Genomic DNA, 54,899 nt, shown 5'->3' on the forward strand with positions numbered 1-54,899 from the left:
GTGCGGGGAGCAGAGCAGCATCAGCGGGGCGATGGCGTAGAGGGTGGGACCATCCCCGCGCGTGCGGGGAGCAGTCCTGCGCGTACGCCCAGATGTCCCGGATGATGGGACCATCCCCGCGCGTGCGGGGAGCAGCCCAAGTCGGAAGACGACCTCGCCGTCGAACTGGGACCATCCCCGCGCGTGCGGGGAGCAGAGGCAGCGGTCGGGGCCGTAGCGGGTGACGGTGGGACCATCCCCGCGCGTGCGGGGAGCAGACTGTGCGACCTGCGACTTTACTCGGCCGGAGTGCGGTTTCTGACCACTTTCGCGGATTCCGGCATAACGGCCCTCGTCTCGCATTTCTTCACCAAGTCGCACAAGGTGCCGGGGCATTTTATGTGCGGCCCAACTCTGCTGTGGCGTCTTCTCTTCAACTACCCCGGAATCTCTGCAACTTTCATCGTATGAACATCTCGTCTCACCCTCCTCGTGTATTCATGCTTCATGACCACTGCAAGGCGCCCCGGCCTCCGCGCCAGGCTCACCGCCCCCGCCCGCACCGTGTGGGCCAAGCACGACCGGGGCACCGACGGGTGGTTGCCGTTGTGGCGGCACATGGAGGACAGCGCGGCGGTCGCCGGGTTGCTCTGGGACACGTGGTTGCCCCGCAACATCCGGGCGCTCATCAGCTCGGCACTCCCCGAAGGGGAGCGTGACGGGCGGCGGATCGCCGTCTGGCTAGCCGGGGTCCACGACATCGGCAAGGCCACGCCCGCCTTCGCCTGCCAGGTCGATCAGCTCGCCGACCGCATGCGGGACGCCGGGCTGGAGATGCGCTCCGCCAAGGCCCTCGGCCCGGACCGCAGGATCGCCCCGCACGGACTCGCAGGCCAGGCGCTGCTCGGGGAGTGGCTGCGGGAGCGGCACGGGTGGACGGTCAAGCAGGCCGGGCAGTTCACGGTCGTCGTCGGCGGGCACCACGGCGTACCGCCCGAGCACGGGCAGATCGCCGCGCTGCAGAGGCATGGGCACCTCCTACGCAGCCCAGGCCCGAGCCGCGAGACCTGGCAGCGCGTACAGGGTGAACTGCTCGACGCGTGTGCGGAGGAGTACCGCGTACGGGACCGGCTCGACGCGTGGCGGGACGTGCGGCTGCCGCAGACCGCGCAGGTGCTGCTCACCTCCCTCGTGATCGTCGCCGACTGGATCGCCAGCAACGCCGATCTCTTCCCGTACTTCCCGCAGGACGCCGCCCGCAGCGGTGAGGAGCGAGTCGCTGCCGCCTGGCGTGGGCTCGACCTTCCCGCGCCCTGGGCCCCCGAAGAGCCCACAGAGGACGCCCAACAGCTCATCGCCACCCGCTTCGGCCTGCCCGACGGGGCGAAGGCCCGGCCGGTGCAGGAGGCCGCCGTCGAGCTGGCCCGTTCCATGGGCGGGCCGGGATTGATGGTGATCGAGGCGCCCATGGGCGAGGGCAAGACCGAGGCCGCGCTCGCCGTCGCCGAGACCTTCGCCGCTCTCTCCGGTGCCGGGGGCGTCTTCTTCGCCCTTCCCACCATGGCCACCGGCAACGCGATGTTCCCCCGCCTGCTGGACTGGATCGACCGGCTCCCCTCGACGAAGGACGCTCAGCACTCCGTACTCCTCGCCCACTCCAAGGCCGCGCTGAACGAGCGCTTCGCCGACCTCGTGCGCGACAGCGCCCAGCAGATCGTCGCCGTCGATCTCGACGCTCCGCGGAATCCGCGCATCGCTTCCGGGGAACTCGTCGCGCACGCCTGGCTGCGGGGACGCAAGAAGGCCATGCTGTCGTCCTTCGTCGCCGGAACCATCGACCAGCTCCTCTTCGCCGGCCTCAAGAGCCGTCACTTGGCGATGCGTCATCTCGCTGTGGCGGGGAAGGTCGTCGTCATCGACGAGGCGCACGCGTACGACACGTACATGAGCGTCTACCTGGACCGCGTGCTGGCCTGGCTCGGTGCGTACGGGGTGCCCGTAGTGGTCCTCTCCGCCACTCTTCCCGCCCGTCGGCGGCGTGAACTCGTCGAGGCGTACGCGGGAGCGGCCGGCGCGCCGGAGGCGTTCGCAGCCGTCGCCGACGCCACCGCCTACCCGGTGCTGACCGCCGTGAGGCACGGCGCCTCGCCGGTCATGCGCACCCCCGGCGTCTCCGGTCGTGGCACGGACGTCGTGCTCGAACCGTTCGACGACGACATGGATGTCCTCACCGAGCGTCTCGCTGACGAGTTGGAGGGCGGCGGCTGCGCGCTCGTCGTACGCAACACCGTCAAGCGAGTGCTGGAGACCGCGAAGGCGCTCAGGGCCAGGTTCGGCGACGGCAACGTGACGGTCGCGCACTCCTGCTTCGTCGATGTCGACCGGGCCGCCAAGGACGCGGATCTCCTCACAAGGTTCGGACCCCCCGGCACGGCACAGGGCCGTCCGTCCGGTCCACACATCGTCGTGGCCAGTCAGGTGGCGGAGCAGTCCCTCGACGTCGACTTCGACCTGCTCGTCACGGACCTCTGCCCGGTCGACCTCCTGCTCCAGCGCATGGGCCGTCTGCACCGGCACCAACGCGGCGCGGACCAGCAGGACCGTCCCGAGCGGCTTCGGCGTGCCCGTTGTCTGGTCACGGGCGCCGACTGGGATGCCGAGGTGCCCGTGCCCGTACGAGGGTCGGTCGCCGTGTATGGGGCGTACGCGCTCCTGCGGTCCGCCGCGGCCCTTCTGCCGTACTTCGGGCAGGGGGAGGCCCGTCCCGTACGGCTGCCCGACGACATCAGCCCTCTGATCCAGGCCGCGTACGCGGACGACGCCGAGGAGCCCGCCGGCTGGGCGGACGCCTTGGCCGATGCGCGTGAACGCCACGACGGTCACCGCGCCGACCAGGCCGAGCGCGCGTCCGTGTTCCGGCTGGGGGAGGTGGGCGCGGCCGGCAAGCCGCTCTTCGGTTGGGTCGCTGCGGGAGTGGGTGACACGGACGACACCCCTGCCGGGCGTGCACAGGTCCGCGACAGCCGGGAGAACCTGGAGGTCGTCGTGGTGCGGCGGAGGGACGACGGGACGCTGACGACGCTTCCGTGGCTCGCTCCCGACCGGCACGGCAACGCGCTGGGCGGGCTGGACCTCCCCCTGGACCAGGTGCCGACCCGGCGGGCGGCGAGGGCGGCGGCGAGTTGCGGGCTGAGGCTGCCGATGCAGTTCTCGTACGCCGACGTCATGGAGCGAGCCATCGCCGAGTTGGAGGAACTGTACGTGCCCGCCTGGCAGGTGAAGGACAGCCACTGGCTCTCCGGACAGCTGATCCTCGCGCTCGACGAGCATTGTCAGACCCACCTGGCAGGCTTTTCCCTGAGCTACAGCGAGAGCGACGGCCTTGAGGTGACCCGTGACTGAGACAGATGAAAACGCGGCCCGAGCGCTGTCGTTCGACCTCACATCGGAGCCATGGATTCCGGTTCTGCGTCTGAACGGCGAACACGACGAGATGTCGCTGCGGCAGGTGTTCGACGAGGCGCGCGAGCTGCGACGCATCGTCGGCGACCTGCCCACCCAGGAGTTCGCACTCGTGCGCCTTCTGCTCGCCTTCGCCCACGACGCCCTCGACGGACCCCGGGACACCGAGCACTGGGCGGAGCTGTGGGCCGACGACGACTGCTTCGCGCCGCTCGGGGACTACCTCGACGAGCATCGCGACCGCTTCGACCTCCTGCACGCCCGTACGCCGTTCTTCCAGGTGGCCGGGCTGCGCACGGAGAAGGGCGAGGTGGCGTCGCTCAACCGCATCGTGGCCGACGTGCCCAACGGGGACCCCTTCTTCAGCTCGCGTATGCCGGGCGTCGACCGGTTGACGTACGCGGAGGCCGCCCGCTGGCTCGTGCACGCGCACGCGTACGACACGTCCGGCATCAAGAGCGGTGTCGTGGGTGACGACCGGGCCAAGAAGGGCAAGGTCTACCCGCTCGGGGTCGGCTGGGCGGGCAACCTGGGCGGTGTCTTCGCCGAGGGGAGCACGCTGCGGGAGACGCTCCTGCTCAACATGGTGGCGCCCGCGGACACGGTCGGCCTCAGCGACTGGGACGCCGGAGAGGACCTCCCCGCCTGGCGACGCCAGGCATGCGGGCCGGGCGCGGAGCCCGTACGCCGTCCCACCGGCGTCCGCGACCTCTACACCTGGCAGACCCGGCGCGTCCTGCTGCATGCGGACGGCGACGGCGTCCACGGTGTGGTCCTCGGCTACGGAGACCCGCTCACCGCCCGCAACAAACACGGCTGCGAGCCGATGACCGCCTGGCGGCGCAGTAAGACGCAGGAGAAGAAGCACGGCGAAGCGACCGCCTACATGCCCCGCGAGCACGACCCGGCCCGTTCGGCATGGCGGGGGCTCGCGTCCCTGATCGCCAACAGGGGTGCGCCCGCACAGGGTGCGGAAGCCGCCGACTACCTCCCGCCCAGGCTCTTCGAGTGGATCGCGCAGCTGGTGACGAGTGGTGAGCTGGACGAGAGCTACCTGGTCAGGGCGCGGATCGTCGCCGCCCAGTACGGGACGCAGCAGTCGGTGATCGACGAGGTCGTCGACGACCACGTGTCCATGGCGGTCGTCCTGCTCCACGAGCGCAGGAGCGAGTACGCGGAGCAGGCGATCAGCGCCGTCACGGACGCCGAGGAGGCCGTCACCGCACTCGGAGACCTCGCGACGAACCTCGCCCGCGCCGCCGGCACCGAAAGCGACGGCCCCCGGGCCACGGCACGCGCCGCGGGGTTCCACGTGCTGGGTGCCCACTACCGGACCTGGCTCGCAGCTCTGGACGGCAGCGCGGATCCGTACGCGGCACGGGCCGAATGGCAGAGACAGGTGCACGAGATCGTGTCCCGGCTGGGCAAGGGCCTCATCGACCGGGTCGGTGAACCCGCCTGGCAGGGCGTACTCATCACGGTCAAGTCCCGTACGGAATGGCTGAACGCCGGCCTCGCCGAGAACTGGTTCCGCCACCGCATCGACACCTGTCTGGGCCACCCCCGGGTATCCGAACGACCGACGGACACGGGCGGTGGGAAAGACGCCGCCACGCCCGCCGCTGCCGCGCTTGCCACCAAGGAACACGTATGACGACGATCACCAGCACCGCTCTGCCGACTCCCCGCAAGAGGATCGAAGACCTCGCCGCGACACGCATCGCCGCGTACCAACGCGGATATCTGGCGGACGAGCCGAGCGCCGTCGCAGCTCTCGCACGGCTGCGCAGAGGTGCCGGGCAGAAACCGGAGCGCCTGCCCGACCTGTGGCATCTCGTCGACACATCACCCCTACACGTCCCCGCCGACAACGTCCGCGAGCTGAGCGAGCCCGAACTCGAGCGCGCTGAGAATGCCCTCCACACGGCCCTCACGCTCTGGGCACTGCACCAGCAGTCCCGCCGCGACGCGGGCATGCACGAACGGGACGGCCGCGGGAAGCCACGCGGGGTCGGTGCCGCCGTGCGCCGCATGATGAAGCCGGACGAGATCGACGACTCGCTGCGCAAACGGCTGGTCAGGGCCGGTACGGCGCCCGACCTGGTCGTCCTCGCCCAGCGTCTGCGGGACATCGTGCTGCTGCTGCGCCGCGAGCAGTTCCCCCTCGACTACGCGCTGCTCACCGGGCAGCTCTACACGTGGCAGTGGCCGGACGGCCCCGACCGGGTGCGCAGGGAGTGGGGACGGTCCTTCCACGCCTGGCAGGGAGAGAAACCGAGCGATGGCCGGCAGCCGGGGCAGCCGGGGCAGCCGGGGCAGCCGGGCGGCGACGTGTCGGCGGACGCATGACAAGAAGCTGCCCTCAAGCAACCCCGGAGCCAATGGTGTTCCGCCGAACGCGGCAGCACCCACACACCAGCCAGTACGACAAGGACGCCTCGTGAACCGTTTCTACCTCGATGTGCACGCGCTGCAGACCGTTCCACCGAGCAATGTGAACCGTGATGACACCGGTTCCCCGAAGTCGTCGGTATACGGGGGAGTGCCCCGCGCCCGGGTCTCCAGCCAGGCGTGGAAGAAGGCCACCCGGGACTACTTCGCGGCCGAGAACCTCCTCGATCCGAGTGAGTTGGGCGTGCGGACCAAGAAGGTCGTCGAAGTGCTGGCCGACCGCATCCACGACCACGACGAGACCATCGCCGGGCCCGAAGCCATGGAGTTGGCGGCCGAGGTCATCGCGGCCACGGGGTTGAAGATCGAGGTGCCCAAGCGCAAGAGCTCCGCGAAGAAGTCGGCCGCAGAGGGCGAAGCGGAGGAAGAGACGCAGGAGGCGGCACCCCAGGCCAAGTACCTGGTCTTCCTCAGCGCCCGGCAGCTCGACGGGCTGGCCCGGTTCGCCGTCGAGGGCGCTGCCGACATCGCGAAGTTCCTGAAGGACAAGGACAACAAGGCCCGGGTGAAGCAGATCGCGGACACCCGGCACTCGGTCGACATCGCGCTGTTCGGACGCATGGTCGCGGATTCCGCCGACTTCAACGTGGACGCGGCGGTGCAGGTCGCCCACGCCATCAGCGTCCACCGAGTGGACAACGAGTCCGACTACTACACGGCCGTCGACGACCACAACAAGGACTCCGAGCCGGGGGCCGGAATGATCGGCACCGTCGACTTCAACTCCGCGACGCTCTACCGCTACGCGGCTCTCGGCGTCCATCAGCTGGCGGCCAACCTGGGGGAGGGGCTGCGGGACGACGAGTCCAAGGTCGCTCCGGTGCGCCGGGCCGCCGAGGCGTTCGTCCAGGGCTTCGTCGAGTCCCTGCCGACCGGGAAGATCAACACCTTCGGCCATCACACGCTGCCCGACGCCGTCGTCGTCAAGCTCCGCACCACGCGTCCCATCAGCTTCGTCGCGGCGTTCGAGGAGCCGGTACGAGGAGACCTCGGCGGCCACATGTCCGAGGCGTGCGCACGCCTCGCGGAGTACATCCCGGACGTCGAGCGGGCGTACGGCGACGAGGGGTCCACCCTCACGTGGGTGCTCCGCGTCGGCCCGAACACCCGGAAGCTCGCCGAGATCGGCACGGAGTCCTCGAATCTCGGCGAACTCGTCGCCTCGGTGGGGCAGGCTGTCGCCGAACGCCTGGAGAAGCCGGAATGAGCGTGCTGACCATGAGGCTGGCGGGCCCGTTGCAGTCCTGGGGTTCGTCCGCCCGCTTCACTCGTCGCACCACGGAATCGGCGCCCACGAAGAGCGGAGTGATAGGTCTCCTTGCGGCGGCGGCAGGCATCGAGAGAGGCGACGACGAGGCGCTGGCCGCTCTGGCCGGCCTGAGGTTCGGCGTGCGGATCGACCAACCGGGAAGCCGGGTAAGGGACTTCCAGACCGCGCACCACGGGGTCACCGGCGCCTCCATGCCGCTGTCCGAACGCTTCTACCTGGCCGACGCGGTGTTCGTGGCGGCAGTGGCAGGCGAGACCGGCCTGCTCACCCACCTGCACACGTCCTTGCGGGCTCCGGCGTATCCGCCGTTCCTAGGCCGCCGCTCCTGCCCGCCCGCACAGCCGGTGGAGCTGGGGGTACGCGACGGGGACTCGCTTCACCAGGCGCTTGCGGACGAGCCCTGGCAGGCGTCCGCTTGGTACCGCCGTCGGCACAGGGCCGAGGCCGCCGTGACCCTGACCGTGCTCCGCGAGGCCGACGAGCAGGAGGGCGACGCGGACTACCAGCGCGACCAACCGCTCAGCTTCTCCGCCGAGCAACGACGGCATGCCTTGCGCACGGTGGTCAGCAGGACGGTGACCGTCCCCAACCCGGACGCCGCGCCCCGACAGGCCGTACGGCCCCGGCACGAGCCGTTCGACGCCCTGGAGGAGAGCGTCTGATGTTCCTGACCCGCTTCCGCATGAACACCGCCCGCACGGGCGCACGCCGTCTGCTCTCCTCCCCGCAGGTGCTGCACGCGGCCGTCATGGCGTCGTTTCCCGGACTCCTGCCCACAAAGGCGGCTGTCGCCGACGACGGCCCCCGGGTGCTGTGGCGCCTCGACCAGAACGCACGGGCCGAGGTCCTGCTGTACGTGGTCAGCCCCGACAGGCCCGATCTGACCCACCTGGTGGAGCAGGCGGGCTGGCCTGCGGTCGCCGACGCGCAGTCCCCGGGCTGGCAGACCCGGCCGTACGCTCCGTTCCTCGACCGCCTGGCCAAGGGACAGAAGTGGGCGTTCCGGTTGACCGCCAACCCTGTCCACGACATACGGCGGAAGCCGGACGAGCCCCGTAAGCGCACCGCCCACCTCACCCCTGTTCACCAGATGGGGTGGCTCCTCGACCGCCAGGAGCGCTGCGGTTTCCATGTCGTCGAAAAGCCGCAGAGCGAACGTCTGCTGCCGGCCGGGACCACGCGCCGTGGTCACGACCACCACGGCGACCGATACCGGTTGACGGTCGGCGACCGTCGCGGGCTCGCCTTCGACAAGGGACGAGGTGAGGGGAAGCGGGCCGGACGCGTCAGCATCGTGACGGTGACATTCGACGGTCACCTGGAAGTGACGGACCCGGCCGTGTTCCGGCGGGCCCTCATGCAGGGCATCGGCAAGGCGAAGGCATACGGCTGCGGCCTCCTGACGCTGGCGCCGCTCACCGGAACGGAATGATCCGATGGCCACGGTCTCCCAGCGTGCCGCCCTCACCCCTCGCCACCTCACCCGTACCGGCGAACGGCTGTCCTTCATCTACCTGGAGCGCTGCGTGGTGCACCGGGACGCCAACGCGATCACCGCTGAGGACGCGGAGGGTACGACGCACATTCCTTCCGCGACGATCGGCACCCTGCTCCTGGGGCCCGGCACCCGGATCACCCACCAGGCGATGAGCGTCCTGGGCGAGACCGGAGCGGCTGTGGCCTGGGTCGGGGAGCAGGGCGTGCGGTACTACGCGGGCGGGCGGGCGCTGACCCGCTCGTCCGCGCTCGCCGAGGCGCAGGCGGTCCAGTGGGCCAATCCCCGGAGCCGTCTGTCCGTGGCCCGTGCGATGTACCGGCTGCGCTTTCCCGACGAGGATCCCAACGGGCTCACCCGTAAGGGGCTCCTCGGCCGGGAGGGCCGCCGGGTCAAGGACTGCTACCGGGCCGAAGCGGCCCGGACGGGTATCCGCTGGAGGGGCCGCACGTACGTCCCCGGCGACTTCACAGCCGGCGACGCGGTCAACCAGGCGATCACCGCCGCGGCCCAGTGCATGTACGGAGTGGCCCACGCGGTCGTCTCCTCCCTCTGCTGCAGCCCGGCCCTGGGCTTCGTCCACTCCGGCCACGAACTCTCATTCGTCCTGGACATAGCCGACCTGTACAAGACGGAGCTCGGCATCCCGCTCGCCTTCGACGTGGCAGCGGAGAGCGAGGAGGACGTGGCATCCCGGACCCGGCGGGCCCTGCGCGACCGCATCAACGAGACCTCGCTGCTGGACCGGTGCGTGGACGACATCAAGGGCCTGCTGGGCGCGGCCGCCCCCACCGTCGAACGGGACGTGGTCACCCTTCAGAGCGACGGCGGCGAGGAGGTCGCCGCCGGCCGGAACTACGGCGGGTCGGACACCCACGAGGCCGAGGAGATGCTCTGGTGACAGTGATCGTGCTCACCAACTGCCCGGTCGGCCTCCGGGGCTTCCTCACACGCTGGCTGCTGGAGATCTCGGCGGGCGTCTTCATCGGCAACCCGTCGGCGAGGATCCGCGACGTGCTCTGGGCGGAGGTCCAGGAGTACGCGAACCAGGGCCGCGCCCTGCTGGTCCACACCGCCGACAGCGAACAGGGCTTCACTTTCCGCACCCACGACCACAAGTGGCACCCGACCGACCACGAGGGCCTGACCCTGATCCACCGCCCGAACGAAGCAGCGCCCAAGCTCCCGAAGCCCTCCGAGGGCCCGAAGGCAGGCTGGAGCAGGGCGGCGAAGAGGCGTCGGTTCGGTCGGGGATGAGCAGTCTGCTCCCCGCGCGTGCGGGGATGGTCCCGCCCTGTACCAGGACGGAGAGGGCGTCCGGATCTGCTCCCCGCGCGTGCGGGGATGGTCCCACCCGTCCCGCCGGGGCCGCGCTGCGGGTGGCCTGCTCCCCGCGTGCGGGGAGCAGGTCCTTCGGTGGGCGTGCCGCAGCCTGCCCCCGGCCGGCGCCGCAAGGACACCGCCCCCCCCGGGGCCGGTCTCACCCCACCACCAACGACTCCCCGAACCCCACCGCCAACGGCATCCGCAGTCCCAGCGGCGGCGGGGCCGCCAGCGCGTCCGTCACCGGGCGGGCGTACGCGTGGCCGAACAGCGTGCCGCGGACGAAGTCGGCGGCCAGGGCGGCGACCTCCGACCGGTGTTGGCGCAGCGCGTGGCCGTCCGAGTGGACCTCGAAGCGGCAGGTGTCGCGGTTGGCCTTCTTGGCGCGTTCGGCGAGGCGGAAGGAGAGGTCCGGGGCGCAGCGGGTGTCGTTGGTGCCGTGGACCAGCAGGACCGGGCGGCCGACCAGGTGTTTGACCGGTTCGGGGGCGGCGGACGGGTCGCCGGGGAGCCAGGGGGCCATGGCCAGGACCGCGCCGACCGCGGGGTGTCCGCCCGCGCGGAGCGCCGCCCTGGCGCCCATGCCGTGGCCGGCCAGGCAGAGGGGGACGTCGCCGTAGCGGCGTACGGCCTCGTCCACCGCCCATTCGGCGTCCGCCGCGAGGTGGGCGTCGTCCTCGTTCCAGCCGCGGCAGCGGTAACGCACCACATGGGCGGTGAGGCCGTCGGCGCGGCCCGCGTGGGCCAGGGCGCGGGCCAGCGGGAGCAGTCGGGCGTGGGAGAGGGAGGAGGGGCGGCGGTGCGAGTGGGGCTCGCCGTCCGGGAGCAGCAGGACCACGCCGCCGACCGTTGATGCTCCGGCCGCCGCTCCGACGGCCCGTCCCAGCCGTGCCGCCGGCTGGGGGAGTGCGCGCTGTGCCATGGCGTACACAGTGTCAGACGGGCGTGCGTGCGCCACCCCTGTTCGCGGGGTCTGTTACGCAGCGGGGCGCGGGAGGGTTCGACCGTACCGTTATGCGACGACAAGCCCGCTCTACGCGCGTAGGCGCTACAGTGCCTGGATGATGAGCCCGACCCTTCACGTGCCCGGCCCGGACCAGATCCGGCGCGCCCCCAAGGTCCTTCTGCACGACCACCTCGACGGCGGTCTGCGCCCCGGAACGATCGTCGATCTGGCGGCGGCGACCGGCTACGACGCGCTTCCCGAGACCGAGCCCGACAAACTCGGCATCTGGTTCCGGGAGGCCGCGGATTCCGGTTCGCTGGAGCGGTATCTGGAGACGTTCGCGCACACCTGCGCGGTCATGCAGACCCGTGACGCGCTGGTCCGGGTCGCCGCCGAGTGCGCCGAGGACCTGGCCGCCGACGGCGTCGTCTACGCCGAGGTGCGGTACGCCCCCGAGCAGCACCTGGAGGCCGGGCTGACCCTCGAAGAGGTGGTCGAGGCCGTCAACGAAGGCTTCCGCGAGGGCGAGCGGCGGGCCCGGCAGGACGGCAACCGCATCCGCGTCGGTGCCCTGCTCACCGCCATGCGGCACGCCGCGCGCTCGCTGGAGATCGCCGAACTCGCCAACCGCTACCGGGACCAGGGCGTCGTCGGCTTCGACATCGCGGGCGCCGAGGCCGGGTTCCCGCCCACCCGGCACCTGGACGCGTTCGAGTACCTCAAGCGCGAGAACAACCACTTCACGATCCACGCGGGCGAGGCGTTCGGGCTGCCGTCCATCTGGCAGGCCATCCAGTGGTGCGGCGCCGACCGGCTCGGGCACGGCGTCCGCATCATCGACGACATCGAGGTCGCCGATGACGGCTCCGTGAAGCTGGGCCGGCTCGCCTCCTACGTACGGGACAAGCGCATCCCGCTGGAGATGTGCCCGACGTCCAACCTCCAGACCGGTGCCGCGTCCTCGTACGCGGAGCACCCCATCGGGCTGCTCCGCAAGCTGCACTTCCGGGCCACCGTCAACACGGACAACCGGCTGATGAGCGGCACCAGCATGAGCCAGGAATTCGAGAAGCTGACCGAGGCTTTCGGATACACGCTCGACGACATGCAATGGTTCACCGTCAACGGAATGAAGTCGGCGTTCATTCCTTTCGATGAACGTCTGGCGATGATCAATGACGTCATCAAGCCCGGATATGCCGAGCTGAAGTCCGAATGGCTTTTCGAGCAGACCGCTGCGACCAGCGTGTCTTCCTCGTTGGCCGGCTGACGGAGGCATACGGGGAAGCGGCCGGGGAAAGGTTTTCCCGGCCGTTTTCCGTGGCGGTGGATGTTTGCGGACCGGGGCTGCGGCTGACTACGTTGCATAGCCGCTCACATCCCCTTCCCCAAGGATGAATGTCATATGAAGCAGTCTGCCGCCAGGACTCTCGGCGTCGCCGCTCTCGGTGCCGCTTTCGCCGCTGCCGCCGCAGGAACAGCGTCCGCCTCCGCGCTGCCGCTGGAGACCGCGACCAGCATCCTGCCCGTCGCCGGTGCCGTGGCCGACGCCACCTCGACGCTGCCGGTCCAGGACACCGCCGACCAGCTCCTCGGCACCAGCCAGACCAAGGTCCTCGGCGACGCCGCCACCCCCGTCAAGGGCCTCCTCGGCGGCATGCCGGCCGGCGGTGTGACCACCAGCGGCCTGTCCGCCAACGGTCTGCCGCTCGGCCGCTGAGCCGAAGCCGGAACACGCCTGTGGGCGGGCACCCCGACCGGGTGCCCGCCCACAGGCGTGTGCACGGGGACGGCTACCAGGCCGCCGAGGACGACGGCCTCTCCTGCGGCAGCAGCAGCCACAGCGCCAGGTAGAGGAGGAACTGCGGGCCCGGCAGCAGGCACGAGACCAGGAAGATGATGCGCATGGTCCTCGCCGACGTGCCGAAACGCCGCGCCAGCGCTGCGCACACTCCGCCGATCACGCGTCCGTCACGGGGGCGGGCAAGTGCGGCCATGGTGGGCTCCTTCGCGAACCGTTGCGGGGAGCAGTCCGTTGTGCTCCCGATGCCTCCATCGTCGCGCGGCGAACCGGACGAAGCGTCGCTCTACGGGGCCATCCCGACCCCGGAAATCGTCGGGGTCGAACCCTGAGGCGCCTCGTGCCCGCTCCGCGACGCCATCCGCGACACCAGCCGCGGCTCCGGTCCGCCGCGCCGTCGCAGGCGCGCCCGGCACGCGGGAACCACCAGGGCGTGGGCGAGGGCGACGCCCGCCGTGTTCAGGAACAGCGAATCCACGTCCACCACCTGGCCGGGCACCCCGGTCTGCCCCAGCTCGATCGCCAGCGAGATCAGCGAGCCGGCCGCGACCGTACGGGCCAGCGAGAGCCACGGGGACACGTACAGCCGGCCCCCGGCCATCGGGAGCAGCACGCCCAGCGGCGCCAGCAGCAGAAGCCCGCCGCCGATCCGGCGGAACGCGGTGGCGGGGCCGAGCGACAGATCGGCCCTGATGCCGGCGAACGGCGAGAGGTTGGGGGCGTCCATCCACGGCACGTCCAGCGGACGCAGGGTGAGCCACCCGACGAGCAGCAGATGCGCGAGGAGGAGCGACACCCCGGCCGCGCGGAAGCGGATGACGGCCCGGCCGTCCGTACCTTGACGCACGAAGCCCTAGACGCGGGCGGCGGCAGGATCGGTTCCGCAGTGCCGGGGGAGACCTGCCTCACGACGGGCCGCCGGGGCTCCTACGGCACCCCCACCGTGCTCGGCACCGCCTTCGGACTGGCCTTCGTCTCCGCCGTGCACAGGTAGCCCCGGGCCGGGTAGTCGCCCGGGCCGCCCAGCGTCACCGTGTCTCCGGGCGCCAGGGACTCGCTGTCCGCGAAGGTGCAGACGACCTGGGCCAGGGCCTCGGCCGACAGGTCCTCCGGCTGCTCGTTGAGCCGCAGCGCGTCCTTCGCGTCGCCCGGGCGCGGGCCGAAGACGCGGAGCGTCCTGGGCACGGCGGTGGAGAAACCCGCCTGCCGCTCGTCCGCCGCGGGCTGCCTGCGCAGCTCGTCCAGCAGTTCCGTGGCGACCGCCGGCCGGTCCGACCCGGCCCCTTGCACCCGCACCGCCCGGTCCACCGTCACCAGCTGCGAGGCGCAGACCAGATACACCTGCACGGGGATCCCGCTCCGGGCCTGGGCCGCGGCGTCCTCGGCGGGCATCGCGCACGGCACCCGGGACGGGGCGGCGCCCGCGTCCACCGGCACCGACGTCGTACGGATGCCGCAGCCCGCCGCCAGTACGGCACAGAGTGCGGCACCTGCCAGGGCGGGGGCGGTTCGGTGTCCCCGGCGTTCGCTGCGCCTCACGTCGCGTCGTCCTCCTGGTGGTCCGGTATCGGTGCGTCGTGATCCCCGGCGGTACGGCTCGCCGCCCCGGGGTCGCGTGGCAGGCGCAGCACGAAGATCGCGCCGTCCCCGTCGGGGGAGTTGCGGGCGGTGATGTCGCCGTTGTGGATGTGCGCGTTCTCCATGGCGATGGAGAGGCCGAGCCCGCTGCCGTCCGAACGCGGCCTGGAGGCGCTCGCCTTGTAGAACCGGTCGAAGACGTGCGGCAGGACGTCCTCGGGGATGCCGGGGCCGTGGTCCCGGACCTCGATCACCAGCTCCTCGCCCTCGATCCGCACCGTGACCCGTACCGGCGAACCGCCGTGCTTGAGCGCGTTGCCGATCAGGTTCGCCAGGATCACGTCGAGCCGGCGCGGGTCGAGGCGGACCATCATGCCGCGCTCGGCGTCCAGGTCGACCGCGTCCAGCCAGGCGCGGGCGTCGATGCAGGCGGTCACCTGGTCGGCGACGTCCACGTCGTCCAGGACCAGGCGGGCGGTGCCCGCGTCGAAGCGGGTCACCTCCATCAGGTTCTCCACCAGGCTGTTCAGCCGGCGGGTCTCGCTGACCACCAGGTTCACCGCGGGGGCGATCATCGGGTCCAGGCTGTCGGCCTCGTCCTCCAGCACCTCCGTGACCGCGGTGAGCGCCGTCAGCGGCGTACGCAGCTCGTGCGACATGTCGGCGACGAAGCGGCGGCTGGCCTCCTCGCGGGCGCTCATGTCCGCGACCTTCTTCTCCAGCGAGCTGGCGGTCCGGTTGAACGTGCGCGACAGGTCGGCCAGTTCATCGGTGCCGGACACCACGAGCCGGGTGTCGAGCTTGCCCTCGCCGAGCTTGCGGGCCGCGTCCCCGAGCCGCTGCACCGGCCGCAGTACGGTCGTCGCCGCCGCCTGCGCGAGCAGCGCCGAGCCGACCAGGGCGAGCGCCGTGGCGATCCCCAGCGACCAGGCGAGCGAGCTGAGGTCCTGCCGCTCCTGGTCGAGCGACTTCAGCATGTAGCCGGTCGGCCCGCCGCCGATGATCTTCGTACCGGCGACGAGATACGGCGTGCCGCGTATCGAGGTGCGCTGCCAGAACAGGTGGTACTCGTATGTGTTGCCCGCCTTGACCGGCTGCTTGCGGTCCACCTGCTCCTGCAACGAGAGCGGTACGTTGTCGCGGGTGAAGGTGTCCAGGTCGCTGTTGCCGACGATGGGCTTGCCCGGATCGCGTTCGTCGATCAGGAGGACGCTGTAGCCGGGGCTGCTGCTCGCCATCTGCACGGCGGCCGTCTGCAGGTCCTCCTTGGTGGGGCGCAGCGGCAGCGAGGCCGCCCGGGACTGCATCTCCTGGCGGAAGTCCCCGAGCGCCGCGTCCTGCGTACGCGTCAGCACGGCCTCGCGGTTCAGCCAGTACGCGATGCCGGAGGCCGAAACGGCGGCGGTCAGCGCGACGAGGCCGAAGACGATGACGAGCCGCAGTCGCAGGCTGGTCCAGCGGAGCCCGGCGCGCAGGCCCCGCCGCACAGCCGTGCTCACTGCGGCGAGTCCAGCCGGTAACCCACGCCCCGCACCGTACGGATCAGGGTCGGCGACGACGGCACGTCCTCCACCTTGGCGCGCAGCCGCTGGACACAGGCGTCCACCAGGCGGGAGTCGCCCAGGTAGTCGTGCTCCCAGACCAGGCGCAGGAGCTGCTGGCGGGACAGGGCCTGGCCGGGCCGGCGGCTCAGTTCGAGCAGGAGGCGCAGCTCGGTCGGCGTGAGCTGGAGGTCCTCGCCGTTCTTGGTGACGGTCATGGCGGAGCGGTCGATCACCACGTTCCCGAACGTCGCGGAGTCGGTCGACTCCCGTTCGCCGCGGCGCAGCACCGCACGGATGCGGGCGTCGAGCACCCGGCCCTGCACGGGCTTGACCACGTAGTCGTCGGCGCCGGACTCCAGACCCACCACGACGTCGATGTCGTCGCTGCGGGCGGTCAGCAGGATGATCGGCAGCTGATCGGTGCGGCGGATGCGCCGGCACACCTCGAAGCCGTCGATCCCGGGCAGCATCACATCCAGCACGACCAGGTCGGGGCGCTGCTCGCGCAGCAGGTTGAGGCCGTCCTCTCCCGTCGCCGCGGTGGCCACACGGTGGCCCTGGCGTGACAGCGAGAGTTCGAGGGCCGTGCGGATGGCGTCGTCGTCCTCGATCAGCAACAGGAAAGGCACTGGGTCATTCTGACCCATGGGGCGCCCCAGTTCGACAGTTGGTCCCTCCCGATGCGTGCCCCATACGTCCCCTCATGCATCCGGAAGTGCGGATTCGTGCCACCGCCGGGCCCTGTGACAGCCCTGTGACAGTCGGCGGACAGCGCCATGAAACTGCCCCGGCAAGCTCGTTGGCACAAGGAACGGACGGACTCCACCGATGGGGGGCGCGAGATGAACGCAACTCACAGCAGCAACGCAAGCGCAGTTGTCACGCGTCTCCACGATGTCGGGCGGAACACCGAGAAGTCCGGCGCCGCGGTGAACGGACGGGGGTGCGTTCGAGGCGCCGGGCGTCAGCACACGTCCTTCATGACGGTGGTTGACGCGGGTAACGGGGGAAGCGCGTACGGGGAGGGCTCGGGGGAGCGGATGGCACCGGAGCGGACCGGGGACGCCGAAGCGGCGTTCACGGCCTACGTCCGGGAACGCCGCGCCTCCCTGTACGCCACCGCCTACCACCTGACCGGTGACCGGTTCGAGGCCGAGGACCTGCTCCAGAGCGCCCTCTTCTCGACGTACCGGGCCTGGGACCGCATCAGCGACAAGGCCGCTGTCGGCGGTTATCTGCGCCGCACGATGACCAATCTGCACATCAGTGCCTGGCGCAGGCGCAAGCTGAACGAATACCCGACCGAGGAGCTGCCGGAGACGGCGGGCGACACGGACGCGATGCGCGGTACGGAGCTGCGCGCCGTTCTCTGGCAGGCGCTGGCGCGCCTCCCCGAGCTGCAGCGCACGATGCTCGTCCTGCGGTACTACGAGGGCCGTACGGACCCCGAGATCGCATCCATCCTCGACATCAGTGTCGGCACGGTGAAGTCGAGCATCTGGCGGTCGCTCCGCCGGCTGCGCGAGGACGAGGACCTGAGCTTCGGCCGTGACGAGGAGGAGTCCTTCGGCGAGCTGGTGGCCTGAAGGCTGGGGGGAACGGGGGCGCTGCCGCGTCGGGGGACGCGGTGGTGTTGTTACGGGGGGAGACAACGGGGGCCCGGGGGATACGGGGGTATCTCGGGGGACAACGGGGATACGGGGAAGCTGCGGGGTCGGACGGGCCGGGGGGTCCTGTCCGGCCCCGCGGCGTTTTCATTTCAAGCCCCTCCGGCGATTGAGGAGCGGGGGCTCGGGGGCGGAGCCCTCGAAACCGAAACCGGCGGAGGGGCTTACCGGGTCGCCGGCAAACGGCACCGCCCCGCCGCCGCGGCGGCCAGGCGGCCCAGCGCCTCCGGCTTGGCGCAGGCGTGCGCGCCCAGCGCCACGTGGCGGGCCACGATGCGGCGCTCCGTACGCATCAGGCGCCAGCCGCGCCGCAGCAGGAACGGGACCGACTTGCGGCCCTCGCGCAGGTCGCGCAGGAGGCGGCGGCGGAAGGTCGTCGAGGGGCGGCCGCGCAGGCAGAGGGCGTCGGCCAGCAGGCCCAGCGACTGGCAGCGGTCGATGATGTCCGCCGCGAAGATGCCCTCGGCCACGAAGAGCGGGGTGCGCCCGATGTGCAGATCCTCGTGGCCGGTGCGGGAGCTGGTGGCGATGTCGTACACCGGGACGTCGGTGCGCCCGGTCCGGCAGAGCTCCGTGATCGCGCCGACCGCGGCCTCGGCGTCCCAGGAGTCCGGGGAGTCCCAGTCGATGTCCGTGCTGCCGGGGACGAGCGGCAGGGTGGGGTCGCCGGCCTCCTTGTAGAAGTCGTCGAGCCGCAGCACCGGAAGGCCGGTGCGGGCGGCGAGGGACGACTTGCCGGAGCCGGAGGGGCCCGTCAACAGGACGACGCGGGTCGAAAGCGCTTGGGAACTCACAGGACACGAGTGTGAGGCATTGACCCGAACAAGGGATCCCCCGGAGGTCCTGTTGGTATCGCGCATCACACCTCAACTACTCTTTGCATTCGGTCGATTACACGACCGATGGTCCGATCGTCCCGATCAGGTGGGAAATCCATGGCACGTCACGCACTTTCCAAGTCCCGGCGCCGCACGCTGCTGCGCGCAGGCCTGACCGTCACCGCGGTGGGTGCCGCGCTCGGCGCGGGGGGTGCGGCGGCCCAGGCGGCCCCGCTGCCCGTCGTCCAGGAGACCGGCACCGACGCCGTCCTCGGGGAGGCCACCGGGGCGGCCGGCGGCGCGGTCACCGGGGCGCTCGGGCAGGCCCTGGGGAACGGCATCGCGCCCGTGACCCATCTCCGGCTCGACCCGCTGGCCGGCACCGGCACGGACCCGCTGGACAACGCGGTGGGCACCCAGGTCGCCGACTTCAAGCCGCTCTCCACCGCACTGGTCACCGACCCGCTGACCAGCGGCGGCGCCCTGAAGGACCTGCCCCTGGCGGGCCCGGTCGTGGACGGGTTCGTGGACGGCCTGCACCGCTGACAACGTGACGGCCCGTTTCCCGGAGACACCTCCGGGAAACGGGCCGTGCCCGTCGCGTGCGCCGTCAGTACGAGGAGCCCGACGCGCCCAGCGCGCCCGTCGGGTGCCAGACGGTCTTGGTCTCCAGAAACGCTGTCAGGCGGTGCGTGCCCGGATCGGCTGTCCAGTCGTCGCCGTCACCGTCCACAGGCTGTGGACGGGATACGCGCTTCAGGTTGTCGGCCGCCGCGATCTCCAGGTCCTTCGCGAGAGCCGCGTCCGCGCCCGTGAGGTCGATGCCGTTCACGTCCTGGTGGGCGGCGAGCGGCGCCGCGATCTCCGCGGTCTTCCCCGACAGGATGTTGACCACACCGCCCGGCAGGTCCGAGGTGGCCAGCACCTCGCCCAGCGACAGCGCGGGCAGCGGGGACTTCGCGGAGGCCACGACGACCACCGTGTTGCCGGCCGCGATCACCGGGGCCACCACCGAGACCAGGCCCAGGAACGACGACTCCTGCGGCGCCAGGACCGCGACCACACCGGTCGGCTCGGGCGTCGACAGGTTGAAGAACGGGCCCGCGACCGGGTTCGCGCCGCCCACGATCTGGGCGATCTTGTCCGTCCAGCCCGCGTACCAGACCCAGCGGTCCACCGCCGCGTCCACGACGGCCGCCGCCTTCGACTTCGACAGGCCCTCCGCCTCGGCCACCTCGCGCACGAACTGCTCCCGGCGGCCCTCCAGCATCTCCGCGACGCGGTAGAGGATCTGGCCGCGGTTGTACGCGGTCGCGCCGGACCAGCCGCCGAACGCCTTGCGGGCGGCCACGACCGCGTCGCGCGCGTCCTTGCGGGACGACTGGGGCGCGTTCGCCAGCCACTTGCCCTTCGAGTCCGTCACCTCGTACACCCGGCCGCTCTCGGAGCGGGGGAACGTGCCCCCGACGTACAGCTTGTAGGTCTTGAAGACGCTCAGACGGTTATCGGACATCGAGGTACGCCTCCAGGCCGTGACGGCCGCCTTCGCGGCCGAAGCCCGACTCCTTGTAACCGCCGAACGGCGAGGTCGGGTCGAACTTGTTGAACGTGTTGGCCCAGACGACGCCCGCCCGGAGCTTGTTCGCCACCGCGAGGATGCGCGAGCCCTTCTCCGTCCAGATGCCGGCCGACAGGCCGTACTGGCTGTTGTTGGCCTTGGCGACGGCCTCGTCCGGCGTGCGGAACGACAGCACGGACAGCACCGGGCCGAAGATCTCGTCGCGGGCGATGGTGTGCGCCTGGGTGACGTTGGTGAAGAGCGTCGGGGCGAACCAGTAACCCGCCGAGGGAAGTTCGCACGGGGCGCTCCAGCGCTCCGCGCCCTCCGCCTCGCCGGTCTCCGTGAGTGCGGTGATCCGGGCCAGCTGCTCGGCGGAGTTGATCGCGCCGATGTCCGTGTTCTTGTCCAGCGGGTCGCCGAGGCGCAGCGTGGACAGGCGGCGCTTCAGGGCGTCCAGCAGTTCGTCCTGGACGGACTCCTGGACCAGGAGACGGGAGCCCGCGCAGCAGACCTGGCCCTGGTTGAAGAAGATGCCGGTGACGATGCCCTCGACGGCCTGGTCGATCGGGGCGTCGTCGAAGACGATGTTGGCGCCCTTGCCGCCCAGCTCCAGCGTGACCTTCTTGTCCGTCCCCGCGACCTGGCGGGCGATGGCCTTGCCGACGGCGGTCGAGCCGGTGAAGGCGACCTTGTCGACGTCCGGGTGCTCCACGAGCGCCTGGCCCGCGTCGCCGTACCCCGTCAGGATGTTGACGACACCCTTGGGCAGGCCGGCCTGGCGGCAGATGTCCGCGAAGAACAGTGCGGACAGCGGCGTCGTCTCGGCGGGCTTCAGGACCACCGTGTTGCCCGTGGCGAGCGCCGGGGCGATCTTCCACGCGAGCATCAGCAGCGGGAAGTTCCACGGGATGACCTGGCCCGCCACGCCCAGCGGACGCGGGTTCGGGCCGTAGCCCGCGTGGTCCAGCTTGTCGGCCCAGCCCGCGTAGTAGAAGAAGTGCGCGGCGACCAGCGGGAGGTCCGCGTCGCGGGTCTCCTTGATCGGCTTGCCGTTGTCCAGGGTCTCCAGGACGGCCAGCTCGCGGGAGCGCTCCTGGATGATCCGGGCGATCCGGAACAGGTACTTGGCGCGCTCGGAGCCGGGCAGCGCCGACCACTTCTCGAACGCGCGGCGGGCCGCCTTCACGGCCCGGTCCACGTCCTCGGCGCCGGCCCGCGCCACCTCGGACAGCACCTCCTCGGAGGACGGGCTGACCGTCTTGAAGACCTTGCCGTCGGCCGCGTCGGTGAACTCACCGTCGATGAACAGGCCGTACGAGGGGGCGATGTCGACGACGGAACGGGACTCCGGCGCCGGTGCGTACTCGAATGCGGATGCCATGGGTATCAGTCCACCGTCACGTAATCGGGGCCGGAGTAACGGCCGGTGCTGAGCTTCTGGCGCTGCATCAGCAGGTCGTTCAGCAGGCTGGAGGCGCCGAAGCGGAACCAGTGGTTGTCCAGCCAGTCCTCGCCCGCCGTCTCGTTGACCAGCACGAGGAACTTGACCGCGTCCTTCGAGGTGCGGATGCCGCCGGCCGGCTTCACGCCGACCTGTACGCCGGTCTGCGCGCGGAAGTCGCGCACCGCCTCCAGCATCAGCAGGGTGTTCGCGGGGGTGGCGTTCACCGCCACCTTGCCGGTCGAGGTCTTGATGAAGTCCGCGCCGGCCAGCATCCCGAGCCAGGAGGCCCGCCGGATGTTGTCGTACGTGGACAGCTCACCGGTCTCGAAGATCACCTTGAGCCGGGCGGACCCGCACTCCGCCTTCACGGCGAGGATCTCCTCGTACACCTTCAGATAGCGGCCGGCCAGGAACGCGCCCCGGTCGATCACCATGTCGATCTCGTCGGCCCCGGCCGCCACCGCGTCCCGGACGTCCGCGAGCTTCACGTCGAGTGCGGCGCGCCCGGCGGGGAAGGCCGTCGCCACGGACGCCACCTTCACGCCGGAGCCGGCCAGGGCGGCGGCCGCGGTGGCCGCCATGTCGGGGTAGACGCAGACCGCGGCGGTGCGCGGCGTCGTGCGGTCGGTGGGGTCGGGGTTGACGGCCTTGGCGGCGAGGGCCCGGACCTTGCCGGGGGTGTCCGCGCCTTCGAGCGTCGTCAGGTCGATCATCGAGATGGCGAGGTCGATCGCGTACGCCTTGGCCGTCGTCTTGATCGACCTGGTCCCGAGGGCGGCGGCGCGCGCTTCGAGGCCGACCGGGTCGACGCCGGGCAGCCCGTGCAGGAAGCGGCGCAGCGCACCGTCGGACGCCGTCGCGTCGGCGAATGCGGGGAGGGTGGTGGGCATGGTCACCACCTGAGCATATCTACGCGCGTAGCGACCTGTACAGGGACCCAGGTCATCGAGGGTGGCCGCCCCCGGCCGCCACCGCGGGCGAAGCCGCCACCGCGCCCCCGCGCCGCGTCAGGCACAATCGGGCTCATGACGAGCCCCACGCCTGCCGACGAGCCCACCTACGCCGACCGGACCTTCCGGTCGCCCGCCGGGCTGGCCGGCGGCGTCCTGCTCCTCGTGCTGGTCTGCGGGATCGGCGGCGACGCCGCGTTCCGGGGCGAGGGGCGGGTGCCGTGGATGGCGCTGGCCGGGATGCTGACCGCCGTGCCCCTGATCGTCGCCTTCACGCTGCGCCCGGTGGTCGCCGCGAACGAGAGGCGCATCCGCATCCGCAACCCGTTCCGCACGATCACGCTGCCGTGGAGCGACGTCGCCGACGTACGGGCCGGGTATTCGAGCGAGCTCTTCACGCACGACGGTACGAAGTTCCAGCTCTGGGCCGTCCCCGTCTCCCTGCGGCAGCGCAAGAAGGCCGCCCGCCAGCAGTCCCGGCAGGCGGTGGACGACCCGTACCGGCGTACGTCCACGATCGCGGACGTGCGCGACACCCACGCCCGCACCGCGGCCGCCGACCGGAGCGTCGCGGACCTGCGCGAGCTGTCCGAGCGGGCCGGTGACAAGCCCGCGCCCGGCGCGCCCGCAGCCTCGGTGCGCTGGGCGTACGAGGTCATCGCCCCGGCCGCCGTCGGAGCGGTGCTGCTGGTGGTCCTCGGCGCGACCGGCTGACGACCCGGGCGCTCCCAGCCGGCCCGCCGCTGCGCCCGCGACGCCGGCCGGAAGCGGTTCGAGGCGCCCGGCCCGGCCCTCAGGGCCTGCAGCCGGGGGAACGGCGTGCGGAGGCTGACGCCCGGCTCGCGCGCGATGACGCCGGCGGGGTGCGGGCGGCGGGCCGAGCGGAGGGTGGCCGGGCCCCGGCCGCCCCCTCCCTCAGATGCCCGCCGCCGCCGACAGGTCGCGCTTGATGCCGGTCAGCAGCTCCGCGGCCCGGGCGCGGGCCGCCGGCAGCGCGTCGGCGGAGCCGACCGGTACGACGACCTCCAGATAGCACTTCAGCTTCGGCTCGGTGCCGCTCGGGCGGACGATCACCCGGGCGCCGTCGAGCCGGTAGCGCAGCCCGTCGGTCGGCGGCAGCCGGTCCGTGCCCTGCGACAGATCCTCGGCCGAGGCGACGGGGAGCCCCGCCAGAGCGGCCGGCGGCTGTTCGCGCAGGCGGCGCATCGCGTCGGCGATGACGGACAGGTCCTCGACCCGCACCGACAGCTGGTCGGTCGCGTGCAGTCCGTGCTCCAGGGCGAGGTCGTCCAGCAGGTCCAGGAGCGTGCGGCCCTGCTCCTTGAGCACGGAGGCGAGCTCGGCGACGAGCAGCGCGGCCGTGATGCCGTCCTTGTCGCGGACGCCCTCCGGGTCGACGCAGTAGCCGAGCGCCTCCTCGTAGCCGTACCGCAGCCCCTCGACCCGGGCGATCCACTTGAAGCCCGTCAGGGTCTCCTCGTACCCCAGGCCCGCCTTCTCGGCGATCCGGCCCAGCAGCGAGGACGAGACGATCGACTCCGCGAACACGCCGGTGGCGCCCCGGCGCACCAGGTGCGCGGCGAGCAGCGCGCCGGTCTCGTCGCCCCGCAGCATCCGCCAGCCGCCGTCCGCAACGGGGTCCGGTACGGCGACGGCACAGCGGTCGGCGTCCGGGTCGTTGGCGATGACGATGTCGGGGTTCGCCCGGCGCGCGGTGGTGAACGCGAGGTCCATCGCACCGGGCTCCTCAGGATTGGGGAAGGCCACGGTGGGGAACGCGGGGTCCGGCTCGGTCTGCTCCGCGACGAGCACCGGGGCGGGGAAGCCGGCGCGGTCGAAGGCGGCGGTGAGCACGGAGGCGCCGACCCCGTGCATCGCCGTGTAGACGACGCGGGCGGTCCGCGGCGAACCGGCGTCGAGCACGGCGTCGGTACGCGCCAGATAGGCGTCCAGGACCTCGTCGCCCAGGGTCTCCCAGCCGTCGGCGGGGCGCGGGACGGTGTCCAGCGGGCCGACCGCGGCGATGGCGGCGGCGATCTCGCCGTCGGCCGGCGGCACGATCTGCGAGCCGTCGCCGAGGTAGACCTTGTAGCCGTTGTCGCGGGGCGGGTTGTGGCTGGCGGTCACCTCGACGCCGGCGACGGCACCCAGGTGCCTTATGGCGTACGCGAGCACCGGGGTGGGCAGCGGGCGGGGGAGCACCGCCGCCCGCAGGCCGGCGCTGGTCATCACGGCGGCGGTGTCCCGGGCGAAGTCGGCGGACTTGTAGCGGGCGTCGTAGCCGATGACGACGAGACCGCCGGCCTGCCCCTGGTCCTTCAGGTACGCGGCGAGGCCGGCGGCCGCGCGGATGACCACGGCGCGGTTCATGCGCATCGGGCCCGCGCCGAGCTCGCCCCTGAGCCCGGCGGTGCCGAACTGGAGCGTTCCCGCGAAGCGGGTGGTGAGCTCGGGGATGTCCTCGGCGGCGATGAGCTTGGCGAGCTCTTCGCGGGTGTCGGGGTCGGGGTCCTCCGCCAGCCAGGCGCTGGCGCGGGTGAGGAGTTCCTGGTGCGTCACGGTGTCCGCCTTTCGGGGGTGGGTGCGGGTGAGTGGTGGTGCGGGTGGGGCGCCTGCGGCGGGCGTGTTCCCCTGCCCATCCCCAAGCTCTCAGCTTCGTTCGAGCAGGGGAGACCCCACTCTTCCCGGAACCGGGGCGCTGCCCCGGACCCCGCGCCTCAATCGCCGGCGGGGCTGAAACTTCGTCCGCAGAGGGAAGCGGCGGCGGAGAAAATCAAGCCCCTCCGGCGATTGAGGAGCGGGGGTGCGGGGGCAGCGCCCCCGCGAGACCCTCAGATCCGGTCCAGCACCCGCGCCAGCAACGACCCCATCCGCGCGGCGGAGTCGCGCCCCGCCTGCAGCACCTCCTCGTGGTTCAGCGGCTCCCCGCTCAACCCCGCCGCCAGGTTCGTCACGAGGGAGATGCCGAGGACCTCGGCCCCCGCCTCGCGGGCCGCGATCGCCTCCAGGACCGTGGACATGCCGACCAGGTCGCCGCCCATCACGCGGACCATGTTGATCTCGGCCGGAGTCTCGTAGTGCGGGCCGGGGAACTGCACGTACACGCCCTCTTCGAGCGTCTCGTCCACCTGCTTGCACAGGGCGCGCAGGCGCGGCGAGTACAGGTCGGTGAGGTCCACGAAGTTCGCGCCGACGATCGGCGACGCGGCCGTGAGGTTGATGTGGTCGCTGATCAGGACCGGCTGCCCGGGGCGCATGCCCTCCCGCAGGCCGCCGCAGCCGTTCGTCAGGACGACCGTGCGGCACCCCGCGGCGACCGCCGTGCGGACCCCGTGCGCGACGGGGCCGACGCCACGGCCCTCGTAGTAGTGCGTGCGGCCCAGGAACACCAGGGCGCGCTTGTCGCCGATCACGTGCGAGCGGATCGTGCCGCCGTGGCCCTCCACGGCGGGCGCGGGGAAGCCGGGCAGGGCGGTCACCGGGAACTCGGCCGCCGGAACGCCGAGCGCGGCAGCGGCCGGCGCCCAGCCGGAGCCCATCACGAGGGCGACGTCGTGAGTCTCGGCACCGGTCAGCTCGCGCAGGCGGGCGGCGGCGTCGGCGGCGGCGGCGTACGGGTCGCCCTGGATGTGGTCCGGAATAACTGATGCGTTCACGCGGATGAGGGTAACCGCTGAATCCCTACGCGCGTAGATGCCCCTGTACAGAGTCTTGCGGGATTCGTTCGTGCGTTCCGACAATCGGGGTCGCGCGGAGCCGGAGGGGGCAGGTCGCCCGCCCCTCGCCGCTCCTCCCGTCAGCAGGGCCGCTTGCGCAGTTCCATCACGTAGTCGTGCGGCGCGCCCGCCGATTCGGCCGCGTCCGCGATCTCGCCCAGATAGCGGGCGGACGGCAGGCCGCCCTCGTAACCGTTCAGCACATAGATCCAGGCCGGTTCCTCGCCGTCCAGGGTGTGCACCCGGATCCGCATGCGCCGGTAGATGTCGAGGCCGACGCCCTCCCAGCGGTCCATGGAGTCCTCGTCCATGGGTGCCAGGTCGTACAGGGCGACGAACACCTGCGAGCGGGGCGCCTCCACCACGGTGGCCAGCGCTCCCTCCCAGCCCATCTGCTCCCCGCCGAAGGTCAGCCGCCAGCCGTTCAGCCAGCCGGTGCCGCGCAGCGGTGAGTGCGGGGCGCGGCGCGTCATCAGCCGCGCGTCGAGGTTGCCGGCGTACGCGGCGTAGAGCGACATGGGATCGAGGGTACGGGAGGTGACGGCGGGCAGGCCGGTTCCTGTGAGGAACGCCCCCTGAGGGGAGGCGCGAACGGGACGGACACGCCCGCCGCGTCCGTGCGCCGTGCGCCCCGGCGCACGTATGGAGGGCCCCGGGGAGAAGCACCTTGGCGCGTGCGGGACAATGAAGTACGTACTGCATTCCCCCGGGGCGATCCCCCGGACCCCCGGCCGGGGCAGCAGACGGCCGCGGGACGAGAAACGCGAGGCGGACTTTTCGTGACCCGGATCGTGATCATCGGCGGCGGACCCGGCGGGTACGAGGCGGCACTGGTGGGCGCCCAGCTCGGCGCGGAGGTGACCGTCGTCGACTGCGACGGCCTCGGCGGCGCGTCCGTCCTCACCGACTGCGTGCCCTCGAAGACCCTGATCGCGACGGCCGAGGTGATGACCACCTTCGACTCCTCGTACGAGGAGCTGGGCATCATCGTCGCCGACGACACCCCGCACATAGAGCAGGCCGCACGTGTGGTCGGCGTCGATCTGGGGAAGGTCAACCGCCGCGTCAAGCGCCTGGCGCTCGCGCAGTCCCACGACATCACCGCTTCCGTCACCCGCGCCGGTGCCCGCGTGATGCGCGGGCGCGGCCGTCTGGTGGGCCTCCAGGCCGCCGACGGCTCCCGGCAGGTCGTCGTCACGGCCGCCGACGGTACGGAGGAGACCCTCACCGCCGACGCCGTGCTGATAGCGACCGGTGGGCACCCCCGGGAGATCCCGGACGCCCAGCCCGACGGCGAGCGCATCCTGAACTGGACCCAGGTCTACGACCTCGACGAGCTGCCGCAGGAGCTCATCGTCGTCGGCTCCGGTGTGACCGGCGCCGAGTTCGCCGGCGCCTACCAGGCCCTCGGCTCGCGCGTCACCCTCGTCTCCTCCCGTGACCGGGTGCTGCCCGGCGAGGACCCCGACGCGGCGGCCGTCCTGGAGGACGTGTTCCGGCGGCGCGGCATGAACGTCATGGCCCGCTCCCGCGCCCAGTCCGCCAAGCGCGTCGGCGACCGCGTCGAGGTGACCCTCGCCGACGGCCGGGTCATCTCCGGCACGCACTGCCTGATGGCCGTCGGCGCCATCCCGAACACCGCGGGCATGGGCCTGGAGGAGGCCGGCGTCCGGCTCAAGGACTCCGGGCACATCCGCACCGACAAGGTCTCCCGCACCAGCGCGCCCGGCGTCTACGCGGCCGGTGACGTCACCGGCGTCTTCGCGCTCGCCTCCGTCGCCGCCATGCAGGGCCGCATCGCGATGTACCACTTCCTCGGCGACGCGGTGGCCCCGCTGAACCTCAAGACGGTGTCCTCGAACGTCTTCACCGACCCGGAGATCGCCACCGTCGGCTATACGCAGGCGGACGTCGACGCGGGCACGATCGAGGCGCTGGTCGTCAAGCTGCCGCTGCTGCGCAACCCGCGCGCCAAGATGCAGGGCATCCGGGACGGCTTCGTCAAGATCTTCTGCCGCCCCGGCACCGGCATCGTCGTCGGCGGCTGTGTCGTCGCCCCCCGGGCGAGCGAGCTGATCCATCCGATCTCGATCGCCGTCGACAACAATCTGACGGTCGAGCAGATCGCAAACGCCTTCACTGTGTACCCGTCCCTGTCGGGATCGATCGCCGAAGTGGCCCGCCAGTTGCACAGCCGTAAGCGCACGGGCGAGGCGTGACCGGGCCGGAAAACCCGGGTCACGGCCCGGCATTCCCCGGCAACTCCCGCCAAGTCGGGCGGCCCGGGGCCGCCGTTCGATCAGGAGACGACAACAAGGCGGTCTCCTATACCACTTGGTGACCGCCTGCATGTACAACTTCTGCTATTCGGCGCAAACTGCTGAAAAGTCCCGCGCGGTCACGTTACTGTCAGTTTCGTGTTCGCTGCAGAACGTCGTCAGTTGATCCTCGAAATGGTGCGTGCCAACGGGGCTGTATCGCTCCGTGAGCTCGCCCGCGTCGTCCAGACCTCCGAAGTGACCGTACGGCGGGACGTGCGTGCGCTGGAGGCAGAAGGACTCCTCGACCGCCGGCACGGCGGTGCGGTCTTGCCGGGCGGTCTTACGCGGGAGTCCGGCTTTCCGCAGAAATCCCATCTCGCCACTGCGGAGAAGACCGCCATCGCCGATCTGGCCGCCGGCCTCGTCGAAGAGGGCGAGGCCGTCGTCGTCGGTGCCGGTACGACCACGCAGGAGCTGGCCCGCCGGCTCGCGCGCGTTCCCGGCCTGACCGTCGTCACCAATTCCCTGCTCGTCGCCCAGGCGCTGGCCCATGCCAACCGGGTGGAGGTGGTGATGACGGGGGGCACCCTGCGTGGCTCCAACTACGCCCTGGTGGGCAGCGGGGCCGAGCAGTCCCTCCAAGGGCTGCGGGTCTCCCGCGCGTTCCTGTCCGGGAGCGGGCTCACCGCCGAGCGCGGGCTCTCCACGTCCAACATGCTCTCCGCGAGCGTGGACCGGGCGCTGGTGCAGGCCGCGGCGGAGGTGGTGGTCCTCGCGGACCACACGAAGCTCGGCTCCGACACGATGTTCCAGACCGTGCCGACGGATCTCATCACCCACCTGGTGACGGACGAGCCCGCCGCGCACGACGATCGGTCGGCGGCGGAGTTGCAGGCGCTGGCGGATCAGGGCGTACGCATCGCTGTCGCGGGGGGCGGGGCGTCCGCGGCCTCGTCGGCCGCGGGCGATCCGGGGGCGTCGGGCGGGCGGCCCGCCCGGCGCGAGATGCCGTTGCCCGGGCAGCGGCGTACGCAGGGACAGCCGTTGCGGGCGCTCGGGGAGCCGGGGGTCGGTGAGCGGGACCGGGCGCGGGTGGCGGACCTGCGGCGGCGGTAGCCCGGGGGCGCCGCCCCCGTACCCCCGCTCCTCAATCGCCGGAGGGGCTTGCTGCGCCGCCGGCGGGACGTGCGGTGCCGCCGCCTGAGGGGCTGGGTGTGCTCAGCCCTCGCAGTGTCAGCTTCAGCAGGCGGCTCGCCAGTTCCGGATCGTCCGGGGACTGCTCCGCTGCCAGCGCGATCGCGTTCGTCAGTTGCATCAGGTCGTCGATCGAGACGTCCGGGCGGACCGCGCCCGACGACTGGGCCCGGGTCAGAAGCGTCGAACCCGCCTCGCGCAGCGGGGTGTTGCACCGTGCCAGGGCCGAACTCTCGTCGCGGCAGGTGGACATGAGCGCCTGGGCAAGACCGCGGTACTCGCCCGCGTGGGTGACGATGGCGCCCAGCCACTCCACCAGCGCGGCGCACGACCGGTCCGAGCCGGCCAGTTCGCGGGAGCGGGTGATCAGGGCCGTCACCGCCTCCTGGAAGACCGCGCTCATCAGCGCGTGCCGGGTCGGGAAGTGCCGGTACAGCGTGCCGATGCCCACCCCCGCGCGCCGGGCGACGTCCTCCAGGGACGCGTCGGTGCCGTGTTCCGCGAAGGCGGTACGGGCTGCCGCCAGCAGCCGGCCGTAATTGCGGCGCGCGTCGGCACGCATGGGCCGGGCCGGTGCCCCTGCCTGGCTCGTCGCCATGGTGCGGTCCCTCCTGTCTCCCCGGTCTCCAGGATGCCATCGCGCGGGCGGCCCCCGTCCCCCGAATGCGCCGGTGCCCCGGTCACGTCCGACGACATGACCGGGGCACCGGCGGGGAAGAGCCGGGTCAGTCCTTGATCTCGCAGATGACGGCGCCGGAGGAGACCGAGGTGCCGACCTCGGCGGCCAGGCCCTTGACCGTGCCGGAGCGGTGCGCGTTCAGCGGCTGCTCCATCTTCATGGCCTCCAGGACGACGATCAGGTCGCCCTCCTTGACCTCCTGGCCCTCCTCCACGGCGATCTTCACGATCGTGCCCTGCATCGGAGAGGCGAGGGTGTCGCCGGAGACCGCCGAGCCGGACTTCTTCGCCGCGCGGCGCTTGGGCTTGGCGCCCGCCGCGAGGCCGGTACGGGCCAGGCTCATGCCGAGCGAGGAGGGCAGCGAGACCTCCAGGCGCTTGCCGCCGACCTCCACGACCACCGTCTCGCGGCCGGACTCGTCGTCGGCCTCCGCCTCGGCGGGCGCGGTGAACGGCTTGATCTCGTTGACGAACTCCGTCTCGATCCAGCGGGTGTGGACGCGGAACGGGTCGGCGGTGAACGCCGGGTCCGCCACGACCGCGCGGTGGAACGGGATGGCGGTCGCCATGCCCTCGACGTGGAACTCCGCCAGGGCGCGCGCGGCACGCTGGAGCGCCTGCTCACGCGTCGCACCGGTCACGATGAGCTTGGCGAGCAGCGAGTCCCAGGCGGGGCCGATGACCGAGCCGGACTCCACGCCCGCGTCCAGGCGGACGCCCGGACCGCTCGGCGGGTCGAACCGGGTCACCGTGCCGGGCGCCGGCAGGAAGCCCCGGCCCGGGTCCTCACCGTTGATCCGGAACTCGAACGAGTGACCGCGCGAGGCGGGGTCGTCGTAGCCCAGCTCCTCGCCGTCGGCGATCCGGAACATCTCGCGGACCAGGTCGATGCCGGAGACCTCCTCGGTCACCGGGTGCTCCACCTGGAGGCGCGTGTTGACCTCCAGGAAGGAGATCGTGCCGTCCATGCCGACCAGGAACTCGACCGTGCCGGCGCCGACGTAGCCGGCCTCCTTCAGGATCGCCTTGGACGCCGCGTACAGCTCGGCGTTCTGCGCGTCGGAGAGGAAGGGGGCCGGGGCCTCCTCCACGAGCTTCTGGTGGCGGCGCTGGAGCGAGCAGTCACGCGTCGAGACGACGACCACGTTGCCGTGGGTGTCGGCCAGGCACTGGGTCTCCACGTGCCGCGGCTTGTCGAGGTAGCGCTCCACGAAGCACTCCCCGCGCCCGAACGCGGCGACCGCCTCGCGGACGGCGGAGTCGTACAGCTCCGGAATCTCCTCCAGCGTGCGCGCGACCTTCAGGCCGCGGCCGCCGCCGCCGAAGGCGGCCTTGATCGCGATCGGGAGGCCGTGCTCCTTCGCGAACGCGACGACCTCGTCGGAGCCCGAGACCGGGTCCGGGGTGCCCGCGACGAGCGGGGCGCCGGCGCGCTGCGCGATGTGACGGGCGGCGACCTTGTCACCGAGGTCCCGGATCGCGTGCGGCGGCGGGCCGATCCACGTCAGACCGGCGTCCAGCACGGCCTGGGCGAACTCGGCGTTCTCCGAGAGGAAGCCGTAACCCGGGTGGATCGCGTCCGCCCCGGAGTCCTTGGCAGCCTGGAGCACCTTGGCGATGTCCAGGTAACTGGCCGCCGGGGTGTCACCGCCCAGAGCGAATGCCTCGTCGGCCGCACGGACGTGCAGAGCGTCACGGTCCGGGTCGGCGTAGACGGCCACGCTGCCGATACCCGCGTCCCGGCAGGCCCGGGCAACACGGACAGCGATTTCGCCACGGTTGGCGATGAGCACCTTGCGCACGATGGCTCCCTCCTTGAAACAAGCTGAGTTTAGGGACTACCGACACGGTCCTACGACCCGTCCCCAATGGTGAGCTTGCCCACACGGAGTGTGATTCGAGGCGCGCTCAAGTCGCGAAATCCCTTGTGCCACCACGGTACGCCGGGTTCTGAAACCGCACAGTAGCGATCGAGTGTGGTCCAGGTCTCTATCGCCACGGGCAGCGACTTACGGTGATTCTTTGTGGGGTTCCCACTAAGGGGTGGGCAATTCTTTGCCCGACCCACGAAAGCCCGGAGAGACGGGGCGCGTCCGGGGCGCGCACGGCTCTTGTCGTGGCCATTACCCGTTAGTAGGGTCCGCGCTAGTGCACGTACTGCTGGTAACAGGGGGGTGAGCGTCGTGGTGCGCAGACTGGTGGCCTTCCTGGCCGCGCTCGTGCTGGCCGTCGAAGCCGTGGGCATCGTGATCATCAACGTGGTCCTGGGCACGGTCGTGCGGAACCAGGACATGTCCCTCGCCGGCACGGATCCCGAGGTGATGTCCAAGGGCACGTGGGTGCTCGGCGGGGTCTCCGGGCTCTTCCTGCTCCTGTGCGCCGTGTTCCTCGTGCTGACGGGCGCCCGCGACCGCGCTGTGGGGCGCGCCGCCCGGATCGTGCTGATCTGCTGCGCGGTCGTCCACGGCGTGCTCGGTGCGCTGACGGTCGGCCTCGTCGGCTGGGGGGCCTTCGCCTGGATGATGGCGGTGCTCGGCCTCGTCGTGCTCGCCCTGGTGGCGTACGGGCCCGAGCCGGCCGGCCCCGGGCCGCAGCCCGAGGCCGAGCAGCCGGCCGCGCCCGCGCCGGTCTGAGCGCCGCTCAGGCCCAGAGGTCGGTGACCGCGATCCCCAGCTCGCCCAGCAGGCGGCGCAGCAGGGGCAGCGAGAGCCCGATGACATTGCCCGGGTCGCCCTCGATGGAGTCCACGAACGGTGCCGAGCGCCCGTCCAGGGTGAAGGCCCCCGCCACGTGCAGCGGTTCGCCGGAGGCCACGTAGGCGGCGATCTCGGCGTCCGTCGGCTCCCCGAAGTGCACCGTGGTGGACGCCGTCCGCGAGACCGTGCGGCCGGTCGTGGTGTCCGTCAGGCTGTGCCCGGTCCGCAGGATTCCGGCGCGGCCGCGCATCGACTTCCAGCGGGCGGTGGCCTCCTCGGCGTCGGCCGGCTTGCCGAGCGCCTGTCCGTCGAGCTCCAGCACCGAGTCGCAGCCGATGACCAGGGCACCGGCGGTCTCGGGGAGCGCGGCGACGACGGCCGCCTTGGCCTCGGCGAGGACGAGGGCGAGTTCGGCGGGGGTGCCGGCGGTGAGGGCGTCCTCGTCGACGCCGCTGACGATGACCTCGGGGGCGAGGCCGGCTTGGCGGAGGAGGCCGAGGCGGGCGGGGGAGGCGGAGGCGAGGACGAGGCGGCGGGGTGTGGTCATGCGCGCCATCGTACGGACGCGGGCCGTTCGGGAGCGCCGCCCCCGGGCCCCCGCTCCTCAAGCGCCGGAGGGGCTCGAAACGCCTCAGCGCGTGCCCAGGACGAACATCGCGACGACCATCGCCAGGGCCAGGACCAGTCCCGCTCGGCGCATCATCGTCTCCGCGTCGCGGAGTTCCTCGGGGGGTTTGTTCTCGGGGTCGGACCAGAGCATGACTCGATCCTGCTGCGGGGCCCCGGGCGGCGCCTGAGTACGCGTACTCAACCGCCGCCCCACACGTCACCAGCGGTTAGGGCCTGTCCGGCGGATCGTCGTGGGCCCGCGAAGATCCGCCGGACAGGCCCTACGCGGGCCAGTACGTACGGGCCCAGGCGCGCGGGCCCGGCAGGGGGCGGCCGCGCCGGGCCAGGCCGCTCGGGTGGGACCAGCCGGCCGGCGGTTCCGGGGTGTGGGACGGCACCGCGGACACCGCGGCGGCACGGGCCCGGACGACCGCGAGCGCGGCGGCCAGTTCCTCCGGGGTCGGGTTGCCCCGTACGACCTTGATCATGGCCAGGACCCTTTCTAGAGGGGGATGTTGCCGTGCTTCTTGGGCGGCAGCGCCTCACGCTTGGTACGGAGCTGGCGCAGGCCCTTCACGATGTGGGCGCGGGTGTCGGAGGGCATGATCACCGCGTCCACGTACCCGCGTTCGGCCGCCACGTACGGGTTGAGGAGCGTGTCCTCGTAGTCCGCGATCAGTTCGGCGCGGGTGGCCTCCTGGTCCTCGGCGGCGGCGATCGTACGGCGGTGCAGGATGTTCACCGCGCCCTGCGCGCCCATGACGGCGATCTGCGCGGTCGGCCAGGCGAGGTTGACGTCGGCGCCCAGGTGCTTGGAGCCCATGACGTCGTACGCGCCGCCGAACGCCTTGCGCGTGATCACCGTGATCAGCGGGACGGTCGCCTCCGCGTACGCGTAGATCAGCTTGGCGCCGCGCCGGATGATGCCGCCGTACTCCTGGTCGACGCCCGGCAGGAAGCCCGGCACGTCCACGAACGTCAGCACCGGCACGTTGAACGCGTCGCAGGTGCGGACGAAACGCGCCGCCTTCTCACTGGCGTTGATGTCCAGACAGCCGGCGAACTGCATCGGCTGGTTGGCGACGATGCCGACCGGGTAGCCCTCGACGCGGCCGAAGCCGGTGATGATGTTCGGCGCGAACAGGGCCTGGGTCTCCAGGAACTCGCCGTCGTCCAGCACGTGCTCGATCGCGGTGTGCATGTCGTACGGCTGGTTCGCCGAGTCCGGGATCAGCGTGTCCAGCTCGCGGTCCTCGTCGCTGACCGCGAGGTCGGCCTCCTCCGGGAAGGCCGGGGCCTCGGAGAGGTTGTTCGACGGCAGGTAGGACAGCAGCGACTTGACGTACTCGATGGCGTCCTTCTCGTCGCCCGCCATGTGGTGCGCGACGCCCGAGGTGGTGTTGTGCGTCCGGGCTCCGCCCAGTTCCTCGAAGCCCACGTCCTCGCCGGTGACCGTCTTGATGACGTCGGGGCCGGTGATGAACATGTGCGAGGTCTGGTCGACCATCACCGTGAAGTCGGTGATCGCGGGGGAGTACACCGCGCCGCCCGCGCACGGGCCGACGATCAGCGAGATCTGCGGGACCACGCCCGAGGCGTGCACGTTGCGCCGGAAGATCTCCGCGAAGAGCCCCAGCGCCGCCACGCCCTCCTGGATGCGGGCGCCGCCGCCGTCGTTGATGCCGATGACCGGGCAGCCGGTCTTCAGCGCGAAGTCCATCACCTTGACGATCTTCTCACCGTAGACCTCGCCCAGCGAGCCGCCGAAGATGGTGAAGTCCTGCGAGTACACGCAGACGGGACGGCCGTCGACCGTGCCGTAGCCGGTGACGACGCCGTCCCCGTACGGCCGGTTCTTCTCGATGCCGAAGTTGGTCGAGCGGTGCCGGGCGAACTCGTCGAGCTCCACGAAGGAACCCTCGTCGAGCAGGAGACCGACGCGCTCGCGCGCCGTCAGCTTGCCCTTCGCGTGCTGCTTCTCCACCGCGCGCGCCGACCCGGCGTGGGTCGCCTCGTCGATACGGCGCTGCAGGTCCGCGAGCTTGCCCGCGGTGGTGTGGACGTCGGTCTCTTCCGGCTCGGACATCGGGTGGCGGCTCCCTGCCTGGTCACGGGGACGACTTGGCTGCTGATCTGCTGACGAACAGCTACTGAGCCGTAGCGTATCGGCGCGGATACGGTTCGGCAGTGCGTCCTTTGACACACCTAGGGTGGCTTGCATGACACCTTCGGATGCGCCACAGAGCCGTTGGTCGGACCTCGGCCGGCCGCCCCTCAACGTCCCCGCGCTGCGCCGCGGACTGCTGCGGCCGGGCTCGCTGTGGACCGCCCTCGACGTGGTCGGGTCGACCGGCTCCACCAACACGGATCTCGCCGCGCGCGCGGCGGACCTTACCGAGGGCACGGTCCTCGTCGCCGAGGAGCAGACCGCCGGGCGCGGGCGCCTGGAGCGCACCTGGACCGCCCCGGCGCGCTCCGGCCTGTTCTTCTCCGTCTACCTGACCCCGGAGAACGTGCCCGCCGAGCGCTGGGGCTGGCTGCCGCTGCTCACCGGCGTCGCGGCGGCGACCGGCCTCGCGCGCGCGGCGGGCGTCGACATGGCCCTGAAGTGGCCCAACGACCTCCTGGTCACAGTCGGTGGCGAGGAGCGCAAGACCGGCGGCATCCTCGCCGAGCGCGCCGGCGACGGCGTCGTCATCGGCATCGGCCTCAACGTCTCGCTGCGCGCCGACGAGCTCCCCGCCCCCACCGCCGCGTCCCTCGCCCTGGCCGGTGCGGTCTCCACCGACCGCGAGACGCTGCTGCGGGGCGTCCTGCGCTCGGTCGAGCACTGGTACGGGCTCTGGCGCGACGCGGACGGCGACGCGGCGGCGAGCGGGGTGCAGGAGGCGTACGCGGCCGGCTGCGCGACCCTCGGCAAGGCCGTACGGGCCCAGCTGCCCGGCGACCGCACGCTCACCGGCGAGGCCGTCGCCGTCGACGGGGACGGGCGGCTCGTCCTGTCCACCGGCGACGGACGCGAAGCGGTGTCCGCGGGCGACATCGTGCACCTGCGGGGCGTGGCGGGCGGCCTGACCTGAGCGCGGGGCGCCCCGGCCCCGCGCCCTGAGGACGTGAGGTAGGGCACACCTGCCGTATCGTTGAGGTGATCCACCGACGGACAGATCGGCAGGGCAGTGCGCAGGGAACGGGCAGGAGGCGGCTGGTGACCGTCGACGACACGACCTCCGGCGATGGAGCGCAGAAGTCGTCGGACTCCTCGGTGCACGCCACACCGCACCACGAAGTCGACCACACGGCCGAGCCGACCGACGACCCCCTCGCGATCCGGCTCGAACAGCTGATCCTGGGCGCCGACCGGCGCTACACGCCGTTCCAGGCGGCCCGCACGGCCGGCGTCTCCATGGACCTGGCCTCCCGCTTCTGGCGGGCCATGGGCTTCGCGGACATCGGTCAGGCCAAGGCGCTCACCGAGGCCGACGTGCTGGCCCTGCGACGGCTCTCCGGTCTCGTGGAGGCCGGGCTGCTCAGCGAGCCGATGGCGATCCAGGTCGCGCGGTCGACCGGGCAGACCACCGCCCGGCTGGCCGAATGGCAGATCGACTCCTTCCTGGAGGGCCTGACCGAGCCCCCCGAGCCGGGCATGACCCGCACCGAGGTCACGTATCCCCTGGTCGAACTGCTCCTGCCCGAGCTGGAGGAGTTCCTGGTGTACGTGTGGCGGCGCCAGCTCGCCGCCGCCACGGGCCGGGTCGTGCAGGCGGCCGACGACGACGAGATGGTCGACCGGCGCCTCGCCGTGGGCTTCGCGGACCTCGTCGGCTTCACCCGGCTCACCCGCCGTCTGGAGGAGGAGGAGCTCGGCGAGCTGGTCGAGTCCTTCGAGACCACCTGCGCCGACCTGGTCGCGGCGCACGGCGGCCGGCTCATCAAGACCCTCGGCGACGAGGTCCTGTTCGCCGCCGACGACGCGGGGACCGCGGCCGAGATCGCGCTGCGCCTCGTGGAGGCGATGACCGTGGACGAGACCATGCCGGCGCTCCGGGTCGGCATCGCCTTCGGCACGGTCACCACCCGGATGGGCGATGTCTTCGGCACGACCGTGAACCTCGCCAGCCGGCTGACCTCGATAGCGCCGAAGGACGCGGTGCTGGTCGACGGCGCGTTCGCCGAGGAGCTGAAGCGTACGGGCGAGGCCCCGGTCTCGGAGGCGCGGGCGACGGAGGAGGCCGCGGCGGCGGCCGAGCGGGCCGAGAAGGAGGGCCCGGACGCCGAGGTGGTCCCGGTGCCGAAGTACCGCTACGGCCTCCAGCCGATGTGGCAGCGCCCGGTCCGCGGCCTCGGCGTGGTCGAGCCCTGGCTGCTGGCCCGGCGCGGCACGTCCTGAATCCGTTCCGTACACCCTTCCGGGGCCGCCCCCTAGGATCCCTTCGGTAACGCTCGTTAACCGACAGGGGTGCAGCATGACCGTCACGTCCGAGCAGCGGTTCGGGGAGTTCGTCGTCGTCCGGGCCCACGAGGGGCTCGATCACGTCGCCGAGCTGGTTCTCGACCGGCCGAAGGCCATGAACGCGGTGTCCACGGCCATGGCCCGCTCGATCGCCGACGCCTGTGACGCGCTCGCCGCCGACCGCGACGTACGCGTCACCGTCCTGACCTCCAGCCATGAGCGGGCGTTCTGCGTGGGCGCGGACCTCAAGGAGCGCAACTCCTTCAGCGACGCCGACCTGGTGCGCCAGCGGCCCACCGCGCGCGCCGCCTACACCGGGGTGCTGGAGCTGCCCATGCCGACGATCGCCGCCGTGCACGGCTTCGCCCTGGGCGGCGGCTTCGAGCTGGCCCTGTCCTGCGACCTGATCGTCGCCGACCCGACCGCCCTGGTGGGGCTGCCCGAGGTCTCCGTCGGCGTCATCCCGGGCGGCGGCGGCACCCAGCTGCTGCCCCGCCGGGTCGGGGCCGCGCGCGCCGCCGAGCTGATCTTCAGCGCCCGCCGGGTGCACGGCCCCGAGGCCCGGGAGCTGGGCCTGGTGGACGAGCTGGTGGCGGAGGGCGAGGACCGGACCGAGGCGCTGGCCCTGGCCGGCCGGATCGCCGCGAACTCGCCGGTCGGGCTGCGCGCGGCCAAGCGGGCGCTGCGGCTCGGGCACGGGCTCGACCTGCGGGCGGGCCTGGAGGTCGAGGACTCCGCGTGGCGGTCGGTGGCCTTCTCCGGGGACCGGGCGGAGGGCGTGGCCGCGTTCAACGAGAAGCGGAAGGCGAACTGGCCGGGGGAGTGACCCAGGGTGTCCGTTTCCGGCGAAATGATCACGCTCCGGAGTCGCCGGGTGATCACCGAACTCATATCGCCCTAAACTGGCGCAATGGGTGGTGACGACGCACGACTGCGCGCCGTGGTCTCGTTGGCGCAGGCGATGGCCGCGGCGCAGACGCCCCGTGGGTGCTGGCGGGCTGCCGCCCTGGGGGCCTGCGAGGCGCTGGGCGGCGGCTTCGCCGCGCTCTCGGTCTGGGAGCGCGACCGGGGCCGGCTGAAGGTCCTGGTCAACGCGGGTGCGCGGGCCGAGGGCGAGGAGGAGTTCCCCGAGGAGGAGGTCTACCCGGTCCACCGGTTCCCGGAGATCACCGAGTTCCTGCACGAGCGGTGGGCCGGGGGCGGCGAGCCGGACGCCTGGGTGGAGACCGCCGAGGGCCCGGTGGACGGGGAAGCGGGCCGGGATCCGGCGGGCGGTGCGCGCGGGTACGGGCCCGGCTACTGCCACCAGCGCGTGGCGGCCCTGCGCCGGCGCGGGCGCGGGTGCTGCGTGGTCGCGCCGATCGTGCTGCACGGGCGGGCCTGGGGTGAGCTGTACGTGGCCCGGCCGGTGGGTGCACCGGTCTTCGGGAGGGCGGACGCCGACTTCGCGACGGTGCTGGCCGCCGTGGTGGCCGCCGGGCTCGCCCAGACCGAGCGCCTGGAGGAGGTCCGCAAGCTGGCCTTCACCGACCCGCTGACCGGCCTGGCCAACCGCAGGGCCGTCGACGTGCGGCTCGACGAGGCGCTGGAGCGGCACCGGGCGGACGGCGCGGTCGTGAGCCTGGTCGTCTGCGACCTGAACGGGCTGAAGTGGGTCAACGACACCCACGGCCACGCGGTGGGCGACCGGCTGCTGGAACGTTTCGGCTCGGTGCTGTCCCGGTGCGGGGCCATACTGCCCGGCGCGCTGGCGGCCCGGCTGGGCGGTGACGAGTTCTGCCTGCTGGCGGTGGGCCCCGGGTCGGACGAGGTGGTCACCGTGGCCACCGAGTTGTGCGAGCGGGCGGCCGGGCTGGAGTTCGGCAACGGGGTCGCCTGCGGGATCGCGTCGACCGGTGACGACATCGGCCCGGTGGTCTCGGCCCGGCGGCTGTTCCGGCTGGCGGACGCGGCGCAGTACCGGGCGAAGGCGGCCCGCTCGGATCGCCCGGTGGTGGCGGGGCGCGACGACGAGGTGATCCGGCTGGCGGACTCCCCGCCGAAGTCCCCGCACGACCGCCGTCACCTGCGCGGCAACCCGCCCGAGGCGTGACCCGTACGAGCGGCGCTCGGGTAAGGGTCCCACCCGCCGACCACTGGTGACATGAAGGGTTTCAATCCGTACGCTGATGAATATGGATATGCATACAGTCGTGGTGGGGACGTCCGGCACCACCGCTCAGGACGTCATCGCCGTGGCCCGCGGCAACGCCCGCGTCGAGCTCTCCGCCGACGCGGTGGCCGCGCTGGCCGCCGCCCGCGAGATCGTGGACGCGCTCGCCGCCAAGCCCGAGCCGGTCTACGGCGTCTCGACCGGCTTCGGCGCCCTGGCCAGCCGCCACATCAGCCCCGAGCTGCGCGCGCAGCTCCAGCGCAACATCGTCCGCTCGCACGCCGCCGGCATGGGCCCGCGCGTCGAGCGCGAGGTCGTCCGGGCCCTGATGTTCCTGCGGCTGAAGACGGTCGCCTCCGGCCACACCGGCGTACGGCCCGAGGTCGCCCAGACCATGGCCGACCTGCTGAACGCCGGGATCACCCCCGTCGTCCACGAGTACGGTTCGCTCGGCTGCTCCGGCGACCTGGCGCCCCTGTCGCACTGCGCGCTGGCCCTGATGGGCGAGGGTGACGCGGAGGGCCCCGACGGCACCGTCCGCCCGGCCGGTGAGCTGCTGGCCGCGCACGGCATCACCCCCGTCGAGCTGCGCGAGAAGGAGGGCCTGGCCCTCCTCAACGGCACCGACGGCATGCTCGGCATGCTGATCATGGCCCTTGCCGATCTGCGGACGCTCTACACCTCGGCCGACATCACGGCGGCCCTCTCCCTGGAGGCCCTGCTCGGCACGGACAAGGTCCTCGCCCCCGAGCTGCACGCCATCCGCCCGCACCCCGGCCAGAGCGCCAGCGCGGACAACATGCTGCGGGTCCTGGCGGGCTCGGGCCTCACGGGCCACCACCAGGATGACGCGCCGCGCGTCCAGGACGCCTACTCGGTGCGGTGCGCGCCGCAGGTCAACGGGGCGGGCCGGGACACCCTCGCGTACGCCGCGACCGTCGCCGACCGCGAGCTGGCCGCCGCCGTGGACAACCCGGTGGTGCTTCCCGATGGGAGGGTGGAGTCGAACGGCAACTTCCACGGGGCGCCCGTCGCGTACGTCCTGGACTTCCTGGCCATCGCCGCCGCGGACCTGGGCTCGATCACCGAGCGCCGGACCGACCGGCTGCTCGACAAGAACCGCTCGCACGGGCTGCCGCCGTTCCTGGCCGACGACGCGGGCGTCGACTCCGGCCTGATGATCGCCCAGTACACCCAGGCCGCCCTGGTCAGTGAGATGAAGCGGCTCGCCGTCCCGGCCTCCGCCGACTCCATCCCGTCCTCCGCGATGCAGGAGGACCACGTCTCGATGGGCTGGTCGGCCGCCCGCAAGCTGCGCACCGCCGTGGACAACCTCGCCCGGATCGTCGCCGTCGAGCTGTACGCGGCGGCCCGCGCGGTCGAGCTGCGTGCCCAGCAGGGCCTGACCCCGGCCCCCGCCACGCGCGCCGTCATCGAGGCGCTGCGGGCCGCCGGTGTCGAGGGCCCGGGCCCCGACCGCTTCCTGTCGCCGGACCTGGCCGCCGCCGACGCCTTCGTGCGGGCGGGCGGACTGGTCGCGGCCGCGGAGCCGGTCACGGGGCCGCTGGCCTGACCGGGCCGGGCCTGCGTCAGAGCGCGGGGCGCGGGCCCGTCCGGCGGGACGCATACGTCACAAAACCGGCCCCGATGCCCAGGAAGGCGACACCGCCGAGCACGTACGGGGTGGTGTCGCGGCCCGTCCCGGTCTCGGCGAGGACTCCGGTACCCGCGTCGTCGTCCGTCGTCGCCGCGCCGCCGGCCACCGTGCCGGGCGCGGTGCCCGTATCGCCCGTGGCGTTGGCCGACGGGACGAACCACAGGGCGCACAGCAGTGTTCCCGCGGCAGTGGCGGTCAGGAGCGGGCGGCGGGCGATGGCCAAGGAATCGGTCCCCCTTGCTACGGCCGGAAGTCCGGCTCGTCCCGATGCTAGGGCCTGGCATTCGGATCACGCCAGGGCCCGGTGAACGCATGGCGGCCGGGCCGCCGGGGAACGCGTCCACGGCGGGGGAGGCTCCGCGCGTCCCGCACAATGGGAGGGAGGGCGACGGCTGCGGCGGCCCGGAGCGGCGGGTCCGACCTGCGGGAACACCGTCCCCGCCCGCTCATGGCGGACCGGAGCCGGTCCGTGTCGCGGACGCGGGAACCACCGCCCCCGGCACGGCGTCGAAGAGTGGTGTTCCCCACACATTCGACGGACGTGGAACGGGGATCCCGTACAAGGGGTTCTTGGAACATTGACGGGGTTGCGCGTTGAGCGGCCTTGTTCGGGGTTTTGGGGATTTCGGCAACGATGGAGAAGCGTGTGATGACGGACAGCAAGCGGCGCAAGGGCCTGATGGCCGCGTCCGCACTGCTCGGCGGCGTACTGGTGCTTTCCGCCTGCGACGACGGCGGCGACAAGGGCGGTCCCAGCCCCGAGAGCTCGAAGTCCCAGGCGGCCGACGTCGACAAGGCGGCGGCCCAGGAGACCTCCGAGGCGCAGATAACGATCGCGCCCAAGAACGGCGCGGCCAACGCGAGCATCAACAACGCCGCCAAGGTCACCGTCGCCAAGGGCAAGCTGACCTCCGTCACCATGACCGCGGCCGACGGCAAGAGCGTCGCGGGCACCCTCTCCGCCGACGGCACGAGCTGGAAGCCGGACGCCCAGCTGGAGCGCTCGACCACCTACAAGGTCAGCGCGACGGCGAAGGACGCCAAGGGCCGCGAGGCCCACGAGAACTCCTCCTTCACCACGGTCTCGCCCGCCAACAGCTTCATCGGGAACTTCACCCCCGAGGACGGCTCCACGGTCGGCGTCGGCATGCCCGTCTCGATCAACTTCAACAAGCCGATCACCGACACCAAGGCCGTCCAGGACGGCATCAAGGTGACGTCCAGCAGCGGCCAGGAAGTCGTCGGCCACTGGTTCAACAACCAGCGCCTGGACCTGCGTCCCGAGAACTACTGGCAGGCCGGCTCGACCGTCACCCTGAAGCTGTCCCTGGACGGCGTCGAGGGCGCGGACGGCGTCTACGGCGTGCAGCAGAAGACGGTCACCTTCAAGGTCGGCCGCGCCCAGGTCTCCACGGTGGACGCCAAGACGCACATGATGACCGTCACCCGGGACGGCAAGACGCTCAAGACCATCCCGATCTCCTCGGGCTCGCCCGACAACCCCACGTACAACGGCCAGATGGTGATCTCCGAGAAGTACAAGGAGACCCGGATGAACGGCGCCACCGTCGGCTTCACGGACGACGACGGCAAGGGCGAGTACGACATCAAGGACGTGCCGCACGCCATGCGGCTGTCCACGTCGGGCACCTTCATCCACGGCAACTACTGGGGCAAGGGCATCTTCGGCAAGGTCAACACCAGCCACGGCTGCGTCGGCCTGGAGGACGCCAAGGGCGCCGGCGACCCCAACACGCCCGCCGCCTGGTTCTACAACAACTCCATGGTCGGCGACGTCGTCATCGTCAAGAACTCCCCGGACAAGACGATCCAGCCCTCCAACGGCCTCAACGGCTGGAACCTCAGCTGGGCCGAGTGGACGGCGGGCGCGACCGCCTGACCGGCCCTCCCGGCCGAACCCCACCCCGTACGCCGAAGGCGGCGGCACCGGAATCCGGTGCCGCCGCCTTCGGCGTACCCACAGTTCTCATCCTGCTCTCACGGTGGCCTTAACCCAGCATCACGAGCCGTTCCTAACCTCGCGCCATGTTCTTCACCTACCTCCGGCGCGAGCTGCGCCGCCGCAGAAAGGCGGCGCTCGTCGTCGCCTCCGGGCTCGCCCTCGGCATTGCGCTGGTCATCGTCGTCAGTTCCGTCTCCTCGGGCATGGGCAAGGCCCAGGACAAGGTCCTCGAATCGCTGTACGGGCTCGGCACGGACATGACCGTCACCAAGGCGGCCACCGCGCCCGGGTCCGGCTCCACCGGACGCCCGAAGTTCGAGTTCGACGCCAAGGACAACGACGACGACGCGACCCAGAGCACGGACCGGGTCATGGTCCAGGGCTTCCGGACCCTGGCCGCCTCCACGGTCACCGACGTCGGCGAGCAGGACGGCGTCGCCGGCGCGGTCGGCGGGCTGAGCCTGTCCGTCATGAAGGTGGACGGGCAGTTCAAGCGCGGCGAGTTCAAGCAGGAGGGCGGTACGGGCCAGGGCGGCGGCGGACGCGGGCCCGGCGGCGGCAGCGGCATGCCGCAGGGTGAGGTCAAGGGCGGCGGCGCCTCCTTCGACGTCAACTCCTACACGGTGTACGGAACCGACGTCACCCAGCAGGACCTCGGCCCGCTCACCTCCTCGAAGATCACCTCCGGCCGTACGTTCAAGACCACCGAGACGAACGCCGAAGTGGCCGTGGCCGACTCCGCGTACGCCAAGGAGAAGAGCCTCGCCACCGGCAAGACCGTGACCATCCACGGCACGAAGTTCACGATCATCGGCGTCTCGACGGCCGACAGCGGCGACGCCGCCGCCAACCTCTACATCCCGCTCAAGCAGGCCCAGACCCTGTCCGACTCGAAGGACAAGGTCACCACGGTCTATGTGAAGGCCACGGACTCGCAGCGGATCGACACCGTCAAGTCGGCCATCCAGAAGAACATCTCCGGCACCACGGTCACCACCTCCGCCGACCTCGCGGACACCGTCTCCGGCTCCCTGTCCACCGCGTCCGACCTCGCCGCCGGCGTCGGCAAGTGGCTCTCCCTCGCGGTCCTGGCCGCCGCGTTCCTGGTCGCCGGGCTCCTCACCTCCTCCGCCGTCAGCCGCCGGGTGCGCGAGTTCGGCACGCTGAAGGCCCTCGGCTGGAAGAGCGGCCGGGTGACCCGCCAGGTCGTCGGCGAGGCCCTGGTCAACGGCCTCGTCGGCGGCGTGCTCGGCATCGCCGTCGGCCTGGCCGGCGCCTACGCGGTCACCGCCGTCAGCCCCACGCTCACCGCCGAGCTGGGCTCCTCCGCAGGCGGCGGGATGCGCGGCGGCATGATGGGCGGCGGCGGGCCCGGCTTCGGCCGGCAGAGCGCGTCCAAGGCCCTCGACATCGCGCTCACCGCGCCCGTCTCCCTCTCCGTCATCCTGACCGCCGTCGCCCTGGCCGTGGCGGGCGGACTCATCGCGGGCGCCTTCGGCGGCTGGCGCGCTTCCCGGCTGCGCCCGGCGGACGCGCTGCGCCGCGTCGAGTAGCAGCCCGGACCCCACACCCCGTCAGGAGAACACCCATGTACACCCTTCACGGCGTCACCAAGCAGTACCGGCGCGGCAAGTCCACCGTGCACGCCCTCGCCGGCGTCGACCTCACCATCGAGGACGGCGGCCGCCTGGTCATCCAGGGCCCCACCGGCGGCGGCAAATCCACTTTGCTCCAGATGCTCGGCGGCCTGGACCGCCCCACCGCCGGGAGTATCGAGCTCGACGGCATGGACCTGGCGAAGCTCAGCGAGGCCAGGCTCACCAGGGTGCGCGCGGAGAACATCGGCTTCGTCTTCCAGAGCTTCAACCTCATCCCGACGCTCACCGCCCAGGAGAACGTCGAGACCGCGCTCGTCCCCCTCGGCGTCAAGGCGTCCGAGCGGCGCGCGAGAGCCGCCGAGGCGCTGGACTCCGTCGGGCTCGGCGAGCGTCTGGGCCATGTGCCCGGCGAGATGTCCGGCGGCCAGCAGCAGCGCGTCGCCATCGCCCGGGCCCTCGTCAAGCGGCCCAAGGTGCTCCTCGCGGACGAGCCCACCGGCAACCTGGACGAGTCCATGCGCGACGAGATCATGGAGGTCCTGGAGACCCTGTGGAAGGAGCACGGGCTCACCTTCGTCATGGTCACCCACGACAGCGCCCTCGCCCGCCGCGCCCCGCGGCTGGCCACCATCCGCAAGGGCAAGGTCACCATCACGGAGAACGCCGCGGCCGTCTGACCGCATGACCTCAGAGGTAATCGACGCCCTCCGGTTCCGTCGGCAGCATGGACCCCGTCAGCCGAACGGACGACCGAACGAACCGGAGGGCCCACCATGACCGCCTACGCCATCGCGTACCTGTACCCCGAGGGCCGCCCCGTCGGGGAGGTCATCGACTACATCGAGCGCATCCAGTCGACCCTGGACCCGTACGGCGGCCGCTTCCTGGTGCACAAAGCGCCGGTCGCGGTGGTCGAGGGGGCGCGGCCCGGTGCGGTGGTCGTCATCGGGTTCCCCTCCCTCGGGGAGGCGCGCACCTGGTACGCCTCCCCGGCCTACCGGGAACTGGTGCCGCTGCGGGCCCGGAACATGGCGGGGGACGTGGTGCTCGTGGAGGGCGTCGCGCCGGACTACGACCCGAGGGGGACCGCTGCGGCGCTCCGGGCGGAGGCGGCGGCCACCCCGGCGGCGTAACGCCCGCATTTCCGGAACCTCACCGCCGAGGTGACGCGGCTGTGAGATTCACCACTTCAGCGGCGGCCCGGACGCGGCCCCGACCCGGCCAATCACGCCCGGAAGCGGCCTCGTGCAAGGCCGTTGGCCCAGGTCCGGGGCTTCCGGGGGTCCGATCACCCTGTGGATGCCCCGGGCCAAGGCGCCGGACCACTGGGAGAATCGATACGCCACGACGGTCCTGTCACGCCGCGCTCGCGAGCGGTACCCGCGATGTTCCGGCGACACCCTCAATGGGGAGGGGGACCTGGCGCCCCTCGGGACGGGGGCGCCCCGCGTATGAGCCGACCCATGGAAGGTCTTGATCAGATGCCGGTCACCCCTGACTCCGCCACCTCGCACGCCGCCGAGCACCGCATCATCGAGCCGTTGTACGCCGAGGTCCTGCGCCGCAACCAGGGCGAGAAGGAATTCCACCAGGCGGTCCGGGAGGTCCTGGAGACCCTCGGTCCGGTGCTGGCCAAGCGGCCGGAGTTCGTGGACGCCCGGGTCATCGAGCGCATATGCGAGCCGGAGCGCCAGCTCATCTTCCGGGTGCCGTGGTCGGACGACTCGGGCGACATCCACGTCAACCGCGGCTTCCGCGTCGAGTTCTCCAGCCTGCTCGGCCCGTACAAGGGCGGTCTGCGCTTCCACCCGTCCGTCAACCTCGGCATCGTGAAGTTCCTCGGCTTCGAGCAGATCTTCAAGAACGCCCTCACCGGCATGCCCATCGGCGGCGGCAAGGGCGGCGCGGACTTCGACCCGAAGGGCCGCTCCGACGCCGAGATCATGCGGTTCTGCCAGTCCTTCATGACCGAGCTCCACCGCCACGTGGGCGAGTACACCGACGTGCCCGCCGGGGACATCGGCGTCGGCGGACGCGAGATCGGCTACCTCTTCGGCCAGTACAAGCGGATCACCAACCGCCACGAGTCCGGTGTCCTCACCGGCAAGGGCCTCGGCTGGGGCGGCGCCCTGGTCCGCACCGAGGCGACCGGCTACGGCTGCGTCATGTTCACCGCCGAGATGCTGCGCAGCCGGGGCGAGTCCCTGGACGGCCAGCGCATCTCCGTCTCCGGCTCCGGCAACGTCGCGATCTACGCCATCGAGAAGGCCCAGCAGCTCGGCGCGACCGTCGTCACCGCCTCCGACTCCGGCGGCTACGTCGTGGACGACAAGGGCATCGACCTCGACCTGCTCAAGGAGATCAAGGAGCGCGGCCGCGGCCGCATCTCCGAGTACGCCGAGCGGCGCGGCGCGCACGTGAAGTACGTCGAGGGCACCGGCGTCTGGAACGTCCCCGTCGACGTGGCCCTGCCCTGCGCCACCCAGAACGAACTGCACGAGGCCGACGCGCTCGCCCTCGTCCGCAACGGCGTCAAGGCGGTCGCCGAGGGCGCCAACATGCCCACCACCCCCGAGGCCGTCCGCGTCTTCCAGGACGCCGGCGTGGCCTTCGCCCCCGGCAAGGCGGCCAACGCGGGCGGTGTGGCCACCAGCGCCCTGGAGATGCAGCAGAACGCCTCGCGCGACTCCTGGACCTTCGCCCACACCGAGCAGCGCCTCGCGGAGATCATGCGCCACATCCACGACTCCTGCTTCACCACCGCCGAGAAGTACGGCAGCCCCGGCAACTACGTCGTCGGCGCCAACATCGCCGGCTTCGAACTGGTCGCCGACGCGATGCTGGCCCAGGGCCTCATCTGACCCCGGCCACGCAACGCGAAACGGGCCCGGGGACCCTTCCCCGGGCCCGTTCCCGTCTTCCGAAGGGCGGGCTTGTGTACACGTTTATGTGTACAGTTGATATATGACTGAAACCGTGACCGTGCGCGAGGCCCGTATGCACCTGGCGGAGGTCATCGACAGGGCCGAGTCCGGGGAAACGACGGTGGTGACCCGCAACGGCAAACGCGTTGCCGCGCTGGTCCCGATAGAGGTTCTTGACGCCTTGGACGCGGCTGCCGATGAACTGGCCGCCCGGGAGGCGGAGGCGCACCGTCAGGACCCGACCGTCGGCATGGCGGAACTCCTCGCCGACCTCTTCGAGGGTGAGAGTCCGGCCGCGTGAAGTACGCCTTCCGCTTCACCGCTCACGCCCAGCGCCAACTGCGCGCGATCGACCGGCAGGACGCGCTCCGCATCCTCACAGCCATCACCCCGCTCGGCGACGACCCATGGCGGGCGGACGCGGATGTCAAGAAACTCGCGGGGCACGACGGGCTCTACCGGGTGCGCGCCGGAGACTTCCGGGTGGTGTACGAGGTACGCGGCGACGTGCTGGTCATCCTGGTCCTCCACCTCGGACACGGGAGCGATGTGTACCGGAGCCTGTGAGGCCGGCCGAACGGGACGGGCCCGGGGCGCTTGCCCCGGGCCCGTTCCCGTATCGCTCAGCTGTCCGCGGGGGCCACGCCCACCGGGCAGGAGACGCCCGTGCCGCCGATGCCGCAGTAGCCGCCCGGGTTCTTGTCGAGGTACTGCTGGTGCGCCGGTTCGGCGGGGTAGAAGGGGCGGCCCTCGGCCGGCAGGATCTCCGTGGTGATCTCGCCGTGGCCGGAGGCCGTCAGGACCTTCTGGTACGCCTCGCGGGAGGCCTCGGCTGCCTCCGCCTGCTCGGGGGAGTGGGTGTAGACCGCGGAGCGGTACTGCGTGCCCACGTCGTTGCCCTGGCGGAAGCCCTGGGTCGGGTCGTGGGACTCCCAGAACAGCTTCAGCAGCTCGCCGTACGTGACGGTCCTCGGGTCGTACACGACGCGGACCGCCTCCGTGTGGCCGGTGAGGCCCGAGCAGACCTCCTCGTACGCGGGGTTCTCCGTGTAGCCGCCCTGGTAGCCGGCGAGCGTCGTCCAGACGCCGTCCGTCTGCCAGAACTTGCGCTCGGCGCCCCAGAAACAGCCCAGCGCGAAGTCGGCGGTCTCCAGGCCCTCCGGGTACGGGCCCAGCAGCGGATTGCCCAGCACCGTGTGCCGGGCCGGGACGGTGAACTCGGGGACGGAACGGCCGCGCAGGGCCTCCTCCGGGGTGGGGAGCTGAGGGGTGCGGCGGTGCAGGAACATGCGGGGGCTCCTCCTGGGTCGGGCGTGCTGTCGGTAGAACGCGCGGAGCGCCCTGCGGATTCCTAGCGCGGCAGCGACGCCGGGCTGCCGCCGTTCGCCTCGTAGCCCGCCACCGCCAGCGCCCGGTACACCGCGTACTCGGCTGCCGGGTCCTCGCTCGCCGTCCACGGCAGCGCGCCCACGTACCCGTCGATGTGCACCAGCTGGTGCACCGCCTCCGACCAGCGCTCCATCCGCACCAGGAACAGCACCAGCAGATGGCGCACGTGCGGCAGCATCGGGTCGTCGGCGCGCGCCGCGTGCACCGCGAACATCGCACCCTCCACGGCCCGGGTCACCACCTGGCTCTCGTAGAAGCCGCGCACCAGATTGACCTCGGGCAGATGCTCGTACACCGCGAACAGCGGCAGCCCGGCCAGCAGCGAGCCCCGCGGGGCGCGGGCGGCGGCGGCCGTCGCGAAGCGGTCGGCCTCCTCGCGCGAGCCGTGCCACCGCTCGCTCCAGAAGTGCAGGGCCGCGATGTGGGCGCCCATGTGCGCCGGGGCCCGGTCGATGATCTTCGCCCACAGCCGGTCGAACTCCTCGCCGGAGTAACCCAGTCCGCGCGCCACCGCCAGCTCAACGATGTACGGGACCGGATCGCCCGGGGCCAGCAGGGCGGCCTCGCCGATCACCGTACGGGCCTCCTCCAGGAGGATCCGGAAGTCGTCCGTACCCGCCGTGGACGAGCGCCACGCCTGCTGCACCAGGAACTCCGCGTGCACCGCCGCGGCGCCCGCGTCCTTCGGCGCCTCCGCGCGCCACTTGCGCAGCCACGCCCCGCCGACACCCGGCTGTCGCAGCAGCTCCAGCGAGGCTGCCCCGGCGAACGCCTGTACCCGCTGCCAGCGCAGCTCGCCCTCCTTCGGCGTCCCGGCCAGCAGCTGGGACGCGGCGCGCCACTCCTGCGTGTGCTGCACGACCTCCAGCACGTCCAGCAGGTCCTGGTCCGGCCCAGGCGTCCGGACGTCCAGCTCCTCCTGGCGTACGAAGCCGTAGTCCTGCGGATCGGCGGCGTCGGGGGAGCCGGGCGCCGCCAGCCGGATGCCGCCGCCGCGCCGGCGCAGCACGTACGGGCCGATCGCGGCGGTCAGCAGGCACAGCGCGAGCAGGAACCACAGAATCTCCATGCCCCCATTGTCACTGGACGGCCCAGTACCCCGGTGAGCGCCCTCGCGACGAACTACGCTCGGCCCCATGAGCGACCAGCACAGCTTCGAAACCCGCGCGATCCACGCGGGGAACACCGCCGACCCCCTCACCGGCGCCGTGGTCCCGCCCATCTACCAGGTGTCCACGTACAAGCAGGACGGCGTGGGCGGACTGCGCGGCGGTTACGAGTACAGCCGCAGCGCCAACCCGACCCGCACCGCCCTGGAGGAGAACCTCGCGGCCCTGGAGGGCGGCCGGCGCGGGCTCGCCTTCGCCTCCGGCCTCGCCGCCGAGGACTGCCTGCTCCGTACGCTGCTGACCCCCGGCGACCACGTGGTCATCCCGAACGACGCCTACGGCGGCACGTTCCGGCTGTTCGCGAAGGTCGCCTCGCGCTGGGGCGTGGAGTTCTCCGTCGCCGACACCTCGGACGTGGCGGCGGTCCGCGCGGCGATCACCCCGCGCACCAAGGCGGTCTGGGTGGAGACCCCGTCCAACCCGCTGCTCGGCATCACCGACATCGCCGCCGTCGCCCAGGCCGCCCGCGACGCCGGGGCACGGCTCGTCGTGGACAACACCTTCGCGAGCTCCTACCTCCAGCAGCCGCTGGCGCTCGGCGCGGACGTCGTGGTGCACTCCACCACCAAGTACATGGGCGGCCACTCGGACGTCGTCGGCGGCGCGCTGATCGTCAACGACCCCGACCTGGCCGACGAGCTGGTCTTCCACCAGAACGCGATGGGCGGCGTGGCCGGCCCGTTCGACGCCTGGCTGGTGCTGCGCGGCATCAAGACGCTCGCCGTGCGCATGGACCGCCACAGCGAGAACGCCACCAAGGTCGCCGAGCTGCTGACCCGGCACCCCAAGGTCGCCCAGGTCCTCTACCCGGGCCTGCCCGAGCACCCGGGCCACGAGGTCGCCGCCAAGCAGATGCGGTCCTTCGGCGGCATGGTGTCCTTCCGCGTCGAGGGCGGCGAGAAGGCGGCGGTCGAGGTCTGCAACCGGGCGAAGCTGTTCACCCTGGGCGAGTCCCTGGGCGGCGTCGAATCGCTGCTGGAGCACCCCGGCCGCATGACGCACGCCTCGGCCGCGGGCTCCCCGCTGGAGGTCCCGGCCGACCTGGTCCGCCTCTCCGTCGGCATCGAGAACGCGGACGACCTCCTGGCGGACCTGACGCAGGCGCTGGGCTGAGACGTATGAGCGGGTGAAAGGGAGGGCGGGGCCGGACTCTTCGGTCCCGCCCTCCCGGGCTTCAGGCCGGCTCGTCCTCCAGCGACGCCCGGACCTGCTCCCGCAGCTCGGGGCCGTCGGTGTGCTGGTGGACGGAGACGGCGTGCTCGCTCGCGGCCCGCACGACTTCCTCCTCCTCGCCGGCGATCGTCAGCGAGCAGTGCGTCTCACTCGGATACTTGCGGCAGTCAGCGATTTTTCGGGTCATGGCAGCCTCCCGACCACTCCTTTCCAGGGTAGTCCGGAACGCCCGGCCCGCCGCGCCTACCGGACTACCACCGGCGTCGTCTCCGCGGGCGGCGCCTCCCAGGGCCGGACCGTCAGCGCCCACACCGTGAAGACCACCACCGCCGCGAACAGCGCCAGCGCCCAGAGCCGGAGCAGCGCCCGCCGTCGCCGCAGCAGCCGGGCGCCCCGCTCCGCCGCCGACGCCGCCAGATCGGCGGGCACCTGCGGACGCGGGCCCTCCAGCATCCGGCGCACCTCGTCCTCGCGGCGCCCGGTGCCGCTCACGGCGCGGCGCCGAGCAGCCGGGCCGGGCACCGGCGCGCGGTCGGGTTCCTGGTGCCGCGCATCGTGGCCACCGACCGGTTGCAGACCGCGCGCACCCGGTCCTCGGGCAGCCCGAGCAGGGCCGCCGTCTGCTCCTCGGGGACCCCTTCGTACAGCCGCAGCACCAGGACGAGACGTTCCTGCGGGGTCAGCCGGTCCAGCAGGCCGCCGCGCGGCCGGTGGTGGCGCCACGCCTCGCGGGCGAACCGGGCCGCCAGCTCCTGCCGGGTGCGGTCGTACGGGTCCTCGCCCCGCAGTCGTTCCCAGTCGGCGAACGTCCGGGCCAGCGAGGCCGTGAGCAGCCGCCGCGCGTGCGGGTGACGACCGTCCGCCGGTTCGGCGGTGAGCAGCGTGGCCGTGTGCAGCAGACGGCCCGCCGCGCCCGCGACGAAGGACTCGAAGTCCTGGGCGCGGCCCCGCCGCGGGCCCGCATGACGCTCTCGCACACGTCAATCCGAGCGCGCCGCGGCTCCCAGGTCAACCCCCTGGGACCCGGCGGGTGTTCAGTTCGCGGGAGCCGTCTGGTGTGCGGTCTGCCGGGCGGCCAGCGCGGCGTTGAACCGGGTGAGCAGCGCGCAGAACGTGTCCCGCTCCTCCTCGCTCCACCCGTCCGTCACCTGCGACATCAACTCCCGCCGCGAGTCCCGGACCTCGTCCAGCCGGGCCTGGCCGCGCGGTGACAGCTGGAGGACGACCGCCCGGCCGTCCTCCGGGTGCGAGGTCCGCTTCACCAGGCCGGTGTCCACCAGCGGGGCGACCTGACGGGTCACCGTGGACGAGTCGATCCCCATCCCGGCGGCCAGCGCCTTGACGCCCATCGGCCCTTCCAGGTCCAGCCGGTTCAGCAGCAGATAGGCCGCCCGGTCCATGGAGTTGCGCACCTGGCCCACCCCGCCGAGACGGGTCTGCTCGGCCCGGCGGGCGAATACGGCCACCTGGTGCTGGAGGGAGTCGAGAACGTGGTCGGGACCCGGGTTTTCCGGGGCAGCGCCCCCGGAAGGAGACGAGGCAGTCGTCATGTCCTGAGGGGGCATGGCCGGGGGCTCTCTTCGTACGGTGTCGGATGGGTGGGGGACAGAGTACGCGGCCCCGGGGCAACGCGTACCAGCGCTGCACAAACCTGCGGACATCGGCGCAGGACGGCACGGCAAGCGGCGGCCGGAACCCCTGCGAGCTGCAAGACTTACGGTATGAACTTCCCGTCGCCCGGCAGCTTTCCCCCCGTGATCCTCGACGACGTCCGGGGGGCGCAGAAGATGCTCTCCGGGGTCGCCAAGGTCACCCCGCTCGAAGGGAGCCGCCATCTCTCGGGCCTCGTGGGCGCGCCCGTCCTCTTCAAGTGCGAGAACCTCCAGCGGACCGGCTCGTTCAAACTGCGGGGCGCCTACGTACGCATCTCGGGACTCACCCCGGTCGAACGCGCCGCGGGGGTCGTGGCCGCGAGCGCCGGGAACCATGCGCAGGGTGTCGCCCTCGCGTCTGCCCTTCTCGGCGTACGCTCCACGGTCTTCATGCCTGTCGGGGCCCCCTTGCCGAAGGTGGCCGCCACCCGCGAGTACGGGGCCCGGGTGCGGCTGCACGGCACCGTCGTGGACGAGACCCTGGCCGCCGCGCAGGAGTACGCGCGCGAGACCGGCGCGGTGTTCATCCACCCCTTCGACCACGCCGACATCATCGCCGGGCAGGGGACGGTCGGCCTGGAGATCCTGGAGCAGTGCCCCGAGGTCCGGACGATCGTCGTCGGCATCGGCGGCGGCGGGCTCGCGGCCGGCATCGCGGTCGCGGTCAAGGCCGTCCGGCCCGACGTGCGCATCGTCGGTGTGCAGGCGGCCGGTGCCGCGTGCTACCCGCCGTCCCTGGCGGCCGACCGCCCCGTCTCCATCAACACGCTCCAGACCATGGCGGACGGCATCAAGGTCGGGCGCCCCGGCGACGTGCCGTTCGCCCTGGTCAGGGACCTGGTGGACGAGGTGCGTACGGTCTCCGAGGACGAGCTGTCCAGCGCCCTGCTGCTCTGCCTGGAGCGGGCCAAGATGGTGGTCGAACCCGCCGGGGCGAGCCCGGTCGCCGCGCTCCTCAGCGACCCGAAGGCGTTCCACGGCCCGGTGGTGGCGCTGCTCTCCGGCGGCAACGTGGACCCGCTGCTGATGCAGCGCATCCTCACCCACGGCATGGCGGCGGCCGGCCGCTACCTCAGCCTGCGGCTGCGGCTCACCGACCGGCCCGGCGCGCTGGCCGCCATGCTCGGCGTGCTCTCGGTCGCCGACGCCAACGTGCTGGACGTCAGCCATGCCCGTACGGACCCCCGGCTCGGCCTCACCGAGGCGGAGGTGGAGCTGCACCTGGAGACGAAGGGGCCCGAGCACTGCGACGACGTGAAGGCGGCGCTGCGGGACGCGGGGTATCTGGTGATGGGCTGACACGTATGCCCCCACTTGTGTGTTCATCGG

At 71.9% G+C, this 54,899-nt stretch carries 56 protein-coding genes; 30 read left to right on the forward strand and 26 right to left on the reverse strand.

Annotation, left to right across the window (positions count from 1 at the left end):
* The first annotated feature begins 486 nt into the window (after window positions 1-486).
* The 8 genes from cas3 (at window position 487) to cas2e (ending at window position 9,914) form a co-directional block, all read left to right on the forward strand.
* Entirely contained in the window at window positions 487-3,381 is a 2,895-nt protein-coding gene (gene cas3 / locus ACLQ2N_RS27150) for a CRISPR-associated helicase Cas3' (RefSeq protein WP_425816822.1), read from the forward strand.
* Window positions 3,374-5,095: a type I-E CRISPR-associated protein Cse1/CasA gene (gene casA, locus ACLQ2N_RS27155; protein ID WP_425816824.1), complete on the forward strand. Its 1,722-nt coding sequence runs from the start codon at window positions 3,374-3,376 to the stop codon at window positions 5,093-5,095. The genes cas3 and casA overlap by 8 nt, the downstream gene beginning before the upstream one ends.
* A complete protein-coding gene (gene casB / locus ACLQ2N_RS27160) occupies window positions 5,092-5,790 on the forward strand; it encodes a type I-E CRISPR-associated protein Cse2/CasB (RefSeq protein ID WP_425816826.1) in 699 nt (232 codons plus the stop codon). The genes casA and casB overlap by 4 nt, the downstream gene beginning before the upstream one ends.
* A 91-nt stretch (window positions 5,791-5,881) precedes the next feature.
* The gene (gene cas7e / locus ACLQ2N_RS27165) at window positions 5,882-7,099 is read left to right on the forward strand and encodes a type I-E CRISPR-associated protein Cas7/Cse4/CasC (protein WP_425816828.1); all 1,218 of its coding nucleotides are present in this window, start codon (window positions 5,882-5,884) and stop codon (window positions 7,097-7,099) included.
* A complete protein-coding gene (gene cas5e, locus ACLQ2N_RS27170; protein WP_425816830.1) occupies window positions 7,096-7,824 on the forward strand; it encodes a type I-E CRISPR-associated protein Cas5/CasD in 729 nt (242 codons plus the stop codon). Before cas7e ends, cas5e begins: the two co-directional genes overlap by 4 nt.
* A complete protein-coding gene (cas6e, locus tag ACLQ2N_RS27175) occupies window positions 7,824-8,594 on the forward strand; it encodes a type I-E CRISPR-associated protein Cas6/Cse3/CasE (RefSeq protein ID WP_425816832.1) in 771 nt (256 codons plus the stop codon). Before cas5e ends, cas6e begins: the two co-directional genes overlap by 1 nt.
* A 4-nt stretch (window positions 8,595-8,598) precedes the next feature.
* Complete coding sequence (cas1e, locus tag ACLQ2N_RS27180) at window positions 8,599-9,558, forward strand: type I-E CRISPR-associated endonuclease Cas1e (protein WP_425816834.1); 960 nt, start codon at window positions 8,599-8,601, stop codon at window positions 9,556-9,558.
* Complete coding sequence (gene cas2e, locus ACLQ2N_RS27185) at window positions 9,555-9,914, forward strand: type I-E CRISPR-associated endoribonuclease Cas2e (RefSeq protein WP_425816836.1); 360 nt, start codon at window positions 9,555-9,557, stop codon at window positions 9,912-9,914. Before cas1e ends, cas2e begins: the two co-directional genes overlap by 4 nt.
* Window positions 9,915-10,137: 223 nt before the next feature.
* Here the strand turns inward: cas2e and ACLQ2N_RS27190 are convergent, their stop codons facing one another.
* Window positions 10,138-10,818, reverse strand: coding sequence for an alpha/beta hydrolase (locus tag ACLQ2N_RS27190; RefSeq protein ID WP_425817117.1), 681 nt, complete (start codon window positions 10,816-10,818; stop codon window positions 10,138-10,140).
* A gap of 223 nt (window positions 10,819-11,041) precedes the next feature.
* Here ACLQ2N_RS27190 and ACLQ2N_RS27195 point away from each other — a divergent pair, with 223 nt between their 5' ends.
* Window positions 11,042-12,196 (forward strand): adenosine deaminase, encoded by a 1,155-nt coding sequence (locus ACLQ2N_RS27195; RefSeq protein ID WP_425816838.1) that lies wholly within the window; start codon window positions 11,042-11,044, stop codon window positions 12,194-12,196.
* A 135-nt stretch (window positions 12,197-12,331) separates the two neighbouring features.
* Window positions 12,332-12,646 carry a hypothetical protein gene (locus ACLQ2N_RS27200; protein WP_425816840.1) on the forward strand — a complete coding sequence of 105 codons (315 nt, stop codon included), beginning with the start codon at window positions 12,332-12,334 and terminating at the stop codon, window positions 12,644-12,646.
* A 73-nt stretch (window positions 12,647-12,719) separates the two neighbouring features.
* On the opposite strand, the gene ACLQ2N_RS27205 is transcribed toward ACLQ2N_RS27200, so the two are convergent.
* The 5 genes from ACLQ2N_RS27205 to afsQ1 form a co-directional block, all read right to left on the reverse strand.
* Window positions 12,720-12,923 carry a PspC domain-containing protein gene (locus ACLQ2N_RS27205; protein ID WP_425816842.1) on the reverse strand — a complete coding sequence of 68 codons (204 nt, stop codon included), beginning with the start codon at window positions 12,921-12,923 and terminating at the stop codon, window positions 12,720-12,722.
* 90 nt (window positions 12,924-13,013) lie between these two features.
* Window positions 13,014-13,574 carry a VanZ family protein gene (locus ACLQ2N_RS27210; RefSeq protein WP_425816844.1) on the reverse strand — a complete coding sequence of 187 codons (561 nt, stop codon included), beginning with the start codon at window positions 13,572-13,574 and terminating at the stop codon, window positions 13,014-13,016.
* An 80-nt stretch (window positions 13,575-13,654) separates the two neighbouring features.
* Window positions 13,655-14,266, reverse strand: coding sequence for a hypothetical protein (locus ACLQ2N_RS27215; protein WP_425816846.1), 612 nt, complete (start codon window positions 14,264-14,266; stop codon window positions 13,655-13,657).
* Window positions 14,263-15,804, reverse strand: a complete 1,542-nt coding sequence (locus ACLQ2N_RS27220; RefSeq protein WP_425816848.1) for an ATP-binding protein — start codon at window positions 15,802-15,804, stop codon at window positions 14,263-14,265. Before ACLQ2N_RS27220 ends, ACLQ2N_RS27215 begins: the two co-directional genes overlap by 4 nt.
* Window positions 15,801-16,478, reverse strand: coding sequence for a two-component system response regulator AfsQ1 (gene afsQ1 / locus ACLQ2N_RS27225; protein ID WP_026171255.1), 678 nt, complete (start codon window positions 16,476-16,478; stop codon window positions 15,801-15,803). Before afsQ1 ends, ACLQ2N_RS27220 begins: the two co-directional genes overlap by 4 nt.
* Before the next feature lie 213 nt (window positions 16,479-16,691).
* Between afsQ1 and ACLQ2N_RS27230 the strand changes: the two genes are divergently transcribed.
* A complete protein-coding gene (locus ACLQ2N_RS27230) occupies window positions 16,692-17,435 on the forward strand; it encodes a SigE family RNA polymerase sigma factor (protein ID WP_425816850.1) in 744 nt (247 codons plus the stop codon).
* A gap of 245 nt (window positions 17,436-17,680) precedes the next feature.
* On the opposite strand, the gene ACLQ2N_RS27235 is transcribed toward ACLQ2N_RS27230, so the two are convergent.
* A complete protein-coding gene (locus ACLQ2N_RS27235) occupies window positions 17,681-18,274 on the reverse strand; it encodes an ATP-binding protein (RefSeq protein ID WP_425817119.1) in 594 nt (197 codons plus the stop codon).
* A gap of 177 nt (window positions 18,275-18,451) precedes the next feature.
* Here ACLQ2N_RS27235 and ACLQ2N_RS27240 point away from each other — a divergent pair, with 177 nt between their 5' ends.
* Window positions 18,452-18,880: a hypothetical protein gene (locus ACLQ2N_RS27240; RefSeq protein WP_425816852.1), complete on the forward strand. Its 429-nt coding sequence runs from the start codon at window positions 18,452-18,454 to the stop codon at window positions 18,878-18,880.
* 64 nt (window positions 18,881-18,944) lie between these two features.
* Here ACLQ2N_RS27240 and ACLQ2N_RS27245 read toward each other — a convergent pair whose 3' ends face one another.
* From ACLQ2N_RS27245 to deoC, 3 genes are read right to left on the reverse strand one after another with little or no spacing between them, the layout of a single operon-like run.
* Window positions 18,945-19,847, reverse strand: a complete 903-nt coding sequence (locus ACLQ2N_RS27245; protein WP_425816854.1) for an aldehyde dehydrogenase family protein — start codon at window positions 19,845-19,847, stop codon at window positions 18,945-18,947.
* Window positions 19,837-21,276 (reverse strand): aldehyde dehydrogenase family protein, encoded by a 1,440-nt coding sequence (locus ACLQ2N_RS27250; RefSeq protein WP_425816856.1) that lies wholly within the window; start codon window positions 21,274-21,276, stop codon window positions 19,837-19,839. The genes ACLQ2N_RS27245 and ACLQ2N_RS27250 overlap by 11 nt, the downstream gene beginning before the upstream one ends.
* Window positions 21,277-21,281: 5 nt before the next feature.
* Complete coding sequence (gene deoC, locus ACLQ2N_RS27255) at window positions 21,282-22,229, reverse strand: deoxyribose-phosphate aldolase (RefSeq protein ID WP_425816858.1); 948 nt, start codon at window positions 22,227-22,229, stop codon at window positions 21,282-21,284.
* A 135-nt stretch (window positions 22,230-22,364) separates the two neighbouring features.
* On the opposite strand from deoC, the gene ACLQ2N_RS27260 reads away from it, so the two are divergent.
* Window positions 22,365-23,003, forward strand: a complete 639-nt coding sequence (locus tag ACLQ2N_RS27260; RefSeq protein WP_425816860.1) for a PH domain-containing protein — start codon at window positions 22,365-22,367, stop codon at window positions 23,001-23,003.
* Window positions 23,004-23,204: 201 nt separating this feature from the next.
* Here the strand turns inward: ACLQ2N_RS27260 and ACLQ2N_RS27265 are convergent, their stop codons facing one another.
* From ACLQ2N_RS27265 to ACLQ2N_RS27275, 3 genes are all read right to left on the reverse strand, one after another.
* Complete coding sequence (locus tag ACLQ2N_RS27265; RefSeq protein WP_425816862.1) at window positions 23,205-24,848, reverse strand: phospho-sugar mutase; 1,644 nt, start codon at window positions 24,846-24,848, stop codon at window positions 23,205-23,207.
* Between the two features lie 272 nt (window positions 24,849-25,120).
* Window positions 25,121-25,945, reverse strand: a complete 825-nt coding sequence (locus ACLQ2N_RS27270) for a purine-nucleoside phosphorylase (RefSeq protein ID WP_425816864.1) — start codon at window positions 25,943-25,945, stop codon at window positions 25,121-25,123.
* A gap of 140 nt (window positions 25,946-26,085) precedes the next feature.
* The gene (locus ACLQ2N_RS27275) at window positions 26,086-26,523 is read right to left on the reverse strand and encodes a gamma-glutamylcyclotransferase (protein ID WP_026171252.1); all 438 of its coding nucleotides are present in this window, start codon (window positions 26,521-26,523) and stop codon (window positions 26,086-26,088) included.
* A 261-nt stretch (window positions 26,524-26,784) separates the two neighbouring features.
* On the opposite strand from ACLQ2N_RS27275, the gene ACLQ2N_RS27280 reads away from it, so the two are divergent.
* Both ACLQ2N_RS27280 and ACLQ2N_RS27285 read left to right on the forward strand, forming a co-directional pair.
* Window positions 26,785-28,224, forward strand: a complete 1,440-nt coding sequence (locus tag ACLQ2N_RS27280) for an NAD(P)H-quinone dehydrogenase (protein ID WP_425816866.1) — start codon at window positions 26,785-26,787, stop codon at window positions 28,222-28,224.
* A 234-nt stretch (window positions 28,225-28,458) separates the two neighbouring features.
* Window positions 28,459-29,382, forward strand: a complete 924-nt coding sequence (locus tag ACLQ2N_RS27285) for a DeoR/GlpR family DNA-binding transcription regulator (RefSeq protein WP_425817121.1) — start codon at window positions 28,459-28,461, stop codon at window positions 29,380-29,382.
* Between the two features lie 31 nt (window positions 29,383-29,413).
* On the opposite strand, the gene ACLQ2N_RS27290 is transcribed toward ACLQ2N_RS27285, so the two are convergent.
* Both ACLQ2N_RS27290 and ACLQ2N_RS27295 read right to left on the reverse strand, forming a co-directional pair.
* Window positions 29,414-30,058 carry a TetR/AcrR family transcriptional regulator gene (locus ACLQ2N_RS27290; protein WP_425816868.1) on the reverse strand — a complete coding sequence of 215 codons (645 nt, stop codon included), beginning with the start codon at window positions 30,056-30,058 and terminating at the stop codon, window positions 29,414-29,416.
* A 127-nt stretch (window positions 30,059-30,185) separates the two neighbouring features.
* Window positions 30,186-31,940 carry an acetyl/propionyl/methylcrotonyl-CoA carboxylase subunit alpha gene (locus ACLQ2N_RS27295; protein WP_425816870.1) on the reverse strand — a complete coding sequence of 585 codons (1,755 nt, stop codon included), beginning with the start codon at window positions 31,938-31,940 and terminating at the stop codon, window positions 30,186-30,188.
* Window positions 31,941-32,312: 372 nt separating this feature from the next.
* Between ACLQ2N_RS27295 and ACLQ2N_RS27300 the strand changes: the two genes are divergently transcribed.
* Window positions 32,313-32,771 carry a hypothetical protein gene (locus ACLQ2N_RS27300; protein WP_425816872.1) on the forward strand — a complete coding sequence of 153 codons (459 nt, stop codon included), beginning with the start codon at window positions 32,313-32,315 and terminating at the stop codon, window positions 32,769-32,771.
* 7 nt (window positions 32,772-32,778) lie between these two features.
* Here ACLQ2N_RS27300 and ACLQ2N_RS27305 read toward each other — a convergent pair whose 3' ends face one another.
* The 4 genes from ACLQ2N_RS27305 to ACLQ2N_RS27320 form a co-directional block, all read right to left on the reverse strand.
* Window positions 32,779-33,390, reverse strand: a complete 612-nt coding sequence (locus ACLQ2N_RS27305; protein ID WP_425816874.1) for a nucleoside triphosphate pyrophosphatase — start codon at window positions 33,388-33,390, stop codon at window positions 32,779-32,781.
* Window positions 33,391-33,465: 75 nt separating this feature from the next.
* Complete coding sequence (mmpB, locus tag ACLQ2N_RS27310; protein ID WP_260696836.1) at window positions 33,466-33,594, reverse strand: morphogenic membrane protein MmpB; 129 nt, start codon at window positions 33,592-33,594, stop codon at window positions 33,466-33,468.
* A gap of 130 nt (window positions 33,595-33,724) precedes the next feature.
* Entirely contained in the window at window positions 33,725-33,931 is a 207-nt protein-coding gene (locus ACLQ2N_RS27315) for an acyl-CoA carboxylase epsilon subunit (RefSeq protein ID WP_425816876.1), read from the reverse strand.
* Between the two features lie 14 nt (window positions 33,932-33,945).
* On the reverse strand, window positions 33,946-35,529 hold the full coding sequence (locus ACLQ2N_RS27320; protein ID WP_425816878.1) for an acyl-CoA carboxylase subunit beta: 1,584 nt from the start codon (window positions 35,527-35,529) through the stop codon (window positions 33,946-33,948).
* A 133-nt stretch (window positions 35,530-35,662) separates the two neighbouring features.
* Here ACLQ2N_RS27320 and ACLQ2N_RS27325 point away from each other — a divergent pair, with 133 nt between their 5' ends.
* From ACLQ2N_RS27325 to hutH, 5 genes are all read left to right on the forward strand, one after another.
* Window positions 35,663-36,523 (forward strand): biotin--[acetyl-CoA-carboxylase] ligase, encoded by an 861-nt coding sequence (locus tag ACLQ2N_RS27325; protein ID WP_425816880.1) that lies wholly within the window; start codon window positions 35,663-35,665, stop codon window positions 36,521-36,523.
* Window positions 36,524-36,648: 125 nt separating this feature from the next.
* Window positions 36,649-37,830 carry an adenylate/guanylate cyclase domain-containing protein gene (locus ACLQ2N_RS27330; RefSeq protein WP_425816882.1) on the forward strand — a complete coding sequence of 394 codons (1,182 nt, stop codon included), beginning with the start codon at window positions 36,649-36,651 and terminating at the stop codon, window positions 37,828-37,830.
* 76 nt (window positions 37,831-37,906) lie between these two features.
* Window positions 37,907-38,719: an enoyl-CoA hydratase/isomerase family protein gene (locus tag ACLQ2N_RS27335; protein WP_425816884.1), complete on the forward strand. Its 813-nt coding sequence runs from the start codon at window positions 37,907-37,909 to the stop codon at window positions 38,717-38,719.
* 84 nt (window positions 38,720-38,803) lie between these two features.
* Window positions 38,804-39,985 (forward strand): diguanylate cyclase domain-containing protein, encoded by a 1,182-nt coding sequence (locus ACLQ2N_RS27340; RefSeq protein WP_425816886.1) that lies wholly within the window; start codon window positions 38,804-38,806, stop codon window positions 39,983-39,985.
* Window positions 39,986-40,073: 88 nt separating this feature from the next.
* Window positions 40,074-41,618, forward strand: a complete 1,545-nt coding sequence (hutH, locus tag ACLQ2N_RS27345; RefSeq protein WP_425817123.1) for a histidine ammonia-lyase — start codon at window positions 40,074-40,076, stop codon at window positions 41,616-41,618.
* Between the two features lie 16 nt (window positions 41,619-41,634).
* On the opposite strand, the gene ACLQ2N_RS27350 is transcribed toward hutH, so the two are convergent.
* A complete protein-coding gene (locus ACLQ2N_RS27350; RefSeq protein ID WP_425816888.1) occupies window positions 41,635-41,925 on the reverse strand; it encodes a hypothetical protein in 291 nt (96 codons plus the stop codon).
* Window positions 41,926-42,336: 411 nt separating this feature from the next.
* On the opposite strand from ACLQ2N_RS27350, the gene ACLQ2N_RS27355 reads away from it, so the two are divergent.
* The 7 genes from ACLQ2N_RS27355 to ACLQ2N_RS27385 all read left to right on the forward strand — a co-directional run bounded on the left by ACLQ2N_RS27355 (window position 42,337) and on the right by ACLQ2N_RS27385 (window position 48,754).
* Window positions 42,337-43,602, forward strand: coding sequence for a L,D-transpeptidase (locus ACLQ2N_RS27355; RefSeq protein ID WP_425816890.1), 1,266 nt, complete (start codon window positions 42,337-42,339; stop codon window positions 43,600-43,602).
* Window positions 43,603-43,748: 146 nt separating this feature from the next.
* Window positions 43,749-45,218: an ABC transporter permease gene (locus tag ACLQ2N_RS27360; protein ID WP_425816892.1), complete on the forward strand. Its 1,470-nt coding sequence runs from the start codon at window positions 43,749-43,751 to the stop codon at window positions 45,216-45,218.
* A 35-nt stretch (window positions 45,219-45,253) separates the two neighbouring features.
* Window positions 45,254-45,940 carry an ABC transporter ATP-binding protein gene (locus ACLQ2N_RS27365; RefSeq protein WP_425816894.1) on the forward strand — a complete coding sequence of 229 codons (687 nt, stop codon included), beginning with the start codon at window positions 45,254-45,256 and terminating at the stop codon, window positions 45,938-45,940.
* Window positions 45,941-46,036: 96 nt separating this feature from the next.
* Window positions 46,037-46,396: a DUF1330 domain-containing protein gene (locus tag ACLQ2N_RS27370; protein ID WP_425816896.1), complete on the forward strand. Its 360-nt coding sequence runs from the start codon at window positions 46,037-46,039 to the stop codon at window positions 46,394-46,396.
* A 348-nt stretch (window positions 46,397-46,744) separates the two neighbouring features.
* Window positions 46,745-48,124 (forward strand): NADP-specific glutamate dehydrogenase, encoded by a 1,380-nt coding sequence (gdhA, locus tag ACLQ2N_RS27375; RefSeq protein ID WP_425816898.1) that lies wholly within the window; start codon window positions 46,745-46,747, stop codon window positions 48,122-48,124.
* 103 nt (window positions 48,125-48,227) lie between these two features.
* Window positions 48,228-48,488 (forward strand): type II toxin-antitoxin system Phd/YefM family antitoxin, encoded by a 261-nt coding sequence (locus ACLQ2N_RS27380; protein WP_161212904.1) that lies wholly within the window; start codon window positions 48,228-48,230, stop codon window positions 48,486-48,488.
* The gene (locus ACLQ2N_RS27385) at window positions 48,485-48,754 is read left to right on the forward strand and encodes a type II toxin-antitoxin system RelE family toxin (RefSeq protein ID WP_425816900.1); all 270 of its coding nucleotides are present in this window, start codon (window positions 48,485-48,487) and stop codon (window positions 48,752-48,754) included. The genes ACLQ2N_RS27380 and ACLQ2N_RS27385 overlap by 4 nt, the downstream gene beginning before the upstream one ends.
* A gap of 56 nt (window positions 48,755-48,810) precedes the next feature.
* Here ACLQ2N_RS27385 and msrA read toward each other — a convergent pair whose 3' ends face one another.
* Together msrA and ACLQ2N_RS27395 are read right to left on the reverse strand one after the other, a co-directional pair.
* Complete coding sequence (msrA, locus tag ACLQ2N_RS27390) at window positions 48,811-49,476, reverse strand: peptide-methionine (S)-S-oxide reductase MsrA (protein WP_425816902.1); 666 nt, start codon at window positions 49,474-49,476, stop codon at window positions 48,811-48,813.
* A 62-nt stretch (window positions 49,477-49,538) separates the two neighbouring features.
* A complete protein-coding gene (locus tag ACLQ2N_RS27395) occupies window positions 49,539-50,645 on the reverse strand; it encodes a hypothetical protein (RefSeq protein WP_425816904.1) in 1,107 nt (368 codons plus the stop codon).
* A gap of 67 nt (window positions 50,646-50,712) precedes the next feature.
* Between ACLQ2N_RS27395 and ACLQ2N_RS27400 the strand changes: the two genes are divergently transcribed.
* Window positions 50,713-51,858 (forward strand): cystathionine gamma-synthase, encoded by a 1,146-nt coding sequence (locus tag ACLQ2N_RS27400; protein ID WP_425816906.1) that lies wholly within the window; start codon window positions 50,713-50,715, stop codon window positions 51,856-51,858.
* A gap of 61 nt (window positions 51,859-51,919) precedes the next feature.
* Here ACLQ2N_RS27400 and ACLQ2N_RS27405 read toward each other — a convergent pair whose 3' ends face one another.
* The 4 genes from ACLQ2N_RS27405 to ACLQ2N_RS27420 are packed head-to-tail and all read right to left on the reverse strand — an operon-like array spanning window position 51,920 to window position 53,483.
* Window positions 51,920-52,105, reverse strand: a complete 186-nt coding sequence (locus ACLQ2N_RS27405) for a DUF1059 domain-containing protein (RefSeq protein WP_425816908.1) — start codon at window positions 52,103-52,105, stop codon at window positions 51,920-51,922.
* Between the two features lie 56 nt (window positions 52,106-52,161).
* Complete coding sequence (locus ACLQ2N_RS27410) at window positions 52,162-52,410, reverse strand: hypothetical protein (protein ID WP_425816910.1); 249 nt, start codon at window positions 52,408-52,410, stop codon at window positions 52,162-52,164.
* Entirely contained in the window at window positions 52,407-52,895 is a 489-nt protein-coding gene (locus ACLQ2N_RS27415) for a sigma factor-like helix-turn-helix DNA-binding protein (RefSeq protein ID WP_425816912.1), read from the reverse strand. The genes ACLQ2N_RS27410 and ACLQ2N_RS27415 overlap by 4 nt, the downstream gene beginning before the upstream one ends.
* 57 nt (window positions 52,896-52,952) lie before the next feature.
* Window positions 52,953-53,483: a MarR family winged helix-turn-helix transcriptional regulator gene (locus ACLQ2N_RS27420; RefSeq protein WP_425816914.1), complete on the reverse strand. Its 531-nt coding sequence runs from the start codon at window positions 53,481-53,483 to the stop codon at window positions 52,953-52,955.
* A 156-nt stretch (window positions 53,484-53,639) separates the two neighbouring features.
* Here ACLQ2N_RS27420 and ilvA point away from each other — a divergent pair, with 156 nt between their 5' ends.
* Window positions 53,640-54,869: a threonine ammonia-lyase gene (gene ilvA / locus ACLQ2N_RS27425; RefSeq protein WP_425816916.1), complete on the forward strand. Its 1,230-nt coding sequence runs from the start codon at window positions 53,640-53,642 to the stop codon at window positions 54,867-54,869.
* Window positions 54,870-54,899: the final 30 nt, after the last annotated feature.

Source organism: Streptomyces sp. DT224, from assembly GCF_049844595.1.
In the GTDB taxonomy this organism is placed as follows: Bacteria; Actinomycetota; Actinomycetes; order Streptomycetales; family Streptomycetaceae; genus Streptomyces.

Bases quoted from the DNA above. Each gene is read 5' to 3' on its own strand.
- cas3 (WP_425816822.1), top strand. From the start codon at position 487: ATGACCACTGCAAGGCGCCCCGGCCTCCGCGCCAGGCTCACCGCCCCC.
- casB (WP_425816826.1), top strand. From the start codon at position 5,092: ATGACGACGATCACCAGCACCGCTCTGCCGACTCCCCGCAAGAGGATC.
- cas5e (WP_425816830.1), top strand. From the start codon at position 7,096: ATGAGCGTGCTGACCATGAGGCTGGCGGGCCCGTTGCAGTCCTGGGGT.
- cas6e (WP_425816832.1), top strand. From the start codon at position 7,824: ATGTTCCTGACCCGCTTCCGCATGAACACCGCCCGCACGGGCGCACGC.
- cas1e (WP_425816834.1), top strand. From the start codon at position 8,599: ATGGCCACGGTCTCCCAGCGTGCCGCCCTCACCCCTCGCCACCTCACC.
- ACLQ2N_RS27195 (WP_425816838.1), top strand. From the start codon at position 11,042: ATGATGAGCCCGACCCTTCACGTGCCCGGCCCGGACCAGATCCGGCGC.
- ACLQ2N_RS27200 (WP_425816840.1), top strand. From the start codon at position 12,332: ATGAAGCAGTCTGCCGCCAGGACTCTCGGCGTCGCCGCTCTCGGTGCC.
- ACLQ2N_RS27205 (WP_425816842.1), bottom strand. From the start codon at position 12,923: ATGGCCGCACTTGCCCGCCCCCGTGACGGACGCGTGATCGGCGGAGTG.
- ACLQ2N_RS27230 (WP_425816850.1), top strand. From the start codon at position 16,692: ATGAACGCAACTCACAGCAGCAACGCAAGCGCAGTTGTCACGCGTCTC.
- ACLQ2N_RS27240 (WP_425816852.1), top strand. From the start codon at position 18,452: ATGGCACGTCACGCACTTTCCAAGTCCCGGCGCCGCACGCTGCTGCGC.
- ACLQ2N_RS27245 (WP_425816854.1), bottom strand. From the start codon at position 19,847: ATGTCCGATAACCGTCTGAGCGTCTTCAAGACCTACAAGCTGTACGTC.
- ACLQ2N_RS27250 (WP_425816856.1), bottom strand. From the start codon at position 21,276: ATGGCATCCGCATTCGAGTACGCACCGGCGCCGGAGTCCCGTTCCGTC.
- deoC (WP_425816858.1), bottom strand. From the start codon at position 22,229: ATGCCCACCACCCTCCCCGCATTCGCCGACGCGACGGCGTCCGACGGT.
- ACLQ2N_RS27260 (WP_425816860.1), top strand. From the start codon at position 22,365: ATGACGAGCCCCACGCCTGCCGACGAGCCCACCTACGCCGACCGGACC.
- ACLQ2N_RS27275 (WP_026171252.1), bottom strand. From the start codon at position 26,523: ATGTCGCTCTACGCCGCGTACGCCGGCAACCTCGACGCGCGGCTGATG.
- ACLQ2N_RS27285 (WP_425817121.1), top strand. From the start codon at position 28,459: ATGGTGCGTGCCAACGGGGCTGTATCGCTCCGTGAGCTCGCCCGCGTC.
- ACLQ2N_RS27290 (WP_425816868.1), bottom strand. From the start codon at position 30,058: ATGGCGACGAGCCAGGCAGGGGCACCGGCCCGGCCCATGCGTGCCGAC.
- ACLQ2N_RS27305 (WP_425816874.1), bottom strand. From the start codon at position 33,390: ATGGCGCGCATGACCACACCCCGCCGCCTCGTCCTCGCCTCCGCCTCC.
- mmpB (WP_260696836.1), bottom strand. From the start codon at position 33,594: ATGCTCTGGTCCGACCCCGAGAACAAACCCCCCGAGGAACTCCGCGAC.
- ACLQ2N_RS27315 (WP_425816876.1), bottom strand. From the start codon at position 33,931: ATGATCAAGGTCGTACGGGGCAACCCGACCCCGGAGGAACTGGCCGCC.
- ACLQ2N_RS27320 (WP_425816878.1), bottom strand. From the start codon at position 35,529: ATGTCCGAGCCGGAAGAGACCGACGTCCACACCACCGCGGGCAAGCTC.
- ACLQ2N_RS27325 (WP_425816880.1), top strand. From the start codon at position 35,663: ATGACACCTTCGGATGCGCCACAGAGCCGTTGGTCGGACCTCGGCCGG.
- ACLQ2N_RS27335 (WP_425816884.1), top strand. From the start codon at position 37,907: ATGACCGTCACGTCCGAGCAGCGGTTCGGGGAGTTCGTCGTCGTCCGG.
- ACLQ2N_RS27340 (WP_425816886.1), top strand. From the start codon at position 38,804: ATGGGTGGTGACGACGCACGACTGCGCGCCGTGGTCTCGTTGGCGCAG.
- hutH (WP_425817123.1), top strand. From the start codon at position 40,074: ATGCATACAGTCGTGGTGGGGACGTCCGGCACCACCGCTCAGGACGTC.
- ACLQ2N_RS27355 (WP_425816890.1), top strand. From the start codon at position 42,337: ATGGAGAAGCGTGTGATGACGGACAGCAAGCGGCGCAAGGGCCTGATG.
- ACLQ2N_RS27360 (WP_425816892.1), top strand. From the start codon at position 43,749: ATGTTCTTCACCTACCTCCGGCGCGAGCTGCGCCGCCGCAGAAAGGCG.
- ACLQ2N_RS27365 (WP_425816894.1), top strand. From the start codon at position 45,254: ATGTACACCCTTCACGGCGTCACCAAGCAGTACCGGCGCGGCAAGTCC.
- ACLQ2N_RS27370 (WP_425816896.1), top strand. From the start codon at position 46,037: ATGACCGCCTACGCCATCGCGTACCTGTACCCCGAGGGCCGCCCCGTC.
- gdhA (WP_425816898.1), top strand. From the start codon at position 46,745: ATGCCGGTCACCCCTGACTCCGCCACCTCGCACGCCGCCGAGCACCGC.
- ACLQ2N_RS27380 (WP_161212904.1), top strand. From the start codon at position 48,228: ATGACTGAAACCGTGACCGTGCGCGAGGCCCGTATGCACCTGGCGGAG.
- msrA (WP_425816902.1), bottom strand. From the start codon at position 49,476: ATGTTCCTGCACCGCCGCACCCCTCAGCTCCCCACCCCGGAGGAGGCC.
- ACLQ2N_RS27395 (WP_425816904.1), bottom strand. From the start codon at position 50,645: ATGGAGATTCTGTGGTTCCTGCTCGCGCTGTGCCTGCTGACCGCCGCG.
- ACLQ2N_RS27400 (WP_425816906.1), top strand. From the start codon at position 50,713: ATGAGCGACCAGCACAGCTTCGAAACCCGCGCGATCCACGCGGGGAAC.
- ACLQ2N_RS27405 (WP_425816908.1), bottom strand. From the start codon at position 52,105: ATGACCCGAAAAATCGCTGACTGCCGCAAGTATCCGAGTGAGACGCAC.
- ACLQ2N_RS27420 (WP_425816914.1), bottom strand. From the start codon at position 53,483: ATGCCCCCTCAGGACATGACGACTGCCTCGTCTCCTTCCGGGGGCGCT.
- ilvA (WP_425816916.1), top strand. From the start codon at position 53,640: ATGAACTTCCCGTCGCCCGGCAGCTTTCCCCCCGTGATCCTCGACGAC.